Origin of the sequence: Isoptericola sp. b408 (genome assembly GCF_030588085.1) — a bacterium.
Lineage (GTDB): Bacteria > Actinomycetota > Actinomycetes > Actinomycetales > Cellulomonadaceae > Isoptericola > Isoptericola sediminis.
The window spans coordinates 133,222-190,892 of sequence record NZ_JAUQYQ010000002.1 but is presented as its reverse complement, the minus strand read 5'-3'; the positions used below and the strand labels follow the sequence as shown (position 1 = coordinate 190,892).

Below are 57,671 nucleotides of genomic sequence, written 5' to 3'. Positions count from 1 at the left end.
GTCGTGCTCCATCGCCAGGTACAGGTTGGCGAGGGTCTGGGCCTCGATGCCCTGCGCGGCGTCGACGAGCAGGATCGCGCCCTCGCAGGCCGCCAACGACCGGGACACCTCGTAGGTGAAGTCCACGTGGCCCGGGGTGTCGATCATGTTGAGGGCGTAGGGCTCCTCGCCGCGCTGCCACGGCATGCGCACGGCCTGGGACTTGATCGTGATGCCCCGCTCCCGCTCGATGTCCATCCGGTCGAGGTACTGCGCACGGGCGTCACGCGGCTGCACCACCCCGGTGAGCTGGAGCATGCGGTCCGCCAGCGTCGACTTGCCGTGGTCGATGTGCGCGATGATGCAGAAGTTGCGGATCAGCTCGGGCGGGGTCGCGTTCGGCTGGATGCGTTCGCTCAGGGCGGCGGACGGGATGGGCAACACGCCTCCGTCGGGTCGAGGCTGGACTGCGGGCCTCGTCATTGTCCCACGAGCCCGACGGCGCCCCGGCGGACCCCGGCGGCACCCGTCGCCCCGGACCCCTGCCCGTCACGTCCCCGGCACGCTACGTTGCCCGTCATGACCAGCCCGACACCCGTCGTCGACCCGGGCTCCGGACGCCGCACCGACGGCGGTGCGGACCTCGACCACCTCGACCGCCTCGCCGCGCTGCAGGAGGCGTTCCTCGCGGACGTGCCCGGCGCCGACCCCCGCGGGCACGTGCCGGCCTGCGGCCGCTGGACCGTCGCGCAGCTGGTCACCCACGTGGGCAGGATCCACCACTGGGCCTCCGGCCAGGCGCGTCGACACCAGGAGACGCCGCTCGGGCGCGGCCCCTTCGACCTCGCACCCTTCTACGCCGCGCAGGCCGCCGAGCTGCGGAGCACGCTGGCCGACCTGCCCCCGGACACGCCGTCGTGGACGCTGCTCGGTACCGGGCCGGTGTCGTTCTGGCACCGCCGGCAGGCGCACGAGACCTTGGTCCACCTGCACGACCTGCGGGCGTCCGTGCTGGGATCGGGACGGCTCGTCGCGCCCGAGCGCCCGATCGACGCGGGTCCGCCGGTGTGGGCCGACGCCGTGGACGAGGTCGTGCGGATGTTCGCCCCGCGGCAGGTCGAGCTCGGGCGGATGACGGCGCCGGGCGCCCCGGTGCGCCTGACCGCCACGGACCTCGGCTGGTCCTGGGACCTGGGACCGGAGGCACACGGACCTGCCGCCGTGCTGCAGGCGCCCGCCCGCGAGCTGGCGCTGGTGCTCTGGCGCCGGCTCACTCCCGTCGAGGCGGGCGCGCGGATCGACGGCGACGCCGGCCTGGTGGCCGACCTGCTCGCGGCGCGTCTCGTGCCCTGACCCGGCGCCCGTCCGGCCTGTTCCGCCGAGGTCTCCTCCGCGTGTCGCGCCGTAGGCTGTCCGTCATGGCGAGCCACCGGTGGACGAGACTCCTGCGCGACGCGGGCCGCGCCCTCGCGGCGGTCCTCGGGCGTGCCCGACGCCGCCCGCCGGCGGGACGTCCCGCCCCCGGGCGACCGGAACGGGCGCCCTCCTACCCGGGTGACTTCACCGGCATCGTGCGCCCCGTGTACTCCCCGCACCCGGACGGCGCCCCGGACCCCGGCGAGATCGTGTGGACGTGGGTGCCGTTCGAGGAGGACCACACCCGCGGCAAGGACCGCCCCGTGCTGCTGGTCGGCCACGACGGACCCTGGCTGCTCGGTCTGCAGCTGACCAGCAAGAACCACGACCGCGACGCGGCCCAGGAGGCCCGGTTCGGGCGGTTGTGGATGGACATCGGGTCGGGTCCGTGGGACGCCCGGGGCCGGCCGAGCGAGGTCCGGATCAACCGCGTCGTGCGGGTGGCACCGGATGCCGTGCGCCGCGAGGGCGCGGTCCTGGACGCCGCGACGTTCCGCCAGGTGGTCGACACGATGGGACGCGCCCGCCGCTGACGCGGCGTCGGTCACACCGGTTACCACGTCCCGATCCCGGCTGGTACCGTAGATCCTTGCGTGTCCGCCCAGGTCGGCGGACACCGCCGCAGTTCCTCTCCACGGGTTCCCCACCCCCAGTCCCGGAAGTGCGGCCGCCCTCTACGACCTATCCGCTCGCCGACAGGCGAACACACCAGGAAGTTCTCTCGTGGCAAACATCAAGTCTCAGATCAAGCGCAACCTGCAGAACGAGAAGGCGCGCCTGCGGAACCGCTCCGTGAAGTCGGAGCTCAAGACGTACGTCCGCAAGGTCCGCAAGGCCGTCGCCGCCGGTGACAAGGACGCCGCCACCTCGGCGCTCCGCGACGCCTCGCGCAAGCTCGACAAGGCTGTCTCGAAGGGTGTCATCCACCCCAACCAGGCTGCGAACCGCAAGTCGGCGCTGGCCAAGGCCGTCGACAAGCTCTGACGCCGCCCGGTCGCCCGCGCGACCGCTGGCCGCCGAACGCCCCTGCACCCCGTCGGGTGCGGGGGCGTTCTCGTGCCCGGGGCTAGGACCGCCCGCCGGACCGGGCGATCGTCAGGACCGCCCGCTCGACCGCGTAGACCGGATCACGGCCGCCGCCCTTGACGTCCGCGTCCGCCTGGGCCACCGCCGAGATCGCGGCGGCCAGCCCCTCCGGCGTCCACCGGGACAGGTCCCGCTGGGCGTTGCGCACCTGCCAGTCCTGCAGACCGAGCTCCCGCGCCGTCGTCAACCCGCCCCGGATCGCGGCCACGCGGGCGAGGGTGCGCAGGCGCAGCGCCAGGGCCGCCACCACGGGCACCGGGTCCGCCCCGGTGGCGAGGGCGTGCCGCAGCAGGGCCACCGCCGCGCCGGCGTCGCCGGCCACCGCGGCGTCGGCCACCTTGAAGCCCGTGGCCTCGACGCGACCGCCGTAGTACCGGTCGACGGTCTCGGCGGAGATCGTCCCGGCGGTGTCCGCCACCAGCTGGGAGCAGGCGGCCGCCAGCTCGCGCAGGTCGTTCCCGAGCGCGTCGACCAGCGCCCGCACCGCCGCCTGCTCGGCCCGTCGCCGGGCCGCCCGGAACTCCCCGGCCACGAACGCGACCTTGTCGGCGTCCTTGGTGATCGCGTCGCACTGCAGCACCGGCGCCCCGGTGGCCACGATCGCGTCGAGCATCTTCTTGCCTCGGTTGCCCCCGCGGTGCACCACGACGACGATCGTCTCCGGGTCCGGGGCGGCCACGTAGTCGACGACGTCGGCCACCAGGTCCTCGGTGCACGCCTCGGCACCGCGCACCACCACGGCCTTGGCCTCGCCGAACAGTGACGGACTGGCCGCCACGGTGAGCTGGCCGGCCGCGTAGGTGGGCGCGTCCAGCTCGGCCTTCTCCACCGCGGGGTCCTGTTCGCGGGCGAGCGCCAGGACGCCGTCCACCGCGCGCTCGGCGAGCAGGTCCTCCGGGCCCCGGACGAGGATCACCGGCGCGAGCGTCGGGTCGTCCCAGGGGCGCGTGTTCGCCGACGCCCCCGAGCGGCGGGACGAGCGGGACCGGTTCGTGGAGGGCACGGGGACAGCCTGCCAGACCCGACCGACACGGCGTCCCGGTCCGGTGAGGCGCCGGGTAGCCTGGCCCGGTGCCCCGGACCCTCGTCGTGACCAACGACTTCCCTCCCCGCCAGGGCGGCATCGAGACGTTCGTCCACGCGATGACCTCCCGCTTCGACCCCGACGAGGTGGTCGTCCACACGTCCTCGACGCCGGGCCAGGAGGAGTACGACCGCACGCTGCCCCACCCGGTGGTCCGGGCACGCACGCGGATGCTGCTGCCGACCCCGGCGCGGACCCGGGAGGTCGTCCGCCTCGTGCAGGAGTACCGGTGCGACGCCGTCTGGTTCGGGGCGGCGGCCCCGCTGGGCCTCATGGCACCGACGCTGCGCCGGCGGACCGACGTCCGGCGCCTCGTCGCCACGACCCACGGCCACGAGCTGTGGTGGGCGCGGGTGCCCGGCACCCGGGCGGCGCTGCGGCGCATCGGTCGCTCGGTCGACCACCTCACCTACCTGTCGGACCGGACGGTCGACGTCCTGGCCGAGGCCGTCGGGCCCGAGGTCGTGTCCCGCGCCGTGCGGCTCTCGCCCGGCGTGGACCCGTCGGCCTTCGCCGGTACCGACCCGGCCGGGGGCCGTGCGGTGCGCGACCGCTACGGGATCCCGTCGGACGCACCCGTCGTGCTCTGCGCCGCAAGGATCGTGGAGCGCAAGGGGCAGGACACCCTCGTGCGGGCCATGCCGGAGGTCCTGCGTGCCGTGCCGGACGCGCACCTGCTCCTGGTGGGCGACGGCCCCTACGCCGACCGCGTGCGGCGGCTCGTCGACGCGCACGGCCTCGGGGACCGCGTCGTCCTCGCCGGCGGCCACCCGCACACCGCGATGCCCGCCTTCTACAGTGCCGCGGACGTCTTCGCGGGTCCCTCGAGGACGCGACGGGGCGGTCTCGAGGTCGAAGGTCTCGGCATCGTCTACCTGGAGGCGCAGGCGGCCGGGCTGCCCGTCGTCGTCGGCGACTCCGGCGGCGCCCCCGACGCCGTGGACGACGGTGTGACCGGATTCGTGGTGGACGGCACCGACCCCGGTGACGTCGCCGCCCGCCTCGTCGAGCTCCTGCAGGACCCCGCACGACGGGCGCGGATGGGGGCGGCCGGGCCCGCCTGGGTCGAAGGTGCCTGGACGTGGGACCAGCGGTTCGAGATCCTTCGAGGACTGCTCGCGCGCTGACGCCGCGGCCCTGGCGTCACCGCTCGCACACCAGGGCCGGCGCACCGTCCCGCACGACCAGCGAGGCCGCGCCGCAGCGGTCCGTGCGCACCACGCGCGCGCCGACCCGGCGGTACATCTGCATCGCCGTGTCGGTCGGGTGCCCGTAGTCGTTGCGCCCGACGGAGACCAGGGCGACGGCGGGGTCGAGCAGCCGGGCCAGCTCGGCAGACTGCGCGGCGGACCCGTGGTGCGCCATCTTGACCACCTCGACGGGGTCGGCCGGGTACCCGGTCGACGCGAGGTCGGCGACGAGCCGCTGCTGCCCCGGCACCTCGAGATCGCCGAGCGCGACGACGTCCACGCCACCCGCCGTGCGCAGGGCGAGCGCGACGCTGCCGTCGTTCGCGGACACAGCGGTCACGTCGGCGCCCAGCACGGTCCAGGTCACGTCACCGGCGGTCCCGTGCCGGCCCCGCCCGGCCACCTCCACCGGCACGCCGGCGAGCTCGAGGGTCGCCCTGGTCCGCTCGGCACCCTCGGGCGGGTCGTCGACCGGGGACACCAGCGCCGCCGCCACCCCACGGCCCGCGAGGACGGCGGGCAGGCCTCCGACGTGGTCGGCGTGGAAGTGGCTCAGGACCAGCAGGTCGACCCGGTCGACCCCGAGGCGGTCCAGGCAGCGGGCCGCGTCGTGCCCCGGCGGACCCACGTCGACGACGACCGCGGCGCGCTGCCCGCTGCGCACCACCAGGGTGTCGCCCTGCCCCACGTCGCAGGCCACGACCTGCCAGTCCGCCGGGACCCCCGCGCCGACGGGTCGGACCAGCACCAGCAGCACGACGAGCACGACCGTGCCGGCCGCACCCCCGAGGAGCCCCACCGCGACCGTCCGCCGGCCCGGTCGCGCCCGGCGCCGGGCTCGCGCCACCCAGGACGCCGGGTCCCGGCCCGCCGGCCAGCCCCGCCCGGGCGGACGTCGCAGCACCGCCAGGAGCACGGCGGCCGTCGACAGCGCGAGCAGCGCGGCGCCGGCCGGTCCTCCCGGCCACGGCACACCGGCCCCCGGCACCGCCGCGGCCGTGGTGGCGACGGAGGCGATCCATCCCGTCGCCAGCCCGGCCAGCCAGGCCAGCCCCCCGGCGAGCCCCGGGGCCCAGGGGGCCGTCAGCGTGGCCGCCAGCCCGAGCACCGTGGCGGGCACCACGGCCGGCGCCACGAGCAGGTTGGCCACGACGGCGGTGGTCGGGACCACCGGGTCGAGCAGGATCAGCACCGGCCCGCAGGCCGCCTGGGCGGCGACGGGCACCGCGACCGCGAAGGCGGGTCCACGGCCGCACCACGGCGCCATCCGCCGGGCGAGGGGTCCGGTCAGCAGGACGATCCCCGCGGTGGCCGCGCACGACAGCGCGAAACCGAAGGAGCGTGCCTGCCACGGGTCGACGACGAGCAGCACGGTGGCGGCCGTCGCGAGCGCCGAGAAACCCGCCGAGGGCCGTCCCAGCGCGAGGGCGAGCAGCGCGACGGCACACGTCCAGGCCGCCCGCAGGACGCTGGGCTCGGGACGGACGAGCAGCACGAAGCCGACCGCCACGAGCGCCAGCAGCAGCACCCGGGCGCCCCGGGGGATCCGCAGCGCCACGCACGCGGCACCGGCGACCGCCAGGACGATCGCGAAGTGGCTGCCCGACACGGCGGTGACGTGGGTCAGACCGGTCACGCGCATCGCCTCGTCGATCGGGGCGGGCACCCGCGAGGTGTCCCCCACCGCGGCCCCGGGCACCAGACCGCGGGCCTGCGGCGACAGCCCCCCGGTCACGACGAGCAGCTCGGAACGCAGCCGGTCCGTCAGCCGCCCGACCGGTCCGGGCGCTGCCGTCTCGGGCACCGCGGACGGGACCTGCGCGGCCGCCACCACCCCGGCACCGAACGCGGGCGGTGCGAGCCGGCCCCGGGGGCGCACGGTGGCGCCGACACGCGGCGCCGGCCCCGGAGCGGTCACCATGACGTGCCCCACCGCCGGGACGAGCACGTCGCGGGTCATCACCTCGTCGACGGCCAGCACCCACCGCTCGCCGTCCCCGCGAGCAGCGGGACGGGCCGACGAGACCACCTCGCCGTGCAGCGTCACGACCGCGCCGTCCGCGGCGAGCCCGCTCAGCGGACCGCGGGCGTCGCTCTGGACCGCCACCGAGGAGGCCACGGCGACCAGGCACGCCGTCACGAGCACGCCGTGCGTCACGACCGGGCGCGTCACCGCCGGGCGGGTCACGACCGGGCGCCCGCGCCGCCGGGCGTCGTCGGCCGCGAGCACCGCGCCGACCGCGAGCAGCACCGCCGCGCCGACGGCGACCACCGGTCCGGCCCACGCCGACGACGTCCCCGTCAGGGCCCAGGAGGCGACCCACGCCGCGGCCAGCACCGGCGCGAGCCGCAGGTCCCGCGTCACAGCACCACGCGGTCGCGCAGTCCCTCGAGGAGCACCGGGCCGATCCCCGACACCTCCGTGAGCTCGTCCAGCCGGGAGAAGGGCCCGTGCTCGTCACGCCAGGCGACGATCCGGTCGGCCAGCACGGGCCCGACGCCGGGCAGAGCGGTCAGGGCCACGGCGTCGGCGGTGTTGAGCGGAACCGGACCGGCGTCCGCGCCGGACCCGCCGGCCGGCGGGTCGGCCACGAGCGGCTCCTCCCCCGGCGCCGGCACGTGGACCTGCTCGCCGTCCACGACCGGACGGGCCAGGTTGAGGGCGGTGAGGTCCGCCTCCGGACCGGCACCGCCCGCGGCCTCGACGGCGTCGGCGACCCGTGATCCCGCCGGCACGGTGACCAGCCCGGGTGCGGCGACCTGCCCGATGACGTGCACGACGACGGCCGGTCCCGGGTCGTCGGCACCCGGCGGGGGCGCGGCCGCAGGGTCGGTCCGGTCCGACGAGCCGTCGCCACCGGGGGCGACCGGCGCGGTGGGGGCCGCGGTCGCGGCCGGCACGGGCAGCGGTTCGAGGGTCTCGCGGGGCCACAGCGCGACGGCGGCCGCGATCACGGCGACGAGGAGCAGGACGGCGGCTGCCGCGGTCCCGGCCGGCCCGGCGAGCGCCCAGCGGCTCCGCCCGGGGGCGGGTTCGAGGTCGACCGGGTGCCCGTGGGCGGCGCTGTAGGCGGCGGCGACGTGGCCGGCCGAGCGCCGGGAGCGCAGTCGTTCGACGAGCTCGTCGGGTGCAGCGGTGTCGGGCGGGGTGGCGAGCGCCGCGCGCAACGCCTCGCGGCGGCCCGCCGCCGGGTCGAACCGGTCGTCGGGGAGGTCGGGAGGTGCCGTGGTCACGGCGCGACGCTAGGGCCGCCTCCGGTGCTGCCGACGGTGGCCGGCCCGCGTCTGTGGACGGGCGCGGGTGTGGATGGCCGCGGCGCCCGCTACCAGGGGCCGCCGGGCTCCAGGTCGTGCACGTGGCCGCCGCGGTCGACGACCACCACGGCCAGCGCTCCCGGCCCCACGTGCGCACCGAGGACCGCACTGACGGGGGTGACGACCGGCAGGAACCCGAGCCGGTCGGCGAGCGCGGCGGCGACCTCGGCCGCCTGCTCGGGTGCTCCGAGGTGGTGCACCGCGACGGCGGGCCGCGAGGCCGCACGGACCTGCTCCAGCGCCAGCCCGACGAGCCGGGCCACCGAGGCCCGGCGGGTCCGGACACGCTGGGTCAGCTCGATCGCGCCGTCGTCCAGGGTGAGGATGGGCCGGACGCCCAGGGCGGTGCCGAGAGCGGCGGCCGGGGCGGAGAGCCGTCCGCCCCGGCGCAGGTGGTCGAGGGAGTCCACGAGGAACGTCGTCCGCGCGGAGGCGGCGACCTCGGCCGCCCGCCGGGCCACGTGGCTCGCGTCGCAGCCCGCGGCCGCGCAGCGAGCCGCCTCGTCCGCGGCGAACCCGAGCCCCATCGCGGCGGTGCGCGAGTCCACGACGCGCACGGGGAGCATCGCCCGCTGCCCGGCACGCTCGGCGGTCCCGGCGGTGCCCGACAGCTTGCCGGACAGGTGCACCGACACCACCGCGCGGGCGCCCTGGGCGGCGAGGTCCCCGTAGACCGCGGTGAACTCGGCGGTGCTGGGCTGCGAGGTCGTCAACCGCTCTCCCTCGGCGATCCGCGCCGCGACCTCGGCGGCGCGGACGTCGACGCCCTCGCGCAGGTCAGTGTCGTCCGTCACCACGTGCAGGGGGACGACGACGGGCGCCAGCTCTGCGGGCAGCAGCGAGTCGGTGGGCGGGTCTCCTGGGCCGGGCAGGCAGGCGGTCGAGTCGGTCACGACGCGGACGGCCGGTAGGTCACGCATGTCGCCACGAGTGTAGCCACAGGCACCCGTGGGGTCGCGCCGGGCCGGGCCGTGGACTGCGGGGGCTCTTCCCCGCCCGCGCGGGCCGGGTCCGCCGTCGGGCACCGGTGACGCACCGGTGCCCGACGGCGAGGCGGCGGTCAGGACTCCAGCGGCTCCGCGTGCCAGATCCGGTCGAGGTAGTCGCGCATCGACCGGTCCGAGGAGAAGAAGCCCGACCGTGCGACGTTGAGCACCGCGGACCGGCTCCAGGCGTCCGGGTCGCGGTAGGCGGCCTCGACGCGCTGCTGGGCGTCCAGGTACGACTGGTAGTCCGCCAGGACCATGAAGCGGTCCTCGCCGAGCAGGTTGGACACGATCGGCTCGAACGTCTGCCGGTCCCCGCCGGAGAACTCGCCACGGGCGATCAGGTCGAGTGCCCGCCGCAGCGTCGCGTTCTCCTCGTAGTACGTGGCCGGCCGGTAGCCGGCCTCGGCGACGGCGGCGGCCTCGGGCTCCGTCAGGCCGAACAGGAAGAAGTGGTCGTCACCCACGAGCTGGCGGATCTCGACGTTCGCCCCGTCGTCGGTGCCGATCGTGAGCGCACCGTTGAGCGCGAACTTCATGTTGCCGGTGCCCGAGGCCTCCTTGCCGGCCAGCGAGATCTGCTCCGAGAGGTCCGCGGCCGGGATGAGCGTCTCCGCCACCGTGACGTTGTAGTTCGCCGGGAAGGCCACGCGCAGCACCCGGGAGACCTCCGGATGGTTGTTGACCACCGCCGCGACGTGGTTGATCAGCCCGATGATCTGCTTGGCCATGGCGTACCCCGGGGCGGCCTTGGCACCGAAGACGACGGTGCGCGGCACCACGTCCTCGAGCGCGAGGCGGCCGGAGACGATCCCGTCGTAGAGGGTGATGACGTGCAGGATCTGCAGCGTCTGGCGCTTGTACTCGTGCAGGCGCTTGACCATGACGTCGAGCATCGTGTCGACCGGGACCTCGATCCCGTCGCGCCGTGCGAGGAAGTCGGCGAGCCGCTCCTTGTTCGCCGACTTGACCTCGCGGAACCGACGCCGGAACTCCGGGTCGTCGGCCAGCGGCTCCAGCTCGCGCAGGCGGTCCAGGTCGGTGACCCAGCCGTCACCGATCGCCTCGGTGATCAGCTCCGACAGCCGCGGGTTGGCCATCCGGACGAAGCGGCGCGGGGTCACGCCGTTGGTGACGTTGGTGAACTTCTCCGGCCACAGCCGGGCGAAGTCCGCCAGCACCTTGTCGCGGAGCAGCTGCGAGTGGAGCTCGGCGACGCCGTTGACCTTCGTCGCGGCCACCGTGGCCAGGTGCGCCATGCGCACGGCGCGTCCGGGGTGCTCGGCGATGATCGACATCCGCCGCACGAGGACCGCGTCGTCGCCGGAGGCCTCGCGGACCTCCTCGAGGAACTCGTCGTTGATGCGGTAGATGATCTCCAGGTGCCGGGGCAGCAGCCGACCGAGCAGGTCGACGGGCCAGACCTCGAGCGCCTCGGGCAGCAGGGTGTGGCAGGTGTAGGCGAAGCAGCCCTGCGTGACCTCCCACGCCTCGTCCCAGGCGAAGCCCTCCTCGTCGACGAGGATCCGCATGAGCTCGGGCACCGCGATGACCGGGTGCGTGTCGTTGAGCTGGAAGCAGACCCGCTCCGGCAGCCGGTGCAGGTCGAACCCCTGCGGCAGGAGCTGGTCGATGAAGTCCCGCAGGGAGCAGGCCACGAAGAAGTACTGCTGCTGGAGCCGCAGCTCCTTGCCCTGCGGTGTCGAGTCCTCCGGGTAGAGCACCTTGGAGATGTTCTCGGCGAACGTCTGGGCGCGCACCGCCTCGGCGTAGTCGCCGTAGTTGAAGGTCTCCAGGTTGAAGGCGTGCGTGGCCCGGGCGCTCCACAGCCGCAGCGTGTTGACGCACCCGTTGCGGTAGCCGGGGACCATGTAGTTGTAGGGCACGCCGAGGACCTCCCAGCCGGGCACCCAGCGCGACGTCTCGACGGCGTCGGCGCCCTCCCCCTCGGAGACCGTCTCGACGTGACCGCCGAAGCTGACGGTGACCTCGTGCTCGGGGTGGGCGAACTCCCAGGGCGAGCCGTTGTCGAGCCAGCGGTCGGGCTTCTCGACCTGCCACCCGTCCTCGAACTTCTGCCGGAAGATGCCGTACTCGTAGCGGATCCCGTAGCCGATCGCCGGGATCGCCATCGTCGCCAGCGAGTCAATGAAGCAGGCGGCCAGCCGGCCGAGGCCGCCGTTGCCGAGCCCCGGCTCCACCTCGGCCTCGCGCAGCTCGGCCACGTCGATGCCCAGGGAGGCGAGCGCCTCGGAGGCGATGTCGGTGAGGTCGGCCGCGATGAGGGCGTTGTCGAGCTGCCTGCCCAGCAGGTACTCCGCGGACAGGTAGGCCACGGCCTTGGGCTGGGTGCGCAGGTGCTCGCTCGTGGTCCGCATCCAGCTCGCCATCAGGTAGTGGCGGACGGTACGGGCCAGGGCCAGGTACTTGTCGTTCGTGCTGGCGCGTTCCAGGACCGTGCCCTGGGTGAAGTTGAGCTCGCGCAGGTACTCGCGCACGAACCCCTCGACGGAGGGCTCGGGGCTGGCGATCAGCGGGGTCGATTCGGTCACACGGGTGACACTACCTACGCGTCCGCGCGCTGTCCTCGGGTGGTGCTCGGCGGACGCCGGATCGTCACGTCCGCGAACCATGCCCGACACATCGGCCCTGCAGGGACGTGTGACGGATGTCGCTATAGTCCTGCTCATCCTGATGTCGCGCCCCCTCGGAGCACCCATGGCCGCCGGTCCCCGCCCTGTTCGCCGACGCCTCCTCGGCGTGCTCCTCACCGTCGTCGTGGCGCTCTCCGGGACGCTGGTCGCGGCGCCCGCCGCGACGGCGGCCGACGACACCCCGCCCACGACTCCCCAGGTCACGCAGAAGCGCTGGCTCCCGCCGAAGGAGCCCGACTTCTCCGGCATCTGGTGGTGGAAGCCGCGGGCCACGTGGACGGCGTCCCGGGACGACAGCGGGGTCACCGGCTACCAGGTCCAGGTGCGGCACCCCGGCAGCCACTGGCACACGCCCGGCTCGACCACGTGGAGGTCGCCCGACAGGCTGAGGTACCGGCTCCTGCTCGAGCCCGGTGAGCAGGACTGCCTGCGCGTCCGCGCCCGCGACGCCGCCGGGAACGTCAGCCGGTGGTCGAAGCGCCGTTGCACCACCGCGCCGCTGACACCCCTCATGGACTTCGTCGACACGACCCTGGTGAAGGACGACGGCGCACTCACCCACCCGTACGCCTACCTCACCACCACGTGGGGCGGCCCGACGAAGACCGAGGACAGGTTCACGGACGTCCGCGGCGTCCGCCTGCGGGTGCGCACCGGGCCGAAGGCCGGGCGCACCACGGTCTACGTCGGCAGCCGGCGCCTCGGGACGATCGACGCCCGGTCCTCGACCGGTCGGTGGCGCACGATCACGATCCGCGTGCCCGCGGAGGACGCCCACACCGGCCGCATCCGGTTCGTGCCCCGCACCGAGGCCCCCGTCAAGATCCGGTTCGTCTGGCCGATCGGCCGCTGACCCGATCCGCGGCCGGTCACGCCCCCACGAGCGTGACCAGCCGGGAGCGGCCCACCGGGTCCTTGACCGCCTGCAGCACCACGTCCACGTGCGGCTCCAGCGCACTGACCTTGTCCAGCGGCGCGCCGATGACGAGCTGGAATCCCAGCCCCTGCCACGCCCCGACCGCACGTCCGGCGAACCGGGCGTCGGCCTTGATGAACGCCTCGTCGAGGAACACCGGCGCGTACCGGGGGCGCTCGGCCCCGGCGTCACCGAGCTGGTACCGCAGGGCCGCGCCCACGATGAACGCCACGAGCTCCTGCGACTCCCCGCCGGACTTGCCGGCGATGTGGTCGTACACCGAGACGTGGTTCCCGTCGAGGTCGACGCACTCGGCGCTGATCCGCACGTGCTCGCGCACGTCCACGAGCCTCCGCCGCTCCGGGGAGTCGGGGCGGATACGGTCGATGAGCCGTGCCATCCGTTCGTAGCGCCGCTGCCGCTCGGCGGGGGTCTGCTCCCCCGGGTCCGCGGCCAGCTCGCGCAGGCGACGCCTGAAGGACACGACGTCCCGCGCCTCCGTCACCTGCGCGGTGATGCGCAGCCGGTGGGCGTCGTCGCGGAACGGCAGGGTCGCCAGGATCTGGTTGACCGGTTCCATGCGCTCGCGGATCTGGGCGACGGAACGGCTCATCACGTTGCCCAGCAGGGTCAGGTCGTGGCCGCTGAGCCGCCCCAGGGTCCGCGACCACCGTTCGGTCAGCTCGTAGAGCCGCTGGTCCTCGATCTCGGCGAGGATCCGGGCGAAGTCGTCGTAGGACGCGTCCGGGTCCGTCCCCAGGTCGGGGTGCGGCCAGGCGTCGCAGAACCGTTCGAACACGCCGCGCAGACCCGCCCGGGCGGCCTCCGCGGCCGCGACGGAGGCCTCCCGGTCGCGGACCAGCTCGCGGGCCACGGCGGTGGTCGCCTGGTCCAGCGCGGCCAGCGGCAGCCGGTCGGGGTCGCCGGGCGCCACCGCCGTCAGTGCCGACTCGAGCCGGCGCTCCTGCACCTCGGTGCACCCCACGCCCGACTCCTCGGCCCCCTCGACGGCGTCGGTGACCTGGTCGACGAGGTCGGTGATGGCCGCCCACTGCTCGCCGAGCTCGCGCACACGGTTCTCGGCGTCGGCGCGCTCGCGGTACAGCTCGGTCAGCCGGGCCCGCAGCTCCTGCTCGTCGTCGCCGAGGGCGCGCACGACGTCGGACCCGTCGCGCAACGACGCGAGACGCGCCTGCCGCACGGCCAGGGCCTCCTCGGCCCCGTCGACGTCGACGTCCTCCCAGCTCAGCCGCAGGAGCTGGCCGGCGGCGACGAACTCGTCGGTGTGCGCCGCCTGCCGCAGCCGTGCACCCTCCAGCGCCGCGCCGGCGTCCTGCAGCGCGGTGCGTGCGGACTCGATGTCGGCGGCCAGCCGGTCACGACGTCGCGCGTTGGAGAACCCGAGCACGGACCCCCGCGGGCTGCCGCCGTGGGCACCGCGGCTGCCGTCGGCGATCTGCCCGGCGCGGGTCAGCGCCCGCCGGTGCTCGCGCAGCTCCGACGGATCGTCGACGCAGACGTGGTCGAACCGGTCCGCGAGCCGGTCGGCGAGCCATCCGCCGAACGGGCCGGCCTTGATCTCGAGCCGTCCCGGCAGGGTGCGCGGGTCGGCGTCCTCCCCCATGGGCCGGTGCGTGGGGACGCCCTCGAAGCGCAACCGGCGGCGCAGCGGGACGCGGTCGATCGCGGACCGGAAGTCCGCCAGGCGCTCGGCGTCGACGAGCAGCGTGGTGGCGAAGCCGCCCAGGGCCAGACCGATGGCGTCACGCCACGGCTCGTACTCGCCGCGGACCTCGAGCAGCTCGCCGACGAACGGCAGCTCGTCGGCGTCGAGGCCGGCCGCCTCGGCGAGCGCGACCCGGGCGGCGTGGTCCTCCGCGGAGACGTTGCCACGACGCCGGGACAGCGAGGCCGCCTCCTGCTCCAGCCGGGCCAGCCGCTGCTCGGCGTCCGTGACCGCACGACGGGCGCCGTAGACCGCGTCCTCGAGCTCGGCGGACCGCTCGGTGCGGTGCTCGACCAGGTCGTGCGCGGCACGCCGGACGCGGTCGAAGTCACGGCGGGAGCCCACCGACTCCTCGAGCACGGCGAGCTGCGTCTCCAGGCCGGCGCGGGCGGTGCGCACCTGCGCCAGCTCCTCGGACCGGCGGCGGATCTCCCGCTCCGCCGCCTCGATGGCGTCACCGCCCTGGCGTCGCAGCGCGGCCCGGGTCTCCTCGAGGTCGGACTCGGCGGTGGCGATCCGCGCGGCGGCGGCGGTGCGGCGTTCCTCGGCGGCGCGGTGCGCGGCGCGGTTGACCTCCTCCTCGGCACGGACGAGCGCGAGCCGGCGGCGGTCGCGCCACACGCTGAACGGTGTGGTGGTGGCCTCGGCGCCCGAGCCCGGCGCGCCCAGCGTGTCGAGCAGCGCCACGGCCGCCTCGGCGTCGTCGATCCGTGCGCGCAGCTCGCGCATCGGACGCAGCACCTCGACCTGGCGGGTGGCGGTGAGCATCTCGGTGCGCACGGCGCTCAGCTCGTCGAAGTGCTCCACGGCGCGGTCGGCCACCTCGAGCGTCTCCGGCTCGGTGAGCACCATCGCCTTGTACAGGGCGTCGACGGTGGTGATCGCCTGTCCGGCCTGGATGCGTCCGAGCAGCTGCATCGCCCGGTGCCCGTCCCCGGCCGCCCCGATCCCGAGCGCGGCGTGCAGCCGGGTGGCGAAGGCGATGTCGGTGTCGAACGGCGTGAGCCCGGCCTCCGCCAGCCCGGGACGCGCGAACCGCCCCGGCGCCAGGGCCTCCAGGTCCCGCAGGTCGAACGCGCCGTCGGCGGTGGCCCGCACGACGACGCACTCCTCGTTGCGCGTCGCGCCGCGCGGGACGTACCAGGCACGCAGCGCGGTGAAGACCTCCCCGGACTGGTCCGTCCACGACATCGCGATCGCCGTCCAGGTGTCGACGCCGTCGCCGCGCAGCACCTGCTCGCGGCTGGTGGCGCCGTCGGCCCGGGACTCGTCCTGCTTGCCGCGGGCGTACGACAGGACGTTGCGCTGCTCGCGCCCGCGGGCCCGCCCCGCGGCCGCACCGTTGGACGCCCCGTTGAACGGGGTGGTGTGGCTCATCATCAGGGCGATGTAGGCGTCCAGCAGCGTCGACTTGCCCGAGCCCGACGCCCCGGACAGCAGCGTCGCCCGCGGGGAGAAGCGCACCTCGTGGTGCCCGTGGTAGCCGCCCCAGTTGACGAGCTGCATCGAGGTGGCCGTCCACTGGCGCCCGTCCGAGGCCGCGGGGATCAGCCCGAACAGCGAGTCGTTCATGCGGACCGTCGTCGTGGTGGTCACGCGTCCTCCCCCGTCCCCGCCGTGCCCTCGTGGCGGTCGGCTCCGTCCTGGCCGCTCAGCCAGGCCGTCAGCTCGCGCAGCCGGTCGACCGGCAGCAGGATCTCCACGACCGGTCCGACGCGGTAGCGCCCGGTCGCGACCTCCTCCAGCACGCGTTCGCGCACCAGGGCGGCGACGGCGTTGTCGATCTCCCGGTGCCGAGCCGCCAGGTTGGTCTCGTCGTGGGCGAGGAACCCGAGCGCGTAGTCGGTCATCTCCTCGGCGTCGACGTAGGCGGCCGGGTGCCCGGCGCCCTGCTCCTGGTGGTACCGGTTGCGCACGTAGAGCATGAGCAACGTCTCGACCCGCTTGAAGGGCTCGTCCCGCAGCAGCACCGGGACCGCGAGGCCGTCCGGGCGCACCTGGCGCTTGTACGCGATCTCGTAGTCGCGGTCCACGACCAGCTCGACGAAGAGGTCGTGCAGGCGGGACGACAGCACCTGCTGGTGGGTCAGCAGCGCCGTCCACTCCGCCGGGTGCTCGGCCGCCGACAGGTACCGCCGCTGCATGACGAGCGCCAGGACGCGGCGGGCCTCGAACGGCAGCACGCCGGTGTCGCCGGCGAACAGCGCGGTGTCCTCGTCCTCGATCGCGGCGGCCTCCACGAAGGGCTCGTCGGCGCCCGTGCCCGACGGCGGCACCTCGGTCTCGGCGACGTCAGTCATCGGTCCTCCTGATCGGGGTACGGGGCAGCACGAAGTCGCGGGTGGTGCCGTCGGCGCGGGTGGCGGTGACGCGTTCGAGGTCGGCCGCGGGGACGTCGCCGGTGCCGGCTCCTGCGGTCGCGTCGGCGTCGCCGTCCGCGGCGACGAGGTCCAGGTAGCCGAGCAGCTCCACCGGGCGCCGCAGGGCCGCCGGCCCCTGTGCGAAGACCGCCCCGACCGTGCTCGGTGCCGTCAGGGCGGCCAGCCGGGCGGCGAGGTCGAGGTGGTGCGGGCCGCCCATGGCCCGCAGGTCGTCGATCGCCCCGTCGATGTCGCCGGCGTCGTCGGCAGCCCCGGGGTCGAGCTCCTCGGGCGGCGTCTCGGGTCGCAGGTCGTGCAGCGTGGTGCGCAGCCGGCCGGGCACGGCACGCTCGAACCAGCGCAACGGCTCGACGCGGGCGGCGCGCGCGCTGGCCGGGAACCAGTCCGCCATGGCGGCGGTCGCCTCCCGCAGCGCGGTGTCGACCTCCCGGTCCCGCAGCGGGTTGTGGTGGCGGATCTGGGCGGTGACCGTGCGCGAGACCCGGGCCTGGGCCGCCAGGACCACCTCGATCGCCGAGACGAGCTGGGCGCGCAAGCCCTGCAGGGCGACGCGCTGCGCCGCCGGGAGCTCGGCGGCGAACGGGTGCTCGAGGATCTGCCGGACACGCTGCTCGAGCGAGTCCAGGAGCTCGGGGTCACCGAGCAGCTCCATGGCCCCGGCGAAGGCGCGTCCCTCCGGCGTGCCGTCGAGGAGGTTCTCCGAGGCGTCCAGGTACTCGGCGACGACCACGCCCGTGGACCGTTCGTCCTGGCGCAGCCGGGTCACCAGGTCGCGCTGCAGCACCGACAGCGACTCCACGACGCGGGCGAAGTCCGTCGGCAGCTCCCGCACGAGGAACAGCAGGTGGTCGTACTGCTCGCCGAGGCGCTCGTCGGGGACGGGTTCGACCTCTCCCCCGGCCTCGAGCCGCGCGAGCTCGCCCTGCGCCTCGTCGATCCGGGCGCGCAGCCGGCGCATCTGCGCCTCGCGGTCCGGGTAGGCGTCCCGGGCCAGGTCGTCGAGCGCGACCAGCAGGGTGCGGATCCGCGACTCGCTGACCAGGCCCCGGCCGCCCTGGGTGCGCGTGACGACGTCGAGCGCCTCGGTGGCGTAGCTCGAGAGCTGGTAGCGCTCGGTCCCGTCGTCGTCGAGCGCCCGCACCAGCCAGCGTTCGCGCACCCAGCGCGTGCAGACCACGCGCGCCGGATCGCCGGGCACCCGGGGAGCCTGCGGCCCCGCCTCGGCCCGGAACCCCGCGAGCAGGTCGTCCACCTCCACGTGCAGCTGCTCGGTGCCCACGGTGGGACGGTCCGGCGTGAAGACGCAGCGCAGCACGGCGACCACCAGGGGCGCCTCGGCCTTGTGCAGCAGCCCGAGGGTGGGCGCGGCGAAGGCGCGCTCGACCCCCGCGAGCGCCCCGGCCAGCCGTGATCCAGGTGCCGACGCCACCTCAGACGACGACATTCACCAGCTTCGGCGCCCGGACGATCACCTTGCGGATCTCGGCACCGTCGATCGCCCGCATGACGTTGGGCTCGGCCAGCGCCGCCGCCGTCAGGTCGTCGTCCGAGATCGAGGGCGAGACCTCGATGCGGCCGCGCACCTTGCCCTTGACCTGGACCACGCAGGTGACGGTGTCCTCGACCAGGTACTCGTCCTGCGCCGTCGGGAACGGCTCCCGGGCCAGCGAGTCGGGGTGCCCCAGCCGCTCCCACAGCTCCTCGGCGATGTGCGGCGCGATGGGCGCCACCATGAGGACCAGCGGCTCCACGGCGGCCCGCGGCACGGAGTCCAGCCCGGTGAGGTGGTTGTTGTAGGTGATGAGCTTGGCGATGGCCGTGTTGGGGCGCATCTGCTCCATCTCGAGGCGGACGTCCGCGATGGTGCGGTGCAGCGCCCTCAGCGTCTCCCGGTCCGGCTCGTCGTCGGTGACCACCAGGGAGCCGTCGGTCTCGTCGACGACGTTGCGCCACAGCCGCTGCAGGAACCGCTGGGACCCGACGACGTCGCGGGTGTTCCACGGACGGGACAGGTCCAGCGGGCCCATCGCCATCTCGTAGACGCGGAAGGTGTCCGCCCCGTACTCGGCGTACATGTCGTCGGGGGTGACGACGTTCTTCAGCGACTTGCCCATCTTGCCGTACTCGCGCTCGACGGGGCGGCCCTCGTAGGTCCACCCCTTCTGCTCGTCACCGTCGACGTCGGCGGCGGGCACGTAGGCGCCGCGGGCGTCGGTGAAGGCGTAGGCCTGGATGTAGCCCTGGTTGAACAGCTTGCCGAACGGCTCGATCGAGCTGACGTGGCCCAGGTCGTGCAGGACCTTGTGCCAGAACCGGGCGTACAGCAGGTGCAGCACCGCGTGCTCCACGCCGCCGACGTACAGGTCGACGCCGCCGGCCGGGCCGGTGGTGTCGTTGTGCCGCGGCCCCATCCAGTACTCCTCCAGGGCCGGGTCGACCACGGGGCGGGTGCCGTCGGCCCGGTCGTCGGAGCCCCACGTGGGGTCCAGGTACCGCAGGTAGTACCAGCACGAGCCGGCCCAGTTGGGCATGGTGTTCGTGTCACGGCGGTACCGCTGCGGGCCGTCGCCCAGGTCGAGGGTGACGTGCACCCAGTCGTCGTTGCGGCCCAGGGGCGCCTCCGGCTCGGAGTCGCGGTCGTCCGGGTCGAACGTGCGGGGGGCGTAGTCCGGCACCTCGGGCAGGCTCACGGGCAGCCGGTCGGTGGGGATGGCGACCGGGCGGTCCTCGGCGTCCCACAGGATCGGGAACGGCTCGCCCCAGTACCGCTGCCGGCTGAACAGCCAGTCGTTCAGGCGGTAGGTGGTGGTGCCGCGGCCGGTGCCCTTCTCCTCGAGCCAGGCGATGATGCGCGCCTTGGCGTCCTCGACGCCCAGCCCGTCCAGGGAGATCTCGTCGTTGGCGGAGCGCACCGTGACGCCGTCACCGGTCCACGCGCCCTCGTGCCCCTCGGGCAGACCGCCCGCGGGCTCGACGGTGTGCACGACGGGCAGCTCGAAGGCCGTCGCGAACGCGAAGTCGCGGTCGTCACCGCCCGGGACGGCCATGATGGCGCCGGTGCCGTACCCCATGAGCACGTAGTCGGCGGTGAAGACGGGGACCGTCTCGCCGTTGACCGGGTTGACCGCCAGGTGGCCGGTGAACACGCCGGTCTTCTTGCCGGCGTCCGCCTGGCGCTCGACGGCGGTCTTGGCCGCTGCCTGGCGGCGGTAGGCGGCGACGGCCTCGGCCGGGGAGGCGTGCCCGCCGGTCCAGACCTCGCGGGTGCCGTCGGGCCAGGTGGCCGGCACCTCGTCCAGCAGCGGGTGCTCGGGGGAGACGACCATGAAGGTCGCGCCGAACAGGGTGTCGGGGCGGGTGGTGAACACCTCGATAGCGCCACCGGCGCCCGCGGCGTCGGCGTCCGCGTCCCCGGCGCCGACCACGTGGAAGGTCACGTTGGCGCCCGTCGAGCGGCCGATCCAGTTGCGCTGCATCGCCTTGACCTTGTCCGGCCAGTCGATCAGGTCCAGGTCGTCGACCAGGCGGTCGGCGTAGGCGGTGATCCGCATCTTCCACTGGCGCAGGTTCTTGGTGAACACCGGGAAGTTGCCGCGCTCGGAGCGGCCGTCGGCCGTGACCTCCTCGTTCGCCAGCACGGTGCCCAGGCCGGGGCACCAGTTGACCGGGGAGGAGTCGACGTAGGCGAGCCGCTGGGAGTCCAGCACGTCGCGCTGCTCGTTCGCGTCCAGCGCGGACCACACGGCACCGCCCGTGTTGTCGCCGTCGTGGCCGGGCACGGGACGCGCGCCCGCGGCCAGCTCGTCGCGCAGCTCGGCGATCCGTCGGGCCCTGCCGCGCTGGGCGGTCGGGCTGCCGTCGGCCCGCTTCCCGGCCTGCTCGGCGTCGGCGTCGTACCAGGAGTCGAAGATCTCCAGGAAGATCCACTGGGTCCAGCGCACGTAGTCGTCGTCGATGGTGGCGAAGCTGCGCCGCGGATCGTGCCCCAGGCCCATCCGGCGCAGCTGGCGCCGGTAGGTGACCATGTTGCGCTCGGTGACCAGGCGGGGGTGCTCACCGGTCTGGACCGCGTACTGCTCGGCGGGCAGGCCGAAGGCGTCGAAGCCCATGGCGTGCAGCACGTTGTCGCCGCACATCATGCGGAAACGGCCCACGACGTCGGTGGCGATGAACCCGAGCGGGTGGCCGACGTGCAGACCCGCGCCCGAGGGGTACGGGAACATGTCCATGATGAAGAACGGCCGACCCGTCGGCCGGGCACCGCCCGCCCCCGTGAGGTCTCCGGTCGGGTTCGCGGCGTAGAAGGTGCCGCGCTCGTCCCACCGGTCCTGCCAGCGCAGCTCGATCTCCTGCGCGAGGGCGGGGGTGTACCGGTGCACCGGCTCGTCCGGGCGCTGCGGGGTGACGGGCATGTCCGTGGTGTCGGCGTTCGGCGTGCTCACCCGGGCGAGTCTACCGGCCGGGCCGTCCGGGACCCGCGGCCTTTTCGCCGGTCCGGACCTCGCCGTCGGGCGGCGGCCCGGCTCAGAACGAGGCGACCAGCGCGGCGCCGACGGCGACGAGCAGCCAGGCGACCGCCACGACGTAGCCGATGACGAGGATCACGCCGCGGTTGCCCACGACGATGCGGCGCAGCCCGTCCCCCACCCGGAGGTCCCCCTCCTGGACGGCCCGCACGACCTGGAACCACAGCAGCGGCCACATGGCGGTCCACACGACCATGCAGGCCGGGCAGAGCGCCACGAGCACGTAGAAGCTCGTCCACATGAGGAAGAACACGAGCAGCTGGCCGAGCACGGTGCCGCCGAGCAGCCACAGGTGGTACCAGCGCGGCAGCCGGGCACCGGTGAGCAGCACGACACCGGTCGTGATCACCACGGGGAACGCCGCCACGCCGATGAAGGGGTTGGGGAACCCGAGCAGGGACCCCTGCCACGACTCCATGGCGACGCCGCAGTCGAGGAACAGGTTGATCGAGCAGGAGGTCACCCGGTCCGGGTCCTGCAGCTTGAGGATCCGCTCGATGGCCAGCCAGAGCGCTCCGCCGAAGCCGACCGCCCCGAGCACCACGAGGAGCAGGGCGTAGGGGCGGGTGGCCAGCGGGCGCGGCCCCGTCGCGGGAGCCGCGGCGTCGTCGGCGCCCGGGCTGCCGCCCGTCGCGTCCGCGGAGATCTCGGTCACGAGGTGACGGTACCTCACACGGTGCGGGCCGGAGCCGGGCGGGGCGTGCGCAGCGAGACCAGCACGACGGCCAGACCGACGACGGTCAGCCCCAGGCCGGCCCACGCGGGCGCCACGTACCCCCAGCCGCCGGCGATGACCAGCCCGCCGACGAACGCACCGCCGGCGTTGCCGACGTTGAGGGCCGAGTGGCACAGCGCCGCGCCCAGGGACTGCGCCCGCGGCGAGAGGTCCATCAACCGTGTCTGCATGGCCAGCCCCAGCACCTGCGAGGTGACCCCGAGCAGGAAGAGCCCGGCCACGGACCCGACCGGGCTCGTCGCGGTGAGCGCGAACAGCACCAGCGACAGCCCGGTGCTGACGAAGCCGCCCAGCACGGTGCCCACGACGGACCGGTCGGCGAGCCGGCCGCCGAGCAGGGTGCCGACGGTCATCCCCACGCCCATGACGGCGAGCACCCACGGCACGGAGCTCTCGCTCATGCCCGCCACGCGGGTCACGGTGGGTGCGACGTAGGTGTAGACCGCGAACAGCCCGCCGAACCCCACGGCCCCACCGACGAACGCGACCCACAGCGGGCCGTTGGCCAGCGCGCCCAGCTCCTGGCGGACGCTGCTCTCGACCGGCCCCTGTTCCGGCACGAACCGCCACAGCCCCAGCAGCGTGATCCCACCGAGGACGCCGATGAGCACGAACGCCACGCGCCAGCCGAACGCCTGGCCGACGGCGGTGGAGATCGGCACCCCGACGACGTTCGCCACGGTGAGTCCCGTCATCATCATCGCCACCGCGCGTCCCCGGCGGCCCGGCCCCGCGACCGCGGACCCGACGGCGGCCCCGACGCCGAAGAAGGCGCCGTGCGGAAGTCCGGCGAGGAACCGCCCGGCCACCAGCCACTCGATGCTCGGGGCGGCGGCGGACAGCACGTTCGCCACCGTGTACGACCCCATGAGCAGCAGCAGGAGCCGACGGCGGGACATCCGTGCCGCGGCCACCGTGAGCAGCGGTGCGCCGACGACGACGCCCACCGCGTAAGCGGTGATGGCGTGCCCGACGACGGGGTCGCTGGCCTGCAGGTCGGCCCCGATCTGGGGCAGCAGACCCATCGTGGCGAACTCGGTGGTGCCGATGGTGAAGCCGCCGAGGGCCAGGGCGAACAGGGCCCAGCCGGCGCCCTGGACCGAACCGCGAGTGGGGCTACGGGGCGGTGCGACGGTCACGATCACATCCTCTCGAAACGATTCGACGACGCCGCACGCCTCAGGGGGTGCACGTCGTCGGGGATGCCGACCAGCCTACGCGCGGACCACCCGGACGCGCGAGGCCGCGAGATGACCCAGGTCCACCGCCACCGGCCCGTCCGGACCGGTCCAGGTCAGGGAGAGCGTCCCGGCGTAGTCACGGCGTCGCTCGACCGTGACCTCGACGTCGAGCTCCAGGCCGAGGCCGGCGAGGTAGCGCAGCGCGTCCGGGTCGGCGTCCGAGATCCGGGCCACCGCACCCCGCTCCCCCTCGGCCAGGTCCGCCAGGGGGACGGCGTCGGGGCGCACCACGCGCCCGTCCGCGGTCGGGATCGGGTCGCCGTGCGGGTCGCGGACGGGGTGGCCCAGCCGGGCGTCGATCCGCTCGACCAGCCGGTCGGAGACCGCGTGCTCGAGGACCTCGGCCTCGTCGTGCACCTCGTCCCAGCCGTAGCCGAGCTCGCGGACCAGCCAGGTCTCGAGCAACCGGTGACGCCGGACCATCGTCAACGCGTGGCGGCTCCCCTCCTCGGTGAGCCAGACACCGCCGTAGGGCTCGTGGCCGAGCAGCCCCTGCGCCGTCAGGCGGCGGACGGTCTCGGAGACGGTGGACGGCCCGACACCGAGGCGGTCGGCGAGCAGGCCGGTCGTAACCTTGTCGTCGGTCCACTCCTGCGCGGACCAGATCGCCTTGAGGTAGTCCTGCGCCACCGGCGTCAGGTCGGCCGGGCCGGCGGTGTCGGTGTCGTTCACACCCGCAGCCTACGTGGTGGCCTACGGCGCGATCGGGCCGACCGGGCTCGCCGAGGGCGAGGGCCGCACCTCGTCGTCGCCGGTCGCGCCGCCCGTCTCCGTCGGGTCCGGGGAGGGCGAGGGGTCGTCCTGCGACGTGTCGAACGGACCCTCCGACGGCGTCGTGCGGTCGAGCTGGCCCACGGCGGGCACCACGGGCGGCACCGGCTCCCGGTCGTGCACCGTGGCCTGGCCGTCCGGGTCCACCGTGATGACCTGGAGGTCGATCACACGACCCTCCTCGGGATCGACGCGCAGGAGCGTCATCTCGGCCGTCCCGCGCAGCGGCCCGACGGTCGCCTGGCCCGACGCGGCGCCCGCCGTGCTGGCGGACACGTACCGCATCCCCTGGCCCACCTGCTCCGGACCGGCCCGACGGTGCGTGTGCCCCGAGACCTGGAACGGCACGCAGCCGGACTCCAGGGCGGGTGTCCCCACCACCGGCGTGTGCACCAGCAGCAGGTCGACGTCACCGTCCTCGCACGCCGTCTCGGCCAGGTCCTCCGCCTGCTCCGCCGGGGTCCGCTCGCGCGCGACCGACGTCCCCTCGCCGATGCGGGTCTCCAGCGCGTCGCGGTCGCCCAGGATGCGCACGCCCGCCACCTCGACGACGGACCCGTCGAGCACCGTCTGGCCGTGCGCAGCCTCCTGCTCGGAGGTCAGGACCGAGTCGTGGTTGCCGTCCGCGACGATCATCGGCACGCCGTCCGGGACCGCCGCGGCGAACGAGTCGACGCACGCCTTCTCCACGGCCGTGCCGTTCATCGTGGTGTCCCCGGCGTTGAGCACGACGTCGGCGCCGGCCAGTGTCGCGGCCGAGTTGATCAGGGTCGACATGCCGGTGTTGCAGTGCAGGTCGGAGACCACGAGCATCGTCACCACGTCGTCGCCGCTCGCGGACACGTCGCCGAGGTTGGTCCGCACCGCGTCCCGGATCAGCCAGGACCGCCACGCCCGGTGCAGGTCGTCGTCGGCGGCGGCGTAGAAGGCCTCGTTGTCGTCGTACAGCTCCAGGAGCTGGCCGCCGTAGGTGTCGACCACGGACGCCAGCCGCCCGGTGATGCGCGCGCCCTCCAGCGCCGTCCCGGCGAACACCTCGGACGCCGGACGGCCGGACCGCACGGGTGCCTCGTCACCGGACACGACCGTCGCCCCGACGACCGCCACCACGACCACCCCGGCGGTGAGCTGCCAGGTCCGCGGCGCCAGCACCGCCGAGAGCTCCTTCCGACGGCGTCGGCCCAGCAGGGCGCTCAGGCCCCACCCGGCCAGCCCCACGACGACGAGCGCCGCCACGGACCGGCGGATCGCCGACGCCACGAGCGCCCGGGTGGCGGCGTCGATGGTGATCTCGGGGCTGTCGTAGAACTGCAGGTAGCGGTCGAGGTCGCCGACCAGGCGGTCCAGCGTCGAGGCCTGGTCGACGGCCGTGAGGTCCGCCGGGATCTCCTTGACCGTGATGTCCGCCCCCAGGCCGAGCGGCAGGGGCGAGTCGATCTCGAGGGTGCCCAGCGGGCCCAGGTCGGTCACCACCAGGCCGTCGGTGTCGACCTCGTAGAGGGCCTCGTGCGGGCCGAGGTTGAGCTCGGCCGACGCGGTCGTGACCCCGTAGACGAGGCAGGCGACGACGGCCGCGGAGGCCACCAGGGTCCAACGCAGCCAACGGGGCGGTTCACGGCGATCGGTCATCGTGCCACCATCCTGACACCGATCCCGCGCCGTTCCGTCCACGACCCCGCCGGCCGGTCAGGCGGTGGCGCGCCGCAACGTCACCAGGGCGATCCCGGCGGCGGCGAGCACCGCGACGAGGCCGATGACCGAGGTCGTCACGACACCGCTGCCGAAGGCGGCGTGCGCCGAGTCGAGCAGGGCACGGGCCTGGCCGGGGGGCAGCGTCGCCGCGACGTTCGTCGCCCCGCCGAGCGTCTCGGTCGCCCGCGCCGCCGCGCCGGGCGCCACGCCGTCGGGCACCCGGACGCCCGCCTGGTACGAGGCCGTGAGGATGCCGCCGAGCACGGCCGTGCCGAGCACCGCGCCCAGCTCGTACGCCGTCTCGGAGATCGCCGAGGCGGCGCCGGCCTTCTCGGCCGGGACGCTGGAGACGATGAGGTCGTTCGAGATCGTCTCGGCCATCCCGACACCGAGCGCGAGCACCACGAACGCCAGCGCGATCCAGCCCGCCTCGCCGCGCCCCGCGACCAGAGCGGTCACGAGGTAGCCGGTGGCCGACACCGCGAGCCCGGAGGCGACGATGACCGCGGGCCGGACACGCCGCACGAGACGCACCACCGACAGCCCGGCCGCGACCGTGGTCACCGTGCCCGGCACGAGGACGAGCCCGGCCTGGACCGGGGACAGACCGAGGACGAGCTGCAGGTCCTGGGAGACGAAGAAGAGGAAGCCCACGAGCGCGAAGACCGACAGCAGGTTGACCAGCACGCTGCCGGTGAACGCGGTGTGGGCGAACAGCCGCACGTCGAGCATCGGATCCGGCCGCCGGAGCTGGCGACGGACGAACACCACCCCGACGCCCAGGCCCACGGTGAGCTCCGCGAGACCGAGGAGGTCGCCCTTGGCCAGCGTCTTGATCCCGAGCACCACCGTCAGCATCGCGGCCATGACGAGCGCGATGGACACCGGGTCGACGCGGCCGGGCGCCGGGTCGCGGGACTCGGGCACGAACACGGGTGCCAGGACGACCAGCAGCGCGAGCACCGGCACCGCGAGCAGGAAGACCGAGCCCCACCAGAAGTGCTCGAGCAGCACGCCACCGACGATCGGGCCGACGGCGGACCCCACGGTGAACGTGGACGCGAAGACGGCGACCGCGAGCCGGCGCTCGGTGCGGTCGGTGAAGACGTTGCGCAGCAACGACAGCACCGAGGGCATGAGCATGGCCCCGAAGAACCCGAGTCCCGCCCGGGCGACCAGGAGCGCACCGGCGCTCGGCGCGAAGGCGGCCAGCGCGGAGACGGCGGCGAAGCCGGCGGCCCCGGTCAGCAGCAGGCGGCGGCGGCCCACGCGGTCGGCGACGGAGCCCAGGGGGACGAGCAGGCCGGCCAGCACGAGCGAGTAGACGTCGACGATCCACAGCAGCTGGGTGCCGCCGGGTTCGAGCGCGGCCGAGATCTGCGGCAGCGCGAAGCTGAGGACGGTGTTGTCGATGGACACGAGGAGCACCGGCAGCATGAGCACGGCGAGCGCGACCCACCGCCGCACCGGGGCGGCCGGGGTGGCCGCGGGAACGGTGGCGGGGGTCGTCGTCGAGGAGGCCGGTGCCGTGAGGATCTGAGCCATGGGGAGGCCTTTCACGAGCACGGGACGGCCAGGGCGACGCGTCGCGTCGGACTTCTGCACCGTCTAGTCGGTACAGTAACGATTCCGCCGGTAGGGTGCAACCATGCCTCCCCCTCCCGCAGCTCGAGCAAAGGTGCTCGAGGCGTTCACCGACCTCCTCGTCACCTCCGGGGAACGGTCCGCCACCCTCGACGCGGTCGCCGACCACGCCGGCGTCTCCAAGGGCGGCCTGCTCTACCACTTCGGGTCCAAGGACGCCCTGGTCGACGGGCTCGTCGAGCAGCTCACCGACCTCATCGCCGCCGACGCGGCCGCGATGCGCGCGGATCGCGAGGGCCCGGTGCACTACCTGCTGCGCACCTCCTCCGACGTCGGCCACGAGTTCGACCGTGCCTACCTCGCGGTCGCCGAGCTGGCCCGCGGTGCGTACCCCCGGGCCCGCGGAGCGCTGGACGCGGCCGAGCAGGCGTGGACCGACGCCGTCGTCGAGGAGGTCGGTGACCCCGCCGTCGCCCGGGCGGTCGTGCTGCTGTCCGACGGGATCTACCACCGCACGTCGCTGGGCGCCGCACCGCCGCCGCTGGAGGAGCTGCTCACCCTCGTCGACAGCCTGCGTCGGACGACCACGGGCTGACGCCCGCCGTCAGCCCGTCCGGCGCTGGGCCTCGACCGAGCGGCGCAGCGCCTCCATGAGGTCGACGACCTCGGCCCCCTCACCCTCCGGCTGCTCGCCGAAGGTCTCGGCAGCGTCCACCGTGTCGCCCTGCTCGATCTTCGCGTCGATGAGCTGCCGCAGCTGGGCCTGGTACTCGTCGGTGTACTCCTCGGGCGCGAAGTCCGCCTCGTAGGCCGACACGAGCTGGGCGGACATCGCCAGCTCCTTGTCGCTCACCGACGTCGACCCGTCGAGCGCGGGGAACTCCGCCGCCCGGATCTCGTCGGCCCACAGCAGCGTCTGCAGCGTGAGCACCTCCTCGCGCACGCGCAGCGCCGCCAGCCGGGTGCGCTGACGCAGCGCGAACTTCACGATCGCGGTGCGGTCGGTCTCCTCGAGGGTGCGGCGCAGCAGCACGTAGGCCTTCGGGCTCTTCGAGTCCGGCTCGAGGTAGTAGGACCGGTCGAGCAGGATCGGGTCGACCTGGTCGCTGGGGACGAACTCGACGACCTCGATCTCGCGGTTCGACTCCGCCGGCAGCGCGGCGAAGTCCGCCCGGGTCAGCACCACGACGTGCTCGCCGTCGTCGTAGGCCTTGTCGATGTGCTCGTACGGCACCGTCTCGCCGCACACCTCGCACACGCGCCGGTAGCGGATGCGACCGCCGTCGGCGTCGTGCACCTGGTGCAGCGACACGTCGTGGTCCTCGGTGGCGCTGTAGATCTTCACCGGGACGTTCACGAGCCCGAACGTCACGGCGCCCTTCCAGATCGCCCTCATCACCCCATGGTCACGCGGGCGGTCACCGGACGCGACCGGTCAGCCGAGCAGGCCCAGGACCCCCACGACACCGACGAGGGCACCCAGGAGCAGGGACACCCCCACCAGCACGGCGTGGACGGTGTAGAAACGGGTGGGCCGCCCGGCGTCGTCACGGGCCCGCGGGTCGCGCGTGACCCGCTTCCAGAACGGCGGCCACACCACGAGGTTCCACACGGCGGCGACGACGAGCACGAGCGACCAGGCGACGGGGATCTCCACGGCGACGAGTATCCCACCCGGGGCCGGGCGCGGGGCGGCGCGCCGACGAGCTCGCCGCCCCGCGGTTCCTCAGCGGCCGAGCGTCGCGAGGACGGCGTCGGCCATCCCCGCCTCGCCGCGGGCGTTGGGGTGCACCGGCACGACGTTGGTGCCGAAGAGGATCGGCTCGATCCACCGCTCCCCGTACGGCGCGCAGGCGTCACGGCCCTCGCTGCGCTCCGCCATGTCGACGAACGTCGCCCCCGTCTCGGCGGCGGCCTGCTCGATCACGCCGTTGAGGGTGGCCTGCAGGTCGCGCAGGTAGGGGATGTCGCCCTGCGCGATCGACATCTTGGCGAAGCAGCCCTTCTCCGCCGGCACGATCCAGGGGTAGCCCACGATGGCGACCTCGGCCTTCGGCGCGCGCTCCTGGATGTCCAGCAGGGCCTGCCGCACGGCGGGGTAGGTGACCTGCTCGACCTGGTCGGTGAAGTGGCTCCCGTAGGTGTTCTTGCACGGGCTGCCGAAGCCCACCGTGAGCGCACCCAGCGACCCGCACTTGAGGATGGCGCTGATGAACGTGCTGTTGTCGTTGCCGCCGATGGTCAGCGTGACGACGTCGGTCTTGGAGGTGAGCGCGTCGAGCTGGGCGGGCACGAACAGGTGCTGGTTCCGGTAGAGGTCCCCCGTCTCGGCACCGGAGCAGCTGACGTCGGTCAGGTCCGCACCGACCCGGTCGGCCACCAGGTGCGGGTAGTTGCGGGTGCTCTGCAGGCAGACCGGTCGGGCGTCCGGGGCCAGCGGCAGGATGCCCGACCCGGCGGAGTAGGAGTCGCCGAGGGCGACGTACTCCTCGGGGGGCGGGGCGGCCGCGGCCGCCGGGACGAGGCAGCCGGCGACGAGGACGGTGGCGGACGCGAGCGCGGCGGCCAACCGTCGACGGGGGGCGAGGGGCATGAGACAACTCCTTCGTTGTTTCGTCCGGCGCTCGACGGTGAGCACCGGTACCGAGTATCACGATCTGCGACTCCGTCCACAAGGCATCGCGGCAGATCCATGGCCAGGATGAACACGTGAGCCGGCAGCCCCAGCGCGTGTCGGTGGAGGGGCGCAGCCTGACCCTGACGAACCTGGACAAGGTGCTGTACCCCGCCACCGGCACCACCAAGGGCGAGGTGCTGCAGTACCTCGCCCGGGTCGCGGACGTCCTCGTCCCGCACGCGGCGCACCGGCCGGCCACCCGCAAGCGATGGCCCGACGGCGTCGAGGGCCAGTCGTTCTTCCAGAAGAACCTCGACGCCTCCACCCCCGACTGGGTACCGCGACGCACCATCCGGCACCGGCACTCCGTCAACGACTACGTGCTCGTCGACGACCTGGCCACGCTCACCTGGCTGGGCCAGACCGCCACCCTGGAGATCCACGTCCCGCAGTGGCGGTTCGGGCGCACCGGTGACCCGCTGCCCCCGGACCGCCTGGTGCTGGACCTCGACCCGGGTCCCGGCGTCGGGCTGCCCGAGTGCGCCCGGGTCGCCCGGTGGGCCCGCGACATCCTCGCCGGGACGGGCCTGGAGCTGCTGCCCGTGACCAGCGGGTCCAAGGGCCTGCACCTGTACGCACCGCTCACCGGACCGCACGGTCACCTCACCAGCGACGACGTCTCCGCCGTCGCCAAGGAGCTCGCCCAGCACCTCGCCACCGAGCATCCCGACCACGTGGTCGCCGAGATGAAGCGCTCGCTGCGGGCGGGCAAGGTGTTCGTCGACTGGTCGCAGAACAACGGGTCCAAGACCACGATCACGCCCTACTCGCTGCGCGGACGGGAGCGCCCGACCGTCGCCGCGCCCCGTACCTGGGACGAGCTCGACGACCCGGACCTCGGCCAGCTCACCTACCCCGAGGTGCTGGAGCGCGTCGCCCGCGACGGTGACCTGCTGACCCCGCTGCTGGCCGGTCACCTGGACCGCCTCGAGCCGACGCCGGAGCACCTGGCGTCGTTCGAGCGGCTGGAGACCTACCGCGCCAAGCGTGACCCGGGACGGACCCCGGAACCGTTCGACAGCGACACCGACCGCCCCGTCGACGCGGCGCCCCGGTTCGTCGTCCAGGAGCACCACGCCCGCCGTCTGCACTGGGACTTCCGGCTCGAGCACGAGGGTGTCCTGGTGAGCTGGGCGCTGCCGAAGGGGGAACCCACCGACCCCGCGCAGAACCATCTCGCCGTGCAGACCGAGGACCACCCCCTGGCCTACGGCGACTTCGAGGGCACGATCCCGGCCGGCGAGTACGGCGCCGGGGAGGTGACGATCTGGGACGCCGGGACCTACGACCTGGAGAAGTGGCGCGAGGGCGCCGAGGTCATCGTCACCCTCCACAGCGAGCGCCGCGGGTCACGGCGGCTCGCGCTGATCCGCACCGGCGGACGCGGCGGGGACGACCAGAAGTCGTGGCTGATCCACCGCACGAAGGCCCAGCCCGGCGACGCCGCACCGGTGACGTCCGACGGCGGGTCCGCCGTCGCACCGCCGCCGTCGGCCGCCACCCTGGCCGCGCCCCGTCCGATGCTCGCGACGAGCGCGAGCGAGGCGGAGCTGGCCCGGCTGACCCCGGACGACTGGGCGTTCGAGGCCAAGTGGGACGGTTTCCGCACGATCGTCGAGGTGCTGCCGCCCGAGGCGTCCGCGCAGCACGGGGACCGTGCGTCGGCCGAGGACGAGGCGTCACCCGGGCACGGGGCACCACCAATGCGGGTGCGGCTGACCTCCCGGTCGGGCCGGGACCTGACCCCGACCTTCCCCGAGCTGCAGGCGGTGGGGGGCATGGTCCGTGCCGCGGACCTCCCGCTCGTCCTGGACGGCGAGGTCGTCGCCCTGGACCCCGACGGGCGACCGAGCTTCCGCCGTCTGCAGCAGCGTGCCAACCTCGCGAAGCCCCGCGAGGTCGATAGGGCGCGGCGGCGGGTCGGCGTCGACCTGGTGCTCTTCGACGCGCTGCGGGTCGCGGGGGTCGACATCACGGACCACCCCTACGACGAGCGGCGCGCCGCCCTGGCACGGGTCGTCTCCCCCCGCTCCCCCGTCCACGTGCCGACGGCGCTGGAGGGCACGGCCGAGGAGGCCCTGGCCGAGTCCCGCCGGCTCGGCCTGGAAGGACTGGTCGCCAAGCGGCGCCACGCCGGCTACACGGCCGGGCACCGGTCGCGGGAGTGGCTCAAGATCAAGCACACGCCGACCCAGGAGGCCGTGGTGATCGGCTGGCGTCCGCTGCGGGTCGGCACGCCCACCGAGGACCCCCGCTCCGTGGGTGGCCTGCTGCTGGCCCTGCCCGTCGAGGACGACGGCTGGCGGTACGTGGGCCGGGTGGGCACCGGGTTCTCCGACCGCGTACGCCGCGAGCTCGCCGACCGGCTCGCCGGGCAGGAGCGCCCGACGGCGCCGGTCGGCGACGTCCCGGCGATCGACGCCGCCGGCGCCCGGTGGGTCTCCCCCGACGTGGTCGTCGAGGTGCGCCACACGGGTTGGACGGGCGACGCCCCCGGCGAGGGGAGCCTGCGCCACGCCGTGTGGCGCGGGATCCGCGACGACAAGGACCCGCGCGCGGTGCGGGTCGAGTGAGCTCACGCCTCGTGGGCGTAGACCACCGTGTTGTCCACGTAGTGCCCCCAGTCCGCGTCCCAGGCCCCGCCGCAGGTGATGACCCGCAGCTCGGCCCCGTCGGTGTTGGCGTACACCGCGCGCGTCGGGAACTGCTTCTTGGGGTACTGCTCCACCCGGTCGACGACGAACGTCGCCGTGGAGCCGTCCCGGCGGTCGACGTGGATCTCCTGGCCGGGTTCCAGCTCCGCGAGGCGGAAGAAGACCGACGGCCCGTTCGGGCTGTCGACGTGCCCCTCGATGACGGCGGGGCCGTCCTCGCCCGGACGCGGTGACCCGTCGAACCACGCCGCGCGGTCGATGTCGTCCCCGGCGGGGACCTCGATCGTGCCGTCGTCGTTCAGCCCCAGGTGCAGCAGGTCCGAGTCGACGCCGACGGCCGGGATCCGCACCTGCTCCGGCAGCGCGGCACGCTCCTGCCGCGGCGGCTCCGCCGGCGACGGCGCCGCGGACGAGGCGGCGGACGTCGGGGCGGGTACCGCTCGGGCCGACGTGACCGGGTCCGGGGACGTCGCGGCCGCCGTGCCGGGCGCCGCGGCCGGACCCGGGGTGGCTCCTCCGTCCTGGACGCCGAACCCGACGGCGACCGCCGTCCCGCCGCCGAGCACCAGCCCGGCGGCGAGGACGACGGCCACGCGTCGGCGACGCATCAGGAGTCCTGCGCCGTGCGACGACGGCGGGCCACCAGACCGGCACCCACGCCCGCACCGGCGAGCAGCGCGACGCCGCCACCGGCGATCAGGGCGGCGTTCCCGGTCCCGGCGGTGCTGCCGGTCCCGGTCTGCACGCCGCCGGCGGGCATCTCGTCCATCTGCGAGGCGGCCAGGATGCCGCACAGGGCCGGGTCGGTGGCCTCAGCCGGCAGCGACGGGTCGAGGTCCGAGGGGGTGTCGCCGTCGTAGGCACCGCTGCCGTCGTGGTCGACGCCGTGGACGACCAGGGCCACGTCACCGGCGAGGATGTCGTCGGCGAGGTCCTGCGAGACCTCGATCTCACCGCGCTGGTAGTCGATGCTGCCGCCCGCGGCGGTGTCGAAGCGGTCGACGGCGAGCGCCGAGTCGCCGGAGGTGTCGCCCTCGGTGGTCAGGGACACCTGGACCGAGCCGTAGGACGGCACGCCCTCGGTGGTGGTGATGGTGCCCGAGCCGTCGGCGTCGTCGGCCTCGGTCGGGCACTGGTTCGCGGCGTCCTCGCCGTAGTGCAGGTGCGCGGCGTGCGGGCTGCCGGCGAGCAGGCCCGAGGCCGCGAACTCGACCGTCACGGTCGTGCCGTCGACCCAGACCATCGCGTCGCCGCCGCCGTCGACGCCGTTCAGCGGCACCGGCGTGAGGTCGCCGGAGGCGGTGCCGTCGGCCGCGGCGGCCGGTCCGGTCACGGCCAGCAGGCCGGCGAGCGAGAGGGCGGGCGCGACGAGCGCTGCGCGGGTACGTGCCTTCATGATCGATCCCTTCGTCCGGGTCGCGGCGTTCGCGACCTGTCGAGGGTTCGGAGCACCCCGCGCGGCGGATGGGTCCGGATCCGGACCGGTGTGCGCGAGGCCACGGAATGCTCGCGGCAGGTGCTCGGTTGCCCGTGACATGCGAGCCATCACCTATGCCCAGTACGGAAGCGCCGACGTCCTCGAGCTCACCGAGCAGCCCGACCCGCACCCGGGTGCGGACGTCGTGGTCGTCCGCGTGAAGGCGGCCTCGGTCAACCCCGTCGACTGGAAGGTCCGCGAGGGCTACCTCGACGGTCTGCTGGACACCCAGTTCCCGGTCGTCCCGGGCTGGGACGTGGCCGGCGTGGTCGAGCAGGTCGGCCTGGACACCCCCGAGTACTCAGTGGGCGACGAGGTCTACGGCTACGTCCGCAAGGACTGGGTGCACGGCGGGACCTTCGCCGAGAAGGTCGCCGCTCCGGTGCGCACCCTCGCGCCGAAGCCGTCGACCCTCAGCTTCGAGGAGGCGGCCGCCGTGCCGCTGACCGGCCTGACGGCGCTGCAGTCGATCCGGCGTGCCGGCGTGGCCTCGGGCCAGACGGTGCTCGTGCACGCCGCGGCCGGTGGCGTCGGCTCGTTCGCGGTCCAGATCGCCAAGGCCCGCGGGGCCCGCGTGATCGGCACCGCGAGCGAGGGCAACCACGACTTCCTGCGGTCGCTCGGTGCCGAGCCCGTGACGTACGGCGACGGCCTGGCCGACCGCGTCCGCGCCCTCGCGCCCGAGGGCGTCGACGTGGCGCTGGACTACGTCGGCGGCGACGCCGTGGCGGTCAGCGCGGACGTGCTCGCCCCCGGCGGCACCATCTCCTCGATCGCCGACCCGGCCGCCCGCGACGAGCACGGCGGTCAGTACGTGTGGGTGCGCCCCTCGACGGAGGACCTGGCCGAGCTCGGCGCCCTGATCGACGAGGGCACCGTCGGCGTCGAGGTGGCCGAGGTCTACGACCTGGCGGACGCCGCCGCGGCGCACCGGGCGAGCGAGACCGGCCACGTGCGCGGCAAGATCGTCGTGAAGGTCTGATCTCGCGACCATCCCGCGGACGGCCCGGGGACGCCGCAGCGCGTCCCCGGGCCGTCGTGCGTCCGGAGCCACGACCCGCCGGTCGGCGCGAGGTCGGGCGACGGACCCCGCACACTGGGACCGTGCGCCACTCCCCCACCGGCGGCCCCGGCCCCGTGGCCGCGACGGCCGTCCTCGCCGTGCTGCTGACGTCGTGCGCGCCGGGAGACGACGGCGGGCCGGACGACGAGGCCCGGACCTCACCACCCGCGGCGAGCAGCACACCGCCCGCGCCGAGTCCCTCGTCGCCCTCGGCCTCACCCGTGGCACGTCTCGAGCTCGTGGCCGGCGACCTCGGGCTGGACGTCACGGGCCGCTGGACGGACTCCACGGCACCGCGTCCCGAGGGCTCCGGCACGACGACGGCGCTCACCGTCCCGTCCGGAGCGCTCCCGCTGACCTTCGCCCTGCCGGAGGGCGGCTTCGTCCAGCACGCGGACGGCAGCGTCGGCGTGCTGGGCGCGCCCGACGGCGGCACGCCGGTCGCCGGGCTGAGCGCGCCCGACGGGCCCGCCGTGTTCCGGCAGGTCGACACCCGGCACGTGGAGCTGGTGCGGACCGGCGACGGGGGGACGTCCGATCCCGGCGACGTGAGCACCACGGTGGGCACCAGGGGTCTCGTCGACGCCACGTGGGGCGAGCGCGAGGGCGGGCGGTCCCTGGCCGTCGACCCGACGGCGTGGGCCCGGTCGGCGGGGGTGGCGGGCGTCGAGCTCGTCCGGGCGGAGCTCGCGGCCGCCGACCCGGAGGCGGACACCGCCACGATGCACGACCAGCTGCGCTGCCATGCGCTCGGGGCTCCGCAGAAGGACACCTGGAACCTGGAGCCGTGGCGACCCGACGTCGGGCTGGTCGCCGTGCTGGCCGCCCGGTGCAACCCCGTGGAGGGTTCCTGAGCGACCGCCGGCCGTCGCGGCGCTCAGCCGCGCGCCCCGGCGATGCTCCTGTGCCCGGTCAGCGGTGCGGGGCGCCCGGCCCGTCGGCTCCCGACCGGGCCAGCACGTCCGCCTCCTGCGCCGCGGTCAGCCCGGTCACCGCGGCCTCGGGGTCGGCGCGCAACCAGTCGAGCACGTCGGCAGCGGTCTCCTCGACCGGTCGGACGGACAGACCCGCCAGCAGCGCCGGGTCCGCGGCGTGGGTCACCATGCCGTCGTACCCCGGGCGGGGCAGCCACAGCGGCAGCGACCGCTCCCCGGCCCACGGGCGGACGCCGAGCGCGGCGAGGCGGTCGCCGTCCACCCAGCGCCAGCGCGGTGCGGCCCCGCAGCCGCGGGCGACGTCCGCCAGCAGCTCGCCGATCGGCACGGCGGGTGCGACGGCGTCGAACGTCCCCACCGCCCGGTGCTCGGCCAGGTCGACGATCCAGACGGCCAGGTCGCGGACGTCGATCACCTGGACGCGGTCGGCCGGGTCCCCGGGTGCCAGCACGTCCGCGGACAGGAGGTCCTCCGGGCGGGCGTCGAGCACCCGCCGCATCCGGGCGGGCCAGTAGGCGAACCGTCCGGACGGGTCGCCGGGTCCCACGACGAGTCCCGGCCGCACGACGGTGGCGCTCGCCGCACCGTCGCGCACCGCGTTCTCGCAGGCGACCTTCATCGGCCCGTACGCGGCGGGGTCCGCGGCGAGGTCGACGTCCTCCGGCTGGGCCTCGACCAGCCGGCCGACACCCGGGCCACCGGGGTCGGCGACGTCCGCGTAGACGCTGATCGTCGACACGAGCACCCAGTGCGCGTCCGGCCACGCCGCGACGGCGCGCCGCACGTGCGACGGGGTGCGCGAGACGTCGACGACGGCGTCGAACGGCTCGCCCGCGAGCGCCGCCGGCAACGGGTCCGCACGGTCGTGCACCACCTGGCGCACGCCGTCCGGCACGGTGCCGGAGCGGCCGCGGTGCACCGCGACGACCTCGTGGCCGCGGGCGACGGCGAAGGCGGCGACGGCGCGTGACAGGAACACGGTGCCGCCGAGCACGAGCATCCTCACGTGACCTCCTCCGGGGCGGTCCGGGTGTCCCGGATGCCGACCATGCTCACCAGACCGCCCGCCACGAGCAGCCCCGCGGTCACCAGCAGCGCCCGGTGGAAGGACTCGACGTCGAGCACGCCACCGAGGATGACACCGGCGAAGGCGATGACGACCAGCCCGGCCACCCGGGAGACCGCGTTGTTGACGGCCGAGGCGATCCCGGCGTCGGCCCTCGGGACCGCGCCGAGGATCGCCGAGGTCAGCGGGGCCACCGTGATCGCCAGTCCCAGGCCGAACACGAGGATGCCCGGCAGCACCTGGGTGAGGTAGGTGGCCTCCGCGTCCATGCCCAGCATCAGCAGGAACCCGCCGCCCGCGACGATCGGCCCGACCGTCATGAACCAGCGGGCGCCGTACCGCCCGGCCAGGGTGCCGAACAGGGTCGACAGCGCCAGCATCGCGAAGGTCGTCGGCAGCTGGGCGACGCCGGCGGCGGTGGCCGAGTACCCGGCGACCTGCTGCAGGAACAGCGTCAGCACGAACCCGCCGAAGGCCAGCGCCCCGTACACGGCGAACGTCGCGACGTTGCCCCAGGCGAAGGTCCGCGACCGGAACAGGCGCGGCGGGAGCATCGGGTCCGGGGCGCGCCGCTCGACCACGACGAAGGCGGCCAGGAGCACCGCGCCGACGATCACGACGGGCCACCACTCCTCGATGAGTCCGAGCACGGCGGCGGCCAGCCCGAGAGCGGCCAGGGCGGCACCGGGGACGTCGATCCGGCGCCGCACCGTGGCCTCGGCCTCCGGCACGCGCCGGAGCAGCACCAGGTTGACCACGACGACGGGGACGTTGATCCAGAACACCCACCGCCACGAGATGAGGTCGACGAGCCCGCCGCCGACGAAGGGGCCGACGATCATCGCGGTCCCGGTCCAGGCCGTCCAGCGTCCGATCGCCCTCCCCTGCGCGGGACCGTCGAACGTCGAGATGATCAGCGCCAGCGAGCTCGGGACCAGCAGGGCCCCGGCGACACCCTGCAGCAGCCGCGCCACCACCAGCACCGGGCCGGTGGGGGCGACGGCGCACAGGACCGAGGCGGCGGCGAAGCCGATGAGCCCGACGAGGAGGACGCGCCGCCGACCGTGCACGTCGGACAGCGAGCCGGCCAGCAGGATGAACGACCCGAGGGTCACGAGGTAGCCGTCGACGACCCACTGCTGCAGCGTGAGCCCGGCCTCGCCCGGACCGCCGAGCTCGTCCGCGATCGCGGGCAGGGCGACGTTGACGACGGTCCCGTCGAGGAACGAGACGAACGAGGCGAGGATCGCGACGACCAGCACGCGTCGCTGCACAGCCGTGTCCACGAGCGTCACGCTACGCCTGCCCGGCTATCGTCGTGATGTGAGCCATGACGTCCGCCGGCTGCCCTTCGCCGATGCCGAGGCCTCCCGCAGGCTCCAGCAGGAGGCCTTCGGCGGCGCGGCCCCGGTGCCGGACGCCGACGGATGGCCGCCGGCGGGGTCGAGGCCGTGGGGCGCGTGGGTGGACGGCGGGCTCGCCGCCCGCGCCACCGTGCGGTCCTTCACCTCCTGGTTCCACGGCGCACGGGTGCCGACCGCGGGCCTCGGCGGCGTCACGGTCGCCGCGGAGCACCGCGGGACGGGGCTGCTGCGTCCCCTGGTGGCGGCGGCGCTGGCCGAGGCGCGGGAGCACGGCGAGGTGGTCTCCACGCTGTACCCGTCCGCGCCGGGCGTCTACCGCGGCCTCGGGTACGAGATCGTGGGGTCCTACGACGAGATCACCGTGCCCCTCTCCGCGCTCGCCGCGCTGCGCCGGCCGCCGGGGGTACGGACCCGGCGCGCAGCCGAGGCCGACGTCCCCGCGGTCCGCGCGGTCTACGAGCGGTGGGCCGCGGCGCAGAACGGCCCGCTGACCCGGACCGAGGCACCGTTCACCGTGGACGCCGAGGACCTGGTCGGCCCCGACGCCGACTACACCGGTGTCACGCTGGCCGTGGACGCGGCCGACGGCGGCGTGCTGGGTTTCGTGAGCTGGACCCGCGGCGCCGGGTACGACCGCGCGGGCGTGCTCGAGGTCGACGACCTGGTGGCGCTCTCCCCCGACGCCGCCCGCGCGCTCTGGTTCGTGCTGGCGACGTTCGGCACCGTCGTCGGCTCGGCCCGGATCTCGACCTCGGGCGCCTGGTCCGGTGCCGACGTGAGCCGTCTGGTCCTGCCCGACCACGCCGCCACGGCGACGTCACGCCCCTACATGCTGCGGCTGCTGGACGTCCCCGGCGCCCTCGGCTCGGCCCGGCTCGCGCCGTGGACCGCCGAGGTGCCGTTCGCGGTGGTCGACCCGCGCACGCCGGACCTCGAGGGGTCCTGGGTCCTGCGCGTGTCCGGCGGTGCGGTGCGGGTGGACCCCGACGACGCCGCCCCCCGCACGCCGGCCGACCGGCCGGTCTTCACCGCGGGCGGTCTCGCGCAGTCGTACGCCGGGTCGCAGACGTGCGCGAACCTCCGGCTGGCCGGGCAGCTGCACGGTCCCGACGGCCACGACGCCGTCTGGGACGCGCTGTGGACCGGCCGCCCGGTGCACGTGCGCGACTACTTCTGAGCGCTCAGCAGGAGGCGGAGACGTCCTTGCGGTAGCCCAGCGCCCAGCACAGCACCCCGACGTCCTGCCGGATCCCCTCGATCGAGGACCGCAGCGCGCTGAGGTCGCCGCGGAGCGCGCCGACCTCGCCCCGCAGGGCGTCGACGTCCGCCGCGGACGGCGGTTGCGGGCCGCTGGAGAGGTCGTTGCGCACCGTCGCGAGGTCGTTGCGCACCCCGCCCAGACCGTCCTCCAGGTTCGTCTCGAGGCTGTCGATGCCGTTGGACACCTCGACCAGCCGCGTCTGGAGGTCGTCCATGCCGTCGAGCTCCTGAGGCATCCCGGTCCACGACTCGACACCGTCGACCCGCCCGGCCAGCGCCTCGACCGTCGCCGTGTCCGGCGCCTCCTCGAGCGCGACGCGCAGCCGGGCGGACTCGGCCTCGGCCAGCTCGGACTGCGCGACGGCCGCGTCCACCTCGGACGCGAGCTTGCGGTTCGCCGACCAGAGCATCGCGACCCCGACGGTGGCCACGAGGGCGATCACCAGGGCCGCGGCCACGAGGACCATCTGCACGTTGACACCTGCGCCGCGGGCGGGGACCGGTCCGGTCGGACCCGGGGCCGGAGGCGGCTCGGCAGGCAGGAGGGTCGCGACCGACGTCATGGCACCGCTGCCCGGCTCGAGACGGCGGCGCGCGATGCGCCCGCCACCCTCGGGACGGCCCACGGCTCCCGGTGGATACGTCATCGCTCTCCTTCGCGCAGCAGCACGGTCTGTCCTCATCGTCGCCCGTCCCGCACCCGTGCACAAGAGTGAACACCGCACAACGGGCGGAAAAGGACGCAGGATCACCCGCTCGGAGGTCCTCCGGTCGCTACGGTGAGGGAGTGACGAGCTTCCGCGCGCGACTCCGTGACCTGCAGGTCCTCCCCGACGGCCTGTCCGGCTGGGAGCTCACCGACCTCTCGGTCCTGCCGGGCACCCCGCACGAGCTGTTCGAGACCTGGTTCGACGAGGCCGCGGCCGCGGGACTGCACGCCCCGCACGCGATGACGCTCTCGACGGCCGGTGCCGACGGCACCGTCGCCGCGCGGACGGTGCTGCTGACGGACCTCAGCTCCGCGGGCTGGTGGTTCGCCGGCCACGCCACCAGCCCCAAGGGCCGCGAGCTGGCCGCGAACCCGCACGCGGCCCTGACCTTCCTCTGGCAGGGGGTCGGACGCCAGGTCCGGGTGACCGGCGCCGTGACGTCGCACCCGGAGGCCGGTGCCGCCGACCTCCGGAGCCGGTCGGCCGGGTCCCGCGCCACGGCGCTGGTGGACCACCAGAGCGAGGTCCTCGACGACCTGGCCGACCACCGCGAGGCCTGGTCCGCCGCACTGGCGGAGGTGCGCGCGGACCCGGAGCTGGTGGTGCCGACGTGGACGGCATGGTGCCTGGCGCCGACGACCGTCGAGTTCTGGCGCTCGGGCGGCGGCACGGGACAGACGCGGGTGCGGTACCGCCGCGGCGGGCAGGAGGAGGCCTGGACCACGGAGCTCCTGTGGCCCTGACGCACCGCACGCCCCTGACCTGCGGGAACGAGATCGACCTGGTGTGACGTGCATCACTGCAGGTCAGACGCCTTGTGACGTTGTTCACATTCTTTGTGACAGTTTTCACCAACGACCTAGCATGGCCCGGTGACTTCGCGCGAAACAGCCCCCCGCCAGCGGCCCTCGGACGCCGTCGACGTCGTCCTCGTCGGCGGCGGCATCATGAGCGCCACCCTCGGAACCCTGATCCAGCAGCTCGAGCCGACCTGGTCGATCCGCATCATCGAGCGGCTCGACGACGTGGCGCTGGAGTCGTCGAACCCGTGGAACAACGCGGGTACCGGCCACGCCGCCCTGTGCGAGCTGAACTACACCTCGGAGAAGCCCGACGGCACCGTCGACATCTCCAAGGCGGTGCAGATCAACGAGCAGTTCGAGACCTCCCGCGAGCTCTGGCAGCACCTGCTCGCCACCGGCCAGCTCGCCGACCAGTCCTTCATCCAGCGCACCCCGCACATGACCTTCGTGCGCGGGGCCGAGAACGTGGAGTTCCTGCGCCGGCGGCACGCGACCATGACCGCGCACCCGCTGTTCCGCGACATGGAGTTCTCCACCGACCGCGCCGAGATCGCCCGCTGGACCCCGCTGCTGACCGAGGGCCGCGACGCCGACGAGCCCGTCGCCGCCACCCGGTCCGTGGCCGGCACCGACGTGGACTTCGGCAACCTCACCCGCCAGCTCGTCGACAACCTGGTGCGCCACGGCGCCGAGCTGCAGCGGCAGCACGAGGTGACCTCCCTGAAGCGGACCAAGGACCGTCGCTGGCGGCTCAAGGTGAAGGACCGGTCGTGGAACGCCCCGCGCCGCACCTCCACCGTGACCGCCCGGTTCGTCTTCGTGGGCGCCGGCGGCGGGGCTCTCCCCCTGCTCCAGTCCGCGGGCATCCCCGAGATCAAGGGCTTCGGCGGCTTCCCGATCTCCGGGGAGTTCCTGCGCACCGACAACCCCGAGATCGTCGCCCGCCACCACGCCAAGGTCTACGGCAAGGCCGACGTCGGCGCCCCGCCGATGTCCGTGCCGCACCTCGACACCCGCGTGGTCGACGGCAAGAGCTACCTGATGTTCGGTCCCTACGCCGGCTTCAGCCCCAAGTACCTCAAGCAGGGCAAGTACCTCGGGCTGATCACCTCGCTGCGCGCCCACAACATCACCTCGATGCTCGGCGCCGGCCTGAAGAACATCGACCTGACCCAGTACCTGCTCGGCCAGCTCGCCGCGGCGCCGGAGTCGAAGTTCCACTCCCTGCAGCAGTTCATGCCGACCGCGCACCCCAAGGACTGGGAGAAGATCACCGCGGGCCAGCGTGTCCAGGTGATCAAGCGCGACGCCGACGGCAAGGGCGTCCTGCAGTTCGGCACCGAGGTCGTCTCGGCCGCCGACGGCTCCATCGCCGGTCTGCTGGGTGCGTCGCCGGGGGCGTCCACCGCGGTCTCGGCGATGGTCGACGTGCTCGACCGCTGCTTCCCGGAGGAGTTCCCCTCCTGGCGTCAGCAGCTCGCCGCGATGATGCCCAGCCTCGACGGCGTCCCCGCCGACGCCCGCGAGATCGACACCACCGCCAGCGCCGCGGACGAGCCCGCGGCCGGGCTGCCGGAGCCGGTCGACGGCGTGCTGCCCGCCAGCGTCTACGAGTCCCGGGCGGACTCCCGCTCCTGACGGCGGTCGCCCGACGGCCCGGTGCCGGCCCCGCGACGGGCCGGCACCGGGCCGTCGTCGTTCACAGCTCCTGGATGATCCGCTCGACCTGCTCCTTGGCGTCGCCGAAGATCATCGCCGTGTTCTCCCGGAAGAACAACGGGTTCTGCACCCCGGCGTACCCGGTGGCCATCGAGCGCTTGAACACCACGACGTCACGCGCCTGCCACACCTCGAGCACCGGCATGCCGGCGATCGGCGAGCCCGGGTCCTCCTGCGCGGCCGGGTTGACGGTGTCGTTGGCGCCGATGACCAGCACCACGTCGGTCGTGGTGAAGTCGCTGTTGATCTCCTCCATGCTCAGGACCACGTCGTAGGGCACCTTGGCCTCGGCCAGCAGCACGTTCATGTGGCCGGGCAGACGGCCCGCGACGGGGTGCACACCGAACCGGACGTTCACCCCACGGTCCCGCAGCTTGTCGGTCAGGTCCGCCACCGGGTACTGGGCCTTGGCCACGGCCATGCCGTACCCCGGCACGATGACCACGGAGGTCGCGTTCGTCAGCTGCTGGGCGACGTCCGCCGCGTACGTCTCCCGGTGCTCACCCTCGACCCCGGCGGCCGCCGGGCTGCCCGGCTCGGCGCCGAAGCCGCCGAGGATGACGGAGACGAACGACCGGTTCATCGCCCGGCACATGATGTAGGACAGGATCGCACCGGAGGATCCCACCAGGGCGCCGGTGATGATCAGCAGGTCGTTGCCCAGCATGAAACCGGCGGCCGCGGCGGCCCAGCCCGAGTACGAGTTGAGCATCGAGACCACGACGGGCATGTCGCCGCCGCCGATCGAGGCGACCAGGTGCCAGCCGAGGGCCAGGGCGATCACCGTCATGAGGACCAGCGCGGTCAGGGCCGCACCGTCGGCACCGGAGCCCGAGGCCGTGAGGAACCACGCCAGCAGCCCGGCAGAGGTGACCACCATCAGCAGGTTGAGCCAGTGCCGGCCGGGGAGCATCAGCGGAGCCGACCGGATCCGCGCCGACAGCTTGAGGTTGGCGACGATCGACCCCGTGAACGTCACGGCGCCGATGAGCACGCCGAGGAAGACCTCGACGAGATGGACCGTGTCGGACTGCGGCTCGGACAGGTACGAGCCGAAGCCCACGAGCACCGCCGCGAGTCCGACGAAGGAGTGCAGCAGCGCGATGAGCTCGGGCATCTGGGTCATCTCGACCCGACGGACCCGCCAGGTGCCGACGGCGGCCCCGACGACGAGGACCGCCAGGATGAGCCCGGCGGTGACCTGCCAGGGGCGTGCGGAGGTCTCCAGCGCGAGGGCGACGGTGGCGACCAGCGCCAGAGCCATGCCGATCATGCCGAGGACGTTGCCGCGGCGCGCCGACTCCTGCTGCGACAGCCCCGCGAGGGAGAGGATGAACAGCACGCCGGCGACGACGTAGGTGGCCTGCACGGCCGAGAGCACGGTCATCGGGTCGCCTCCCCGGTCGGCGCGGTCACGTGCGGGGCGGGCGCCCCCTTGCGGAACATCCGGATCATCCGGTTCGCGACGAGGAAGCCGCCGAACACGTTGATGCTCGCGACCGCGGCGGCCACGACCGCCAGCCCGGTGACGAGCCAGTCGTCCGTGCCGATCTGCAGCAGGGCACCGACGAGGATGATGCCGCTGATGGCGTTCGTCTGCGCCATCAACGGGGTGTGCAGGGCGTGCGTGACCGCCGAGATCACGTAGAAGCCCACCACGACCGCCAGCGCGAACACCGTGAAGTGACCCACGGACTCCGGCGGCGAGGCGGCGATCGCGAGACCACCGACGACGGCACCCAGCCCGGCCAGGGCGGTGCGCCGGACCCGGCGACGGCGGCGCCGGGCGGCGAGCTCCTCCGGGTCGGGCCCGGGAACCGGCTCGGGAGCCGGCTGCCTGGCGGGCGCCGCCGGTGCCGCCGAGACCTGGACGGGTGGCGGCGGCCAGAGCACCTCGCCCTCGCGGCACACCGTCATACCGCGGATGACGACGTCCTCGAGGTCGACCACCGGGCGACCGTCCTTGGCGGGGGTCATCAGCGTCAGCAGGTTGACGATGTTGGTGCCGATGAGCTGGGAGGTGTGCTGCGGCATCCGCCCGGGCAGGTCGGTGTAGCCCAGGACGATCACGCCGTTGTCGCTGACGACCCGCTCCCCCGGCACCGTGAGCTCGCAGTTGCCGCCTCCCGGCGCGGCGAGGTCGACGATCACCGATCCGGGCTTCATGGCGGCCACCATCGCCGCGGTGATGGTCGTGGGTGCCGTCCCGCGCACCAGGGCGGTGGTGATGACCACGTCGGCCCCCGCGGACTCCGCGGCGTACATCGCCTGCGTCGCGGCCTCCTGGTCGGAGGTCAGCTCGCGGGCGTACCCGTCGCTGCTGACCTCCTGCGCCGTGCCCTCGGCCTGGACGAACGTCGCACCGAGCGACTCGATCTGCTCCCCGACCTCGGGGCGGACGTCGAAGGCGCGCACCTTCGCGCCCAGCGAGGAGGCGGTACCGATCGCGGCGAGCCCCGCGACCCCCGCACCGATGACGAAGACCGTCGCCGGCGGCGTGGTCCCGGCGGCCGTCACCTGTCCCGTGAACATGCCCCCGAACTCCTCGGCGGCCTCCACCACGGACCGGTAGCCGGCGACGTTCGACTGCGCGGAGAGCACGTCCAGCGCCTGGGCCCGCGAGATGCGCGGGACGGCGTCCAGGGCGAGGGCGGTCACGTGCCGCTCGGCCAGCGCGTCGACGAGCTCCGGGTGGGTGGCCGGTCCGATCTGGGAGATCAGCACGGCGCCGGGTCGCAACAGCTCGAGCTCCGGTGGGGCCGGCGCGTTGACGCAGGTGACGACGTCGGACCCCCAGACCTCCTCCCGGCCGGCGATCCGCGCACCGGACTCGACGTAGGCGCGGGTGGGCATGCTCGCCCGCTCGCCGGCTCCGGACTCGACGAGCACGTCGTAACCGAGCGCGGTCAGACGCTGGACGGTCGCGGGGGTGGCGGCGACCAGCCGCTCACCGTCGCGCGACTCCCGAGGGACACCGATCTGCACGAGGCTCGAACCTCCTTTGGTCGAGGACACGAGCAACCTACCGGGTCTGAGGCCTGACCACGAGGGACCACCCACGGAGCGAGACGCCGCGCCCACCGGTCGGCACGCACCCGGGGCGGCGTGCGCCCGACGGCTCGTCGTCCCGGGCCCCGCACGGACGTCACGCCGTCGGCGGCGTCCCCTCGTCGAGCGTGCGCCCGGCGTGCGCGAGCATCTCGCGCAGCACCGCCTCGTCGAGGTCGTCGAGACGGGCGAACGAGATGCTCGCCGCCCCGACCTTCGCACGCCCGAGCCGGTCGGCGTACCGCCGACCCAGGTAGGCGCCGTCCTCGACGGCGTTGACGTACAGGCTCAGGTGCCGCTTCTGCTGGGCGAGGCCGACCAGGAACCACTCGACGTCCGCACCGCGCGGGCGCGGCTGGACGATGTCGCCGTAGCCGATGATCACCTGCTCGGTGCCGCCCCAGAACACGCCCCGCCACAGGGACCGGGAGAGCCCGGGCAGCACGTCCCGCACGACGGCGTCGGTGCGTGCCAGGTCAGGGGCCACGTCGTCGCCGTGCAGGTACGCGTCGACGTCCTCGGCAGTGCGGCGCACGGGCTCAGTCCTGCCGCGGCCCCACCCACACCTGCTGGACGTTGACGAACTCCCGGATGCCGTGCGGGCCGAGCTCGCGCCCGTAGCCCGACCGCTTGACGCCTCCGCTGGGCAGCCGCGGATCCGTCTTGACGATGCCGTTGACCGCGACCTGTCCGGCCTCGATCCGCCGGGCCATCGCCACGCCGCGCTCCGCCGTCGACCAGACGCTGGCCGCCAGCCCGTACTCGGTGCGGTTGGCCATCGCCAGCGCCTCCTCCGCGTCCGGGGCCTCCATGACCACCATCACCGGCCCGAAGGTCTCCTCCCGGCAGGCGGTCATGCCCTCGGTGACGTCGGCCAGCATCGTCACGGGGTAGAACCAGCCGTCCCCCTCGGGCAGCTCGCCGCCGAGCAGCAGCCGCGCCCCGGCGTCGACGGTCTCCGTCACCTGGCGGTGCAGCGTCTCGCGCAGGTCCTCGCGGGCGATGGGCCCGACGTCGGTGGACTCCTCGGCCGGGTCCCCGACGGTGAGCCGTGCCAGCCGCTCGCGCAGCTTGTCGACCATCTGCGGGTACACCGCGCTCTCCACGATGATGCGCTTCGCGGCGATGCAGGACTGCCCGGCGTTGATGATCCGGGACAGCGCCACCGTGTCCGCCGCGGCGTCCAGGTCGGCGTCCGCGAGCACCAGGCAGGGGTCCGAACCGCCCAGCTCCAGCACCGTCGGCTTGATCTCCGCCGCCGCCGTGCTCGCGACCGCGGCCCCGCCGCGGGCCGACCCGGTGAAGGACACGGCGTGCACGCGCGGGTCGCGGATGACCGCCTCCACCTGCGGGGTCTCCAGCGGCAGGTTCTGGAAGACACCGTCCGGGGCACCGACCTGCGTGAACACGTCCGCGATCGCGGCCGCGCAGCCCGGGACGTGCGGGTCGTGCTTCATCACGCAGGTGTTGCCGGCCATGAGCGCCGGGGCGGCGAACCGGGACCACAGCCAGAAGGGCGCGTTCCACGGCAGCACGCCGAGCACGGTGCCGAGCGGCAGGTGCTGCACGTAGCTCGTGCTGGCGTCCGAGGGGAGCATCTCGTCCGCCAGGTAGTCGGCCCCGTGGTCGGCGTAGTGGTCGAAGCACAGCGCCGCCTTGGCGACCTCGCCGCGCGCCTCGCCGACGGGCTTGCCCATCTCCTCGGTCATGAGGGGCGCCAGCTCGTCGACGTGCTGACGCAGGTAGGTCGCCACGGCGTGCAGGACCTCCGCCCGCCGGTCGAAGGTCAACCGTCCCCACCCGACGGCGGCGTCCGCGGCCGCGGCGAGGATCTCCTCCACCTTCTCGGGGCCGGCCGGCTCGACCTCGCGGATGACCTTGCCCGTGCTCGGGTCGATCGCAGTGAGCATCGAGACTCCTCTCAGGCGACTTCGGGTCGGATCGGGGTGGTGTTGTCCAGGGCGTCGGACCGTTCCTCGCCGGACTCGGCGTCGCGGGCTCCGGCTCCCCGGTCGGGCTTCACGGTGAAGTCCTCGTCGAGGGTGAAGAAGGACTCGCACCCCCGGTCGGTGACGTAGACGGTGTCCGAGATGCCGACGGTCTTGTCCCCGTCGACGCCCCACATCCACGGGATGATGTGGAAGGTCATGCCCTCGCGCAGGATCGTCGGGTTGCCCTGGTTGAGGCTGGCGATGTAGCCCTCGTCCCAGCTCGGCGGGAACGCGATCCCGATGGAGTACCCGGAGCGGGTGATGAGACGGGCCCCGACGTGGTTGTCCGTGATCACGCTGCGCACGATGTTGTCCGCGTCGGAGACCGTGATCCCCGGACGGATCGCCTTCTTCACCTCCGCCAGCGCCGTCTTCATCCGGTGCTGCGCCGCCGCCAACGACGGTGAGAGGTCGTCGAGCACAGCCGTGCGCATCATGGCCGTGTGGTAGCGCCGGAAGCAGCCGCCGACCTCAAGGAAGACGTGCTCGCCCGGCTGGACGACGCGGCCCTCCCAGGTGGCGTGGCCGATCATGCTGCGCGGTCCGGAGGCGACGTACGGCATGACGGCGGGGAACTCGCCCCCGGCACGGAACATCGCGGCGCTGATCTCCGCGGCGATCTCGTTCTCCGTCACCCCGGGCGCGCAGGCCTCCAGCCCGGCCTGCATGCCGACCTCGGTGGCCCGGGCGGCCTTCCTCATGATCTCGATCTCGGCCGGGGACTTGGTCACGCGACCCTCCTCGACGATGCCGAAGCAGTCGAGCAGGCGCCCCTCGGTGAGCGAGGTGTGGATGTAGTCCTGGTGATAGGCCGGGAAATAGTAGCTGTTGCGTTCGTACCCGATGTCCTTGGTGTGCAACCCGAATTCCCGCAGCGACTGCACAAGGCTCTGAATCGCGTCGCCGGTGTCCGGATAAGGGCGGGTCAGCTCGACCCACGTGCGCGCATAGACGTTCGACTCCTCCATGCTCCGCGTGATCATGAAGGGTTCCTCGGTCAACGGGACCACGAGCGCCTGGAAGAACGAATATCCCGTCGTCTGATAGTCGGTGAGATACATCAGGTTCTCGGGATCGGTGATCACGACGGCGTCCAGGAGCCGGTCGGCCATCCGTCGGCGCAGGTCACCCAGGCGCCGCTCGTACTCCTCGAACGGGAACGTCATGTCGTCGCGCTGCTTCACACCGGCCTCCAGGGTGGTCAGATGGTGCTGTGGACGGCCTTGGCGAGGATCTCGAGGCCCTCGTCCAGGTCGGCGTCCGGGATCGTCAACGGCGGGATGAGCTTGAGCACGCGTCCCCCGGTCCCGCATGGACCGATGAGCAGTCCGTCGTCGAAGCACTTCTTGGCGATGGCCTTGGCGAGCGCGCCGTCACCGATGTCGAGACCCTGCATCATGCCGCGGCCGCGGACCTCGAAGCGTCCGTCCGAGCCTGCGGCGAGGTCGTCCAGGACAGCCGTCATGGTCTCGCGCTTCGCCACGACCTGGTTCATCAGCTCGTCGTCGTCGAAGTACTCCAGCGCGACCCTGCCCGCCACGAAGGACAGCCCCTGGCCGCGGAACGTGCCGGTGTGCTCACCGGGTGACCAGTGGGCGTCGAGCTCGGGCTTGTTGAGGTTCATGGCGATCGGGGTCCCGTACCCGCCGAGGCCCTTCGCCAGCGTGATGATGTCCGGGTCGAGCCCCATGCCGTCGAAGCTGAAGTAGCTGCCGGTCCGGCCGCAGCCGGTCTGGATGTCGTCCACGATGAACAGGGCGCCCACGTCGTGGGCGAGGCGCTGGACCTCGCGCAGCCACTCCGCGCTCGCGACGTGCACGCCGCCCTCGGCCTGGATCGTCTCGACGACGAAGGCCGCCGGCGGGAGCAGGCCGCTCGAGGAGTCCTCCAGGAGCGCACGGAAGTCGGCGAGCTGCTGGACGCCGCCGCCGGGCGCCGTCTCGAACGGCAGCCGCACGACGTTCTCGAGCGGCACCCCCGCCGCGGCGCGGAAGTAGTCGTTGGCGGTCAGCGCCAGGGAGCCGAGCGTCATGCCGTGGAAGCCGTTGCTGAACGCCACCACGTCGCGGCGTCCGGTCACGCGTCGCGCGAGCTTGAGCGCGGCCTCGACGGCGTTGGTGCCCGTCGGTCCCATGAACTGCATCTTCATGGTCATGTCGCGCGGGGCGAGCACCGTGGCGGCGAACTTCTCGATGAAGTCCCGTTTGGTCGTGGTCGCCATGTCGAGGCTGTGCGCGACGCCGTCCGCCTCGAGGAAATCGATCATCGCGCGCTTCATGCGCGGGTTGTTGTGCCCGAAGTTGAGCACGCCGGCGCCCGCGAAGAAATCGAGATAACTACGTCCCGATTCGTCGACCTGACGCGCATTGGATGCCGAGGCAAAAACAGTCGGGTATGCCCGGCTGTAGCCACGGATCTCGGATTCCCACTTCTCGAACGCCTCCATGGACCATCTCTACGCGACCCCCCAGGGGGTGTCAAGAGGTCCGAAGTCCGCCGGGTAACAACTCTGTTTCCGCCGGATTCGCGGGCTCGTCGACGGGGTCGTCGACCGTCGGGCTCCCGGTGCGCACAGGGGTGCGACCGGCGCCGTCGACCTCGCCACCGAGGCCGGGTCCGCCCCGGCCCGTCGAGCGCGGCCGCGCGTCGTCGGCCGGCGCGATCACGCCCGCTCCCGCACCGTCCCGACGTGTCGGGCACCCATGGTCATCGGAAGTCCGTCTCGTCCAGGCGCAGACCCGTGCGCACGTAGGAGAGCAACGCGTCGGCCAACGCCTCGGGATCGATCGGCCCGTCCGGCCGGTACCACTCGACGAGTGAGTTGACGAGGCCGAAGGTGAAGCGTGCCGCGAGACCGGGATCGAGGTCGTCGCGGAGCGACCCCTCGTCACGCGCGGCCTCGAACGTCCCCCGGAGCCGCGCCGTGAGGACACGCCGACGCTCCAGCGCCCTCAGCTCCACGTCGGAGTTGCCGTGCAGGCGGAGCAGCAGCGTGAGGTACTGCCGTCGTTCGCAGGCGACGAGCACCGCGTGCCGCACGATGTAGCCGATCCGGGACACCGCGTCGCCCGGCTGGGACTCGGCCTCGTCGAACACCCGCTCGAGCTCGCCCAGGGCTCGCTCCAGGGCGATCTCCAGCATCTCCGCCTTCGACGAGAAGTGGTAGTACACCGCCGACTTCGAGAGCCCCAGCCGTCTCGCGATCATCTCGAGCGACGAGGCGTCGTAGCCGTGGTCGGTGAACACCTGCACGATGACCTCGAGCATGCTGTTCCGGTCGTGGCCGGGCCTCCCCCGGCGGGGCGCTCCGCGCACGTCGGCGCTCTCCACCTGGCGAACCTCCCCTTCCGCGCGCTTCGCGGCACCCTGACGGACCGGGCCGGCGCCGGTCGCCCACGTTACCGCAGGTCGTACAGCCGCTTGAGCTTGCCCTGGGAGCGCGGCAACGTCCCGGTCCCGACCAGCTCCACCCCGAGCGTCGTCCCGACCCGGTCCTTGATCCGCTGCTGGAGCAGCAGCAACCCCTCCTCGGCCTCCCGCGGCGCAGCCCCGTCCCGTGCCTCGATCTTCACCGTGAGGTGGTCCATCCTCCCCCTCGTCGTGAGCTCGAGGACGAAGTGGGACGTGAGGTCCGGGATCTCGCAGACGATCTCCTCGACCTGCGTGGGGAAGAGATTGACCCCTCGCAGGATGATCATGTCGTCGTTCCGGCCGGTGATCCGCGCGATCCTCCGGTGCGCGGGTCGCGCGGTGCCGGGGTGCAGCGACGTGAGGTCCCGCGTCCGGTAGCGGATCATCGGGAAGGCTTCCTTGGTCAGCGTCGTGAGGACGAGCTCCCCCGTCGTCCCGTCGGGCAGGGGCCGCAGGTTCTCGTCGAGCACCTCGGGCAGGACGTGGTCCTCCCAGAGGTGCGGCCCGTCCTGCGTCTCGGCACACTCGTTGCCGACGCCCGGTCCCAGGATCTCGGAGAGTCCGTAGATGTCGACGGCCGTGAGGTCCAGGCGATCCTCGAGCTGGCGCCGCATCGAGTCGGTCCACGGCTCGGCGCCACAGATCGCGACCTTGAGGCTGGTGTCCCGCGGGTCGAGCCCGGCCTCCTCGAAGGCGTCGGCGATCGTCAGCAGGTAGCTGGGGGTGCACATGATCGCGTCCGGTTCGAAGTCGCGGATGAGCTGCACCTGCTTCTCCGTCTGGCCGCCCGACATCGGGACCACCGTGCAGCCGAGCCTCTCGATGCCGGCGTGAGCACCGAGACCGCCCGTGAACAGCCCGTAGCCGTACGCGTTGTGCACCGTCCACCCGGGACGCACGCCCGAGGCGTACAGCGAGCGGGCGACGAGACTCGCCCAGTGGTCCAGGTCGTTCTCGGTGTAGCCGACGACGGTCATCCTCCCGGTCGTGCCGGACGACGCATGGACGCGGCGCACCTGGTCCCTCGGCACGGCGAAGAGCCCGAACGGGTAGTGGTCGCGCAGGTCGTCCTTCGTCGTGACGGGCAGCTTCACGATGTCGCCGAGCTCGCGGACGTCGCCGGGGGCGACGCCGGCCTCGTCGAGCTTCCGCCGGTAGAAGGGCACGTTCTCGTAGGCGTGGCGCACCGTCCACCGGAGACGCTCGAGCTGCAGCGCCTCCAGCTCGGCGCGGTCGAGGCGTTCCTCGGCGTGCAGTCCCACCTGGTCGGTGAGGCTCTGGATCGCGGGCATGGCTCTTCCTCGCAGGGTGGGTCGGGTCGGGCGACGGCAGGACCGGTCAGGAGGCCGGCGGCGCGGGGCGATCGGTGGCGAAGGACCGACCGCGGAACTCGGCGACCACGTCGCCGCGCTGGTCGGCCACGGTGACGTCGTAGAGGCCGTTGCGCCCCCGGAGCCAGCGCCGCTCGGCGGTGGCGGTGAGCACGTCACCGGACCGGCTCGCCCTCGTGAAGACGATGTCGGCCCCCGAAGCGACGACCGGCGTCGCCCCCTCGTTGCACGCATAGGCGAACGCCGTGTCCGCGAGGGCGAAGACCATGCCGCCGTGCGTGATCCCGAATCCGTTCACCATCCCCTGGCCGACGCGCATGGACAGCACCGCGCGGCCGCGCTCGAGCACCTCGACACGGATGCCGAGGGCGTCCTTCGCGGGGTCGTCCTGGAACATCGCCGTCGCCGACCACGTGGGATCGACCTCGATCGCGTCGTCGGCACGTCCGCTCGTCGGGGGGTTCGTCGTCGAACTCATCTGCGCTCCGTTGCGTGGGCCGTGGTGGGAGCCCGCCGTCCTGCTTCGTTGCGGCTCCGCCCGATCCGTGGCTATGCTCAATGAACGGTCGGTAAGTAATTCCTGGCCGGAACCGTACCACCCCTCCCCACCGGCGGGAGAGGGCCGACGACGGCCCCGGGGACCCTGACGCAAGGAGGCAGCAGATGGTCACGACCACGGCCGAGCTCGCCGAGGACGAGGACGGACGGGCTCGCTTCGACGCGCTCATCGCGGCGGACCAGCGCATCGAGCCGCGCGACTGGATGCCGGACAAGTACCGCAGGACCCTCGTCCGGCAGATCTCGCAGCACGCCCACTCCGAGATCATCGGCATGCAGCCGGAGGCGAACTGGATCACCCGAGCGCCGAGTCTCAAGCGCAAGGCGATCCTCATGGCGAAGGTCCAGGACGAGGCCGGGCACGGGCTGTACCTCTACGCGGCGGCCCAGACGCTCGGCATCTCGCGCGAGGAGATGACCGCGCAGCTGATCGAGGGCCGGGCCCGCTACTCCTCGATCTTCAACTACCACACGCCGACGTGGGCGGACATGGGGGCGATCGGATGGCTCGTCGACGGGGCCGCCATCTGCAACCAGGTGCCGCTCTGCCGCGCCTCCTACGGGCCCTACGGCCGGGCGATGGTGCGCATCTGCAAGGAGGAGTCGTTCCACCAGCGTCAGGGCTTCGAGATCCTCTACGAGCTCGCCCACGGCACACCCGAGCAGAAGCAGATGGCCCAGGACGCGGTGGACCGCTGGTACTGGCCGTCGCTCATGATGTTCGGCCCCAGTGACGACGCCTCCCCGAACTCGGCGCAGTCGATGGCCTGGAACATCAAGCGGTTCTCCAACGACGAGCTGCGCCAGCGCTTCGTCGGGATGTGCGTCCCCCAGTTCGAGGCCCTCGGCCTCGAGTGCCCGGACAAGGACCTCCGCTACGACGAGGAGACCGGCACCTGGATCACCGGCGAGATCGACTGGGACGAGTTCGCCGCCGTGCTCGACGGCCGCGGCCCGGCGAACGCCGCACGGCTGCGTCACCGCCGGGAGGCGCACGACGACGGAGCGTGGGTCCGCGAGGCGGCCGCCGAGTACGCCCGCAAGCAGCATGACAGCGAGCGCGTCGCGGTCTGAGCAGCGACCGCCCGCCCCATGGACACCGAAGGAGACGAGGATGCCGACACCGGGTGAGACGGGAACCGAGGCATGGCCCCTGTGGGAGGTGTTCGTCCGCGCGAACCGCGGGCTGAGCCACGTCCACGCCGGGTCGCTGCACGCGCCCGACGAGGCGATGGCGCTGCGCAACGCCCGCGACCTGTACACGCGGCGCAGCGAAGGGGTGTCGATCTGGGTGGTGCCCGCCGCCGCGATCACCACGAGCGACCCCGACGCGAAGGGCGCCTTCTTCGAGTCGCCGGCCGGGAAGAACTACCGCCACGCGGTCTACTACACCCGCGCGGAGGGGGTGAAGCACCTGTGAGCGAGCACAGCGGGGCGCACGGTGACGTGAGCGTCGACGAGCTGACCCTTGCCGAGGAGCTGCTGGGCTCCGGCGCCACGGCGACGCCCCCGGTGGCGGAGTACGCGATGCGGCTGGGGGACGACGCCCTGATCCTCTCCCAGCAGCTCGGCGGGTGGATCTCTCGCGCGCCCGAGCTCGAGGAGGACCTGGCGCTCGGCAACATCGCGCTCGACCTCATCGGCCATGCGCGCGCGTTGCTGCGCTACGCCGGCACGGCGTCGGGCCGCTCGGAGGACGACCTCGCGTTCTGGCGGGACGAGCCCGAGTTCCGCAGCTGCTGGCTGGTGGAACAGCCCAACGGCCACTTCGGCGACACGATCGCCCGACAGTTCCTCTTCTCGGCCTACCAGGTCGAGCTCTACCACGCGCTGGCGACGAGCACGGACCCGTCGCTCGGCGCGATCGCCGGCAAGGCCGAGCGCGAGGTGGCGTACCACCTCGACCACGCCGCGCAGTGGATGCTGCGGCTCGCGGGCGGCACGGAGGAGTCGCGGGGCAGGATCACCGTGTCGCTGGGCGACCTGTACCCGTACGTGGACGAGCTCTTCGAGGACGACGAGCTCACCGACCGTCTCGCCGGTGTCGCACCGCGGCCCTCCTCGCTGCGAGCCGGCTTCGACCGCACCGTCGCCTCCGTGCTGGCGGAGGCAGACCTGGAGACTCCCGCGGTGAAGCCGGCTCGCGGGGACGGGCGCCGTGGCGGGCACACGGCGTCGATGGGCTACCTGCTCGCGGAGATGCAGTGGCTGGCCCGCCGCCACCCCGGAGCCACCTGGTGACGGGCACCCGACCTCACGAGCCCGCCGCGGCCCGCGTGTGGGACATCGCCGCGGAGGTCCTGGACCCGGAGGTGCCCGTCCTGACGATCGAGGACCTCGGGGTGCTCAGGACGGCCGAGGCCGACGAGCGAGGGGCCGTCCGGGTCGTGCTCACCCCCACGTACTCGGGCTGTCCCGCGATCGACCAGATGCGCGACGACGTCCGCTCCCGGCTCCGGGCCGCGGGCTACGAGCAGGTCGTGGTCGAGTACACCCTCGCCCCGGCCTGGTCGACCGACTGGATGAGCGAGGCCGGCAAGCGCAAGCTCGCCGACTACGGGATCGCGCCACCGGACTTCCGCGCCGCCTCGCGCAGGGGTCCGGTTCTCGTGCAGCTCTCGGTCAGGTGCCCGCGCTGCGGCTCGACCCGCACCCGTGAGGTCGCCCGCTTCGGCTCGACGTCGTGCAAGGCGCTCCACGAGTGTCTCGACTGCCTCGAACCCTTCGACTACTTCAAGGTCCACTGATCTCGCACGAGTCCCGGAAGGGAAACCATGGCCACCACCACCGTCGGTGCGAAGAAGCGCGCGACGTTCCACGAGCTCCGTGTCGCCGAGGTGCGGCGTCTCACCGGCACGAGCGTGGAGGTCACCTTCGAGGTGCCCGAGGAGCTCGCTGACGCGTACCGCTACCTCGCCGGGCAGTACCTCGCCCTGCGCACGACGATCAATGGCGAGGACGTGCGGCGTTCCTACTCCATCTGCCGGCCACCTGCCGACGGCCGCATCTCCGTGGCCGTCAAGCGCGACCACGGCGGGCTCTTCTCCACCTGGGCCAACGACGAGCTCCGCGCCGGCGACACGCTGCAGGTGATGACCCCGCAGGGTGCGTTCACCTCGAACCTCACGGAGCTCGACGGGCGGCACGTCGTCGGGATCGCGGCGGGGTCGGGCATCACACCCGTCATCACGATGGCGCACCAGGTGCTGCAGCACAGCGCGACGAGCCGCTTCGACCTGCTGTTCACGAACCGCTCGTCCCACGACGTGATGTTCGTCGAGGAGCTCGCCGACCTCAAGGACCGGTACCCCCGGCGCTTCGCGATCCACCACGTGCTCTCGCGCGAGCAGCGGTCGGCCCCGATCATGTCGGGACGCCTCGACGAGGAGCGGCTGCGCACGATCCTGACCTCGGTCGTGCCCGTCGAGATGGCGGACGAATGGGTGCTGTGCGGCCCCTTCGAGCTCGTCCAGCTGTGTCGCGACCTCCTCGACGGGTACGGGGTGGACGCCGCGCACGTGCGCTACGAGCTGTTCACGACCGGCGAGCCCGGCGCCCCGTCCACCCGCCCGCGTCCCGTCGAGGTCCGGGCCGGCGAGAGGACGGTCACCGTCGACATCAACCTCGACGGGACCTCGGCGTCGGTCGAGAGCCCCCTCAGCGCGAACGAGACGATCCTGAACGCGGCGCTCCGCGTGCGCCCGGACGCACCCTTCGCCTGCACGGGCGGCGTGTGCGGCACGTGCCGGGCCCGCGTCCTGGAGGGGTCCGTGACGATGACCGAGAACTACGCGCTCGAGCCCGACGAGGTCGAGAACGGCTACGTCCTCACCTGCCAGTCGCACCCGCAGTCCGACCACGTGGCCGTCGACTACGACGCCTGACCCGAGAGAAGGTACCGACCGATCATGATCACCCTGTCGATCGCCGACGACGTGGCCGAGGTCGTCCTCGACGCACCCACCCGCCTCAACGCCCTCGGGCCCGACGACGTGCGCGAGCTCTCCGCCGCCTACACGCAGGCGGCGGAGGCCGGCGTGCGCGCACTGGTCCTGCGTGGCGAGGGCCGCGCGTTCTGCGCGGGCCGGGACATCTCGGGGGTCGACCCGCGCGAGGACGACGTGCTCGGGTACCTGGAGGGGCTGATCCAGCCGCTGCTCGAGCAGATGAGCGCGTTCCCCGCCCCCACCTTCGCCGCCGCCCACGGAGCCTGCCTCGGCGTCGGTCTGGGACTGCTCGTCGCGAGCGACGTCGTGTACGTCGCCGACACGGCCAAGATCGGCAGCCCCTTCGCGAACCTCGGCGCGACGCTCGACTCCGG

At 73.6% G+C, this 57,671-nt stretch carries 50 protein-coding genes (2 of these 50 only partly in view); 18 read left to right on the top strand and 32 right to left on the bottom strand.

Annotated elements, in window-relative coordinates; translation table 11 throughout:
* Window positions 1-423, bottom strand: the 5' end (the start) of a protein-coding gene (gene lepA / locus Q6347_RS06490; RefSeq protein WP_369810815.1) for a translation elongation factor 4. The gene continues 1,455 nt to the left of window position 1, outside the view; 423 of the gene's 1,878 nt are visible here — the first part of the coding sequence; it begins with the start codon at window positions 421-423; the stop codon falls past the left edge of the window.
* Window positions 424-558: 135 nt separating this feature from the next.
* On the opposite strand from lepA, the gene Q6347_RS06485 reads away from it, so the two are divergent.
* The 3 genes from Q6347_RS06485 to rpsT all read left to right on the top strand — a co-directional run bounded on the left by Q6347_RS06485 (window position 559) and on the right by rpsT (window position 2,379).
* Window positions 559-1,332 (top strand): maleylpyruvate isomerase N-terminal domain-containing protein, encoded by a 774-nt coding sequence (locus Q6347_RS06485; protein WP_304606961.1) that lies wholly within the window; start codon window positions 559-561, stop codon window positions 1,330-1,332.
* A gap of 65 nt (window positions 1,333-1,397) precedes the next feature.
* Entirely contained in the window at window positions 1,398-1,928 is a 531-nt protein-coding gene (locus tag Q6347_RS06480; RefSeq protein ID WP_304606960.1) for a type II toxin-antitoxin system PemK/MazF family toxin, read from the top strand.
* A gap of 190 nt (window positions 1,929-2,118) precedes the next feature.
* Window positions 2,119-2,379 (top strand): 30S ribosomal protein S20, encoded by a 261-nt coding sequence (gene rpsT / locus Q6347_RS06475; protein ID WP_171247934.1) that lies wholly within the window; start codon window positions 2,119-2,121, stop codon window positions 2,377-2,379.
* Between the two features lie 82 nt (window positions 2,380-2,461).
* On the opposite strand, the gene holA is transcribed toward rpsT, so the two are convergent.
* Window positions 2,462-3,484 carry a DNA polymerase III subunit delta gene (gene holA / locus Q6347_RS06470; RefSeq protein WP_304606959.1) on the bottom strand — a complete coding sequence of 341 codons (1,023 nt, stop codon included), beginning with the start codon at window positions 3,482-3,484 and terminating at the stop codon, window positions 2,462-2,464.
* A 68-nt stretch (window positions 3,485-3,552) separates the two neighbouring features.
* On the opposite strand from holA, the gene Q6347_RS06465 reads away from it, so the two are divergent.
* On the top strand, window positions 3,553-4,692 hold the full coding sequence (locus Q6347_RS06465) for a glycosyltransferase family 4 protein (RefSeq protein WP_304606958.1): 1,140 nt from the start codon (window positions 3,553-3,555) through the stop codon (window positions 4,690-4,692).
* 16 nt (window positions 4,693-4,708) lie between these two features.
* On the opposite strand, the gene Q6347_RS06460 is transcribed toward Q6347_RS06465, so the two are convergent.
* The 4 genes from Q6347_RS06460 to Q6347_RS06445 all read right to left on the bottom strand — a co-directional run bounded on the left by Q6347_RS06460 (window position 4,709) and on the right by Q6347_RS06445 (window position 11,608).
* Window positions 4,709-7,120, bottom strand: a complete 2,412-nt coding sequence (locus Q6347_RS06460) for a ComEC/Rec2 family competence protein (protein WP_304606957.1) — start codon at window positions 7,118-7,120, stop codon at window positions 4,709-4,711.
* Window positions 7,117-7,989: a helix-hairpin-helix domain-containing protein gene (locus Q6347_RS06455; RefSeq protein ID WP_304606956.1), complete on the bottom strand. Its 873-nt coding sequence runs from the start codon at window positions 7,987-7,989 to the stop codon at window positions 7,117-7,119. The genes Q6347_RS06460 and Q6347_RS06455 overlap by 4 nt, the downstream gene beginning before the upstream one ends.
* Window positions 7,990-8,078: 89 nt before the next feature.
* Window positions 8,079-8,990: a DegV family protein gene (locus Q6347_RS06450; RefSeq protein ID WP_304606955.1), complete on the bottom strand. Its 912-nt coding sequence runs from the start codon at window positions 8,988-8,990 to the stop codon at window positions 8,079-8,081.
* Window positions 8,991-9,130: 140 nt separating this feature from the next.
* Window positions 9,131-11,608, bottom strand: a complete 2,478-nt coding sequence (locus Q6347_RS06445) for a glycogen/starch/alpha-glucan phosphorylase (RefSeq protein ID WP_304604316.1) — start codon at window positions 11,606-11,608, stop codon at window positions 9,131-9,133.
* Between the two features lie 142 nt (window positions 11,609-11,750).
* On the opposite strand from Q6347_RS06445, the gene Q6347_RS06440 reads away from it, so the two are divergent.
* Entirely contained in the window at window positions 11,751-12,563 is an 813-nt protein-coding gene (locus Q6347_RS06440) for a hypothetical protein (protein ID WP_304606954.1), read from the top strand.
* A 16-nt stretch (window positions 12,564-12,579) separates the two neighbouring features.
* On the opposite strand, the gene Q6347_RS06435 is transcribed toward Q6347_RS06440, so the two are convergent.
* The 9 genes from Q6347_RS06435 to Q6347_RS06395 all read right to left on the bottom strand — a co-directional run bounded on the left by Q6347_RS06435 (window position 12,580) and on the right by Q6347_RS06395 (window position 27,244).
* Window positions 12,580-15,948 carry an ATP-binding protein gene (locus Q6347_RS06435; RefSeq protein ID WP_369810814.1) on the bottom strand — a complete coding sequence of 1,123 codons (3,369 nt, stop codon included), beginning with the start codon at window positions 15,946-15,948 and terminating at the stop codon, window positions 12,580-12,582.
* Window positions 15,945-16,652 (bottom strand): DUF4194 domain-containing protein, encoded by a 708-nt coding sequence (locus Q6347_RS06430; RefSeq protein WP_304606953.1) that lies wholly within the window; start codon window positions 16,650-16,652, stop codon window positions 15,945-15,947. Before Q6347_RS06430 ends, Q6347_RS06435 begins: the two co-directional genes overlap by 4 nt.
* Window positions 16,645-18,177 carry a DUF3375 domain-containing protein gene (locus tag Q6347_RS06425; protein ID WP_304606952.1) on the bottom strand — a complete coding sequence of 511 codons (1,533 nt, stop codon included), beginning with the start codon at window positions 18,175-18,177 and terminating at the stop codon, window positions 16,645-16,647. Before Q6347_RS06425 ends, Q6347_RS06430 begins: the two co-directional genes overlap by 8 nt.
* A complete protein-coding gene (leuS, locus tag Q6347_RS06420) occupies window positions 18,164-21,145 on the bottom strand; it encodes a leucine--tRNA ligase (protein WP_304607148.1) in 2,982 nt (993 codons plus the stop codon). Before leuS ends, Q6347_RS06425 begins: the two co-directional genes overlap by 14 nt.
* Window positions 21,146-21,257: 112 nt before the next feature.
* A complete protein-coding gene (locus Q6347_RS06415) occupies window positions 21,258-21,914 on the bottom strand; it encodes a vitamin K epoxide reductase family protein (protein ID WP_304604320.1) in 657 nt (218 codons plus the stop codon).
* A gap of 14 nt (window positions 21,915-21,928) precedes the next feature.
* Window positions 21,929-23,134, bottom strand: a complete 1,206-nt coding sequence (locus tag Q6347_RS06410; RefSeq protein WP_304606951.1) for an MFS transporter — start codon at window positions 23,132-23,134, stop codon at window positions 21,929-21,931.
* Between the two features lie 75 nt (window positions 23,135-23,209).
* A complete protein-coding gene (locus Q6347_RS06405; protein ID WP_171247924.1) occupies window positions 23,210-23,908 on the bottom strand; it encodes a metal-dependent transcriptional regulator in 699 nt (232 codons plus the stop codon).
* 21 nt (window positions 23,909-23,929) lie between these two features.
* Window positions 23,930-25,636: a metallophosphoesterase gene (locus Q6347_RS06400; protein ID WP_304606950.1), complete on the bottom strand. Its 1,707-nt coding sequence runs from the start codon at window positions 25,634-25,636 to the stop codon at window positions 23,930-23,932.
* A gap of 57 nt (window positions 25,637-25,693) precedes the next feature.
* On the bottom strand, window positions 25,694-27,244 hold the full coding sequence (locus tag Q6347_RS06395; protein WP_304606949.1) for an MFS transporter: 1,551 nt from the start codon (window positions 27,242-27,244) through the stop codon (window positions 25,694-25,696).
* A 103-nt stretch (window positions 27,245-27,347) separates the two neighbouring features.
* Between Q6347_RS06395 and Q6347_RS06390 the strand changes: the two genes are divergently transcribed.
* Window positions 27,348-27,878 carry a TetR/AcrR family transcriptional regulator gene (locus Q6347_RS06390; protein ID WP_304606948.1) on the top strand — a complete coding sequence of 177 codons (531 nt, stop codon included), beginning with the start codon at window positions 27,348-27,350 and terminating at the stop codon, window positions 27,876-27,878.
* 9 nt (window positions 27,879-27,887) lie between these two features.
* Here Q6347_RS06390 and Q6347_RS06385 read toward each other — a convergent pair whose 3' ends face one another.
* The 3 genes from Q6347_RS06385 to Q6347_RS06375 form a co-directional block, all read right to left on the bottom strand.
* On the bottom strand, window positions 27,888-28,679 hold the full coding sequence (locus tag Q6347_RS06385; protein WP_304604325.1) for a Ku protein: 792 nt from the start codon (window positions 28,677-28,679) through the stop codon (window positions 27,888-27,890).
* A 39-nt stretch (window positions 28,680-28,718) separates the two neighbouring features.
* A complete protein-coding gene (locus Q6347_RS06380) occupies window positions 28,719-28,940 on the bottom strand; it encodes an SCO4848 family membrane protein (protein ID WP_304604326.1) in 222 nt (73 codons plus the stop codon).
* Between the two features lie 69 nt (window positions 28,941-29,009).
* On the bottom strand, window positions 29,010-29,876 hold the full coding sequence (locus tag Q6347_RS06375; RefSeq protein ID WP_304604327.1) for an SGNH/GDSL hydrolase family protein: 867 nt from the start codon (window positions 29,874-29,876) through the stop codon (window positions 29,010-29,012).
* A gap of 116 nt (window positions 29,877-29,992) precedes the next feature.
* Here Q6347_RS06375 and Q6347_RS06370 point away from each other — a divergent pair, with 116 nt between their 5' ends.
* Window positions 29,993-32,533, top strand: coding sequence for an ATP-dependent DNA ligase (locus Q6347_RS06370; protein WP_304606947.1), 2,541 nt, complete (start codon window positions 29,993-29,995; stop codon window positions 32,531-32,533).
* Between the two features lie 2 nt (window positions 32,534-32,535).
* Here the strand turns inward: Q6347_RS06370 and Q6347_RS06365 are convergent, their stop codons facing one another.
* Both Q6347_RS06365 and Q6347_RS06360 read right to left on the bottom strand, forming a co-directional pair.
* The gene (locus tag Q6347_RS06365) at window positions 32,536-33,222 is read right to left on the bottom strand and encodes a class F sortase (RefSeq protein ID WP_304606946.1); all 687 of its coding nucleotides are present in this window, start codon (window positions 33,220-33,222) and stop codon (window positions 32,536-32,538) included.
* The gene (locus tag Q6347_RS06360) at window positions 33,222-34,010 is read right to left on the bottom strand and encodes a hypothetical protein (RefSeq protein WP_304604330.1); all 789 of its coding nucleotides are present in this window, start codon (window positions 34,008-34,010) and stop codon (window positions 33,222-33,224) included. Before Q6347_RS06360 ends, Q6347_RS06365 begins: the two co-directional genes overlap by 1 nt.
* Window positions 34,011-34,149: 139 nt before the next feature.
* Between Q6347_RS06360 and Q6347_RS06355 the strand changes: the two genes are divergently transcribed.
* Both Q6347_RS06355 and Q6347_RS06350 read left to right on the top strand, forming a co-directional pair.
* Window positions 34,150-35,073 carry an NADP-dependent oxidoreductase gene (locus tag Q6347_RS06355; RefSeq protein WP_304604331.1) on the top strand — a complete coding sequence of 308 codons (924 nt, stop codon included), beginning with the start codon at window positions 34,150-34,152 and terminating at the stop codon, window positions 35,071-35,073.
* A 122-nt stretch (window positions 35,074-35,195) separates the two neighbouring features.
* Window positions 35,196-36,008 carry a DUF2599 domain-containing protein gene (locus tag Q6347_RS06350; protein WP_304604332.1) on the top strand — a complete coding sequence of 271 codons (813 nt, stop codon included), beginning with the start codon at window positions 35,196-35,198 and terminating at the stop codon, window positions 36,006-36,008.
* Window positions 36,009-36,066: 58 nt separating this feature from the next.
* Here Q6347_RS06350 and Q6347_RS06345 read toward each other — a convergent pair whose 3' ends face one another.
* Window positions 36,067-37,089: an NAD-dependent epimerase/dehydratase family protein gene (locus Q6347_RS06345; protein ID WP_304607147.1), complete on the bottom strand. Its 1,023-nt coding sequence runs from the start codon at window positions 37,087-37,089 to the stop codon at window positions 36,067-36,069.
* A 2-nt stretch (window positions 37,090-37,091) separates the two neighbouring features.
* A complete protein-coding gene (locus Q6347_RS06340) occupies window positions 37,092-38,441 on the bottom strand; it encodes an MFS transporter (RefSeq protein WP_304604333.1) in 1,350 nt (449 codons plus the stop codon).
* A gap of 37 nt (window positions 38,442-38,478) precedes the next feature.
* Here Q6347_RS06340 and eis point away from each other — a divergent pair, with 37 nt between their 5' ends.
* The gene (gene eis / locus Q6347_RS06335; RefSeq protein ID WP_304606945.1) at window positions 38,479-39,696 is read left to right on the top strand and encodes an enhanced intracellular survival protein Eis; all 1,218 of its coding nucleotides are present in this window, start codon (window positions 38,479-38,481) and stop codon (window positions 39,694-39,696) included.
* Window positions 39,697-39,700: 4 nt separating this feature from the next.
* Here the strand turns inward: eis and Q6347_RS06330 are convergent, their stop codons facing one another.
* Complete coding sequence (locus Q6347_RS06330) at window positions 39,701-40,426, bottom strand: hypothetical protein (RefSeq protein WP_171247912.1); 726 nt, start codon at window positions 40,424-40,426, stop codon at window positions 39,701-39,703.
* Window positions 40,427-40,566: 140 nt separating this feature from the next.
* On the opposite strand from Q6347_RS06330, the gene Q6347_RS06325 reads away from it, so the two are divergent.
* Both Q6347_RS06325 and mqo read left to right on the top strand, forming a co-directional pair.
* Window positions 40,567-41,232 carry a pyridoxal 5'-phosphate synthase gene (locus Q6347_RS06325; protein ID WP_304604335.1) on the top strand — a complete coding sequence of 222 codons (666 nt, stop codon included), beginning with the start codon at window positions 40,567-40,569 and terminating at the stop codon, window positions 41,230-41,232.
* A 129-nt stretch (window positions 41,233-41,361) separates the two neighbouring features.
* Entirely contained in the window at window positions 41,362-42,930 is a 1,569-nt protein-coding gene (gene mqo / locus Q6347_RS06320) for a malate dehydrogenase (quinone) (RefSeq protein WP_304604336.1), read from the top strand.
* Window positions 42,931-42,991: 61 nt separating this feature from the next.
* On the opposite strand, the gene pntB is transcribed toward mqo, so the two are convergent.
* The 9 genes from pntB to paaI form a co-directional block, all read right to left on the bottom strand.
* A complete protein-coding gene (pntB, locus tag Q6347_RS06315; RefSeq protein ID WP_304604337.1) occupies window positions 42,992-44,398 on the bottom strand; it encodes a Re/Si-specific NAD(P)(+) transhydrogenase subunit beta in 1,407 nt (468 codons plus the stop codon).
* Entirely contained in the window at window positions 44,395-45,996 is a 1,602-nt protein-coding gene (locus tag Q6347_RS06310; RefSeq protein ID WP_304606944.1) for a Re/Si-specific NAD(P)(+) transhydrogenase subunit alpha, read from the bottom strand. The genes pntB and Q6347_RS06310 overlap by 4 nt, the downstream gene beginning before the upstream one ends.
* Window positions 45,997-46,156: 160 nt before the next feature.
* Window positions 46,157-46,594, bottom strand: coding sequence for a DUF1801 domain-containing protein (locus Q6347_RS06305; RefSeq protein ID WP_304604339.1), 438 nt, complete (start codon window positions 46,592-46,594; stop codon window positions 46,157-46,159).
* A gap of 4 nt (window positions 46,595-46,598) precedes the next feature.
* The gene (locus Q6347_RS06300; protein WP_171247906.1) at window positions 46,599-47,969 is read right to left on the bottom strand and encodes an NAD-dependent succinate-semialdehyde dehydrogenase; all 1,371 of its coding nucleotides are present in this window, start codon (window positions 47,967-47,969) and stop codon (window positions 46,599-46,601) included.
* Between the two features lie 11 nt (window positions 47,970-47,980).
* Window positions 47,981-49,234, bottom strand: coding sequence for an ectoine hydrolase (gene doeA / locus Q6347_RS06295; protein WP_171247905.1), 1,254 nt, complete (start codon window positions 49,232-49,234; stop codon window positions 47,981-47,983).
* Window positions 49,235-49,251: 17 nt separating this feature from the next.
* On the bottom strand, window positions 49,252-50,496 hold the full coding sequence (locus Q6347_RS06290) for an aspartate aminotransferase family protein (protein WP_304606943.1): 1,245 nt from the start codon (window positions 50,494-50,496) through the stop codon (window positions 49,252-49,254).
* Window positions 50,497-50,756: 260 nt separating this feature from the next.
* Entirely contained in the window at window positions 50,757-51,380 is a 624-nt protein-coding gene (locus Q6347_RS06285) for a TetR/AcrR family transcriptional regulator (RefSeq protein WP_304604341.1), read from the bottom strand.
* Between the two features lie 68 nt (window positions 51,381-51,448).
* Window positions 51,449-52,753 (bottom strand): AMP-binding protein, encoded by a 1,305-nt coding sequence (locus Q6347_RS06280; protein WP_304606942.1) that lies wholly within the window; start codon window positions 52,751-52,753, stop codon window positions 51,449-51,451.
* A 46-nt stretch (window positions 52,754-52,799) separates the two neighbouring features.
* The gene (gene paaI, locus Q6347_RS06275) at window positions 52,800-53,270 is read right to left on the bottom strand and encodes a hydroxyphenylacetyl-CoA thioesterase PaaI (protein ID WP_304604343.1); all 471 of its coding nucleotides are present in this window, start codon (window positions 53,268-53,270) and stop codon (window positions 52,800-52,802) included.
* A 185-nt stretch (window positions 53,271-53,455) separates the two neighbouring features.
* Here paaI and paaA point away from each other — a divergent pair, with 185 nt between their 5' ends.
* The 6 genes in view from paaA to Q6347_RS06245 are tightly spaced (at most 40 nt apart) and all read left to right on the top strand, a layout consistent with a single transcriptional unit that may run on beyond the window.
* On the top strand, window positions 53,456-54,424 hold the full coding sequence (gene paaA / locus Q6347_RS06270; protein ID WP_304606941.1) for a 1,2-phenylacetyl-CoA epoxidase subunit PaaA: 969 nt from the start codon (window positions 53,456-53,458) through the stop codon (window positions 54,422-54,424).
* A gap of 40 nt (window positions 54,425-54,464) precedes the next feature.
* A complete protein-coding gene (paaB, locus tag Q6347_RS06265) occupies window positions 54,465-54,770 on the top strand; it encodes a 1,2-phenylacetyl-CoA epoxidase subunit PaaB (protein WP_171247900.1) in 306 nt (101 codons plus the stop codon).
* Window positions 54,767-55,591, top strand: coding sequence for a 1,2-phenylacetyl-CoA epoxidase subunit PaaC (gene paaC, locus Q6347_RS06260; protein WP_304604345.1), 825 nt, complete (start codon window positions 54,767-54,769; stop codon window positions 55,589-55,591). Before paaB ends, paaC begins: the two co-directional genes overlap by 4 nt.
* Window positions 55,588-56,097 carry a 1,2-phenylacetyl-CoA epoxidase subunit PaaD gene (gene paaD, locus Q6347_RS06255; RefSeq protein WP_171247898.1) on the top strand — a complete coding sequence of 170 codons (510 nt, stop codon included), beginning with the start codon at window positions 55,588-55,590 and terminating at the stop codon, window positions 56,095-56,097. The genes paaC and paaD overlap by 4 nt, the downstream gene beginning before the upstream one ends.
* Before the next feature lie 27 nt (window positions 56,098-56,124).
* Window positions 56,125-57,234: a 1,2-phenylacetyl-CoA epoxidase subunit PaaE gene (gene paaE, locus Q6347_RS06250; protein ID WP_304606940.1), complete on the top strand. Its 1,110-nt coding sequence runs from the start codon at window positions 56,125-56,127 to the stop codon at window positions 57,232-57,234.
* Window positions 57,235-57,258: 24 nt separating this feature from the next.
* Window positions 57,259-57,671: the 5' portion of an enoyl-CoA hydratase/isomerase family protein gene (locus tag Q6347_RS06245; RefSeq protein WP_304604347.1), read on the top strand. 376 nt of this gene lie beyond the right edge of the window; 413 of the gene's 789 nt are visible here — the first part of the coding sequence; its start codon is at window positions 57,259-57,261; the stop codon falls past the right edge of the window.

Excerpts from the sequence above, each read along its gene's own strand:
- Q6347_RS06400 (WP_304606950.1), bottom strand. The coding sequence starts at position 25,636 with ATGACCGATCGCCGTGAACCGCCCCGTTGGCTGCGTTGGACCCTGGTG.
- paaE (WP_304606940.1), top strand. The coding sequence starts at position 56,125 with ATGGCCACCACCACCGTCGGTGCGAAGAAGCGCGCGACGTTCCACGAG.
- Q6347_RS06290 (WP_304606943.1), bottom strand. The coding sequence starts at position 50,496 with ATGGAGGCGTTCGAGAAGTGGGAATCCGAGATCCGTGGCTACAGCCGG.
- Q6347_RS06395 (WP_304606949.1), bottom strand. The coding sequence starts at position 27,244 with ATGGCTCAGATCCTCACGGCACCGGCCTCCTCGACGACGACCCCCGCC.
- Q6347_RS06355 (WP_304604331.1), top strand. The coding sequence starts at position 34,150 with ATGCGAGCCATCACCTATGCCCAGTACGGAAGCGCCGACGTCCTCGAG.
- Q6347_RS06300 (WP_171247906.1), bottom strand. The coding sequence starts at position 47,969 with ATGCTCACTGCGATCGACCCGAGCACGGGCAAGGTCATCCGCGAGGTC.
- Q6347_RS06280 (WP_304606942.1), bottom strand. The coding sequence starts at position 52,753 with ATGCCCGCGATCCAGAGCCTCACCGACCAGGTGGGACTGCACGCCGAG.
- pntB (WP_304604337.1), bottom strand. The coding sequence starts at position 44,398 with ATGACCGTGCTCTCGGCCGTGCAGGCCACCTACGTCGTCGCCGGCGTG.
- Q6347_RS06360 (WP_304604330.1), bottom strand. The coding sequence starts at position 34,010 with ATGAAGGCACGTACCCGCGCAGCGCTCGTCGCGCCCGCCCTCTCGCTC.
- Q6347_RS06385 (WP_304604325.1), bottom strand. The coding sequence starts at position 28,679 with ATGAGGGCGATCTGGAAGGGCGCCGTGACGTTCGGGCTCGTGAACGTC.
- paaB (WP_171247900.1), top strand. The coding sequence starts at position 54,465 with ATGCCGACACCGGGTGAGACGGGAACCGAGGCATGGCCCCTGTGGGAG.
- Q6347_RS06375 (WP_304604327.1), bottom strand. The coding sequence starts at position 29,876 with ATGCCCCTCGCCCCCCGTCGACGGTTGGCCGCCGCGCTCGCGTCCGCC.
- Q6347_RS06425 (WP_304606952.1), bottom strand. The coding sequence starts at position 18,177 with ATGTCGTCGTCTGAGGTGGCGTCGGCACCTGGATCACGGCTGGCCGGG.
- leuS (WP_304607148.1), bottom strand. The coding sequence starts at position 21,145 with ATGCCCGTCACCCCGCAGCGCCCGGACGAGCCGGTGCACCGGTACACC.
- Q6347_RS06480 (WP_304606960.1), top strand. The coding sequence starts at position 1,398 with ATGGCGAGCCACCGGTGGACGAGACTCCTGCGCGACGCGGGCCGCGCC.
- paaA (WP_304606941.1), top strand. The coding sequence starts at position 53,456 with ATGGTCACGACCACGGCCGAGCTCGCCGAGGACGAGGACGGACGGGCT.
- Q6347_RS06345 (WP_304607147.1), bottom strand. The coding sequence starts at position 37,089 with ATGCTCGTGCTCGGCGGCACCGTGTTCCTGTCACGCGCCGTCGCCGCC.
- Q6347_RS06430 (WP_304606953.1), bottom strand. The coding sequence starts at position 16,652 with ATGACTGACGTCGCCGAGACCGAGGTGCCGCCGTCGGGCACGGGCGCC.
- Q6347_RS06440 (WP_304606954.1), top strand. The coding sequence starts at position 11,751 with ATGTCGCGCCCCCTCGGAGCACCCATGGCCGCCGGTCCCCGCCCTGTT.
- Q6347_RS06485 (WP_304606961.1), top strand. The coding sequence starts at position 559 with ATGACCAGCCCGACACCCGTCGTCGACCCGGGCTCCGGACGCCGCACC.
- Q6347_RS06450 (WP_304606955.1), bottom strand. The coding sequence starts at position 8,990 with ATGCGTGACCTACCGGCCGTCCGCGTCGTGACCGACTCGACCGCCTGC.
- Q6347_RS06365 (WP_304606946.1), bottom strand. The coding sequence starts at position 33,222 with ATGCGTCGCCGACGCGTGGCCGTCGTCCTCGCCGCCGGGCTGGTGCTC.
- Q6347_RS06390 (WP_304606948.1), top strand. The coding sequence starts at position 27,348 with ATGCCTCCCCCTCCCGCAGCTCGAGCAAAGGTGCTCGAGGCGTTCACC.
- Q6347_RS06330 (WP_171247912.1), bottom strand. The coding sequence starts at position 40,426 with ATGACGTATCCACCGGGAGCCGTGGGCCGTCCCGAGGGTGGCGGGCGC.
- paaI (WP_304604343.1), bottom strand. The coding sequence starts at position 53,270 with ATGAGTTCGACGACGAACCCCCCGACGAGCGGACGTGCCGACGACGCG.